Consider the following 56,394-nt stretch of genomic DNA (forward strand, 5'->3'; position numbering starts at 1 on the left):
CCGTTCGACGCTCAGCGGCAGGGTCCAGTCGATGGACAGCTTCTGAGGGACATAGCCGATGGTCAGCTTCGCGGCGCGGCGCACCGTGCCCTCGTCCGGGGCCAGCACGCCGATGGCGCTGCGGGCGGTCGTCGACTTGCCGGAGCCGTTCGGCCCGATCAGCGTGACGATCTCGCCGCGCCGCAAGGTCAGGTCGATGCCGCGCACCAGCCAGCGGCCGGACCGGCGCACGCCGACCCCCCGCATTTCGACCAGGGCGTTCGGTTCCGTCGGAGGCTGGTGGCGCATGCGATACCTGCAAATGAGGACTTGTCGAGCGATATGGCAGACGTTATAGCATTACGCAAGCTGGACGTTATGACATAACATATCGCTTCACCTCGACACCGGAAGGTTCCCACCATGCGCATGCTCCGCCTCCTGCTTCTCGCCAGCGCCACGTCGCTGGCATCCTTCGCCCCGGCCCAGGCCGAGGCGCCCAAGGTCATCGCGTCGATCAAGCCGGTCCATTCGCTCGTCTCTTCGGTCATGGCGGGCGTCGGCGAGCCGGCGCTGCTGGTCGCGGGTTCGGCGTCTCCGCATACCTACGCCATGAAGCCGTCGGATGCCGCCGCCCTGCAGGACGCCGACATCGTCTTCTGGGTCGGCGATGCGCTGGAGACATTCCTCGTCAAGCCGATCGAGACGATGGCAGGCGACGCCACCAGCGTCGAGCTGGTCGACACGCCGGGCCTGGAAACACTGCCCTTCCGCGAGGGTGGTCCGTTCGAGGAGCATAAGGACGAGGAAGACGGTCACGACAAGGCCGGGCATGAGGGCCGCGAGCATGGCGAGACCGGCCATGAAGACCATGCGCAGGCCGACGGCGACCACAAGGACGGGGAGCACGCCAGGGAAGCGCATGGCCACGATCATGGCGAGGTGGACATGCATGTCTGGCTCGACCCGTTGAATGCCCGCGCCATGACCGCGCATATCGCCAGCGTCCTGTCGGATGCCGATCCCGAAAACGCCGCCAGATATCAGGACAACGCCAAAGAGCTGGACGCCCGACTGGCGGGGCTGATCGCCGAGATCGACGGGCAACTCGCCGAGGTCCGCGGCACGCCCTTCATCGTCTTCCACGACGCCTACCAGTATTTCGAGCATCGCTTCGACGTGAAGGCGGCAGGCTCGATCACCGTCAGTCCCGACCGGCTTCCGGGCGCCCTGCGGATCGCCGAGATCCAGGCGAAGGTTCGCGACAGCCGCGCTGCCTGCGTCTTCGCCGAACCCCAGTTCGAGCCGCAGCTCGTCGATGTGGCGATCGAGGGATCGGCGGCGCGTTCCGGGGTGCTCGACCCGGAAGGCGCTAGCATCCCCGAGGGGCCGGAGCTGTATTTCACCTTGCTCGGCGATCTGGCGGGCTCGCTGCGGAGCTGCCTGGCGGGCGAATAAACCGATCAACCTGCGGCCGCGCCCCGAGGCGGTCGCAGCCCGGACTGCGTCAGCCGGCGAAGGCGGCAGGCCGCTTGTCGAAGAAGGCGCCGACGCCCTCGCGGGCATCGGCCGTCTCCCAGGTGTCGGCGAGCCGCCGGGCGGTCTCCTCCAGCGTCGCATCGTCGATGACGGGACCGAGCGACCGGGCCAGGTTCTTGGACGCCGCCACCGCGGCGGGCGAACAGGCGAGATAGGGTGTCACTTCCGCCGCGATCGCCGCATCCAGCTCGTTCGCCGGAACCGCCTTTGCCAGAAGCCCGAGATCGACAGCCTCGGCCGCGCCGAATAGCCGGGCCGACGTGAAGACCCGGCGGGCCCGCCCCTCGCCCATGCGGGCCAGGACGTAGGGCGAGATGGTCGCCGGGATCAGGCCGAGCTTCGTCTCGGTGAAGGCAAAGCGCGCCGCGTCGCTGGCGATGGCGACGTCGCAGACCGAGATCAGCCCGAGACCGCCGCCGAAGGCCTGGCCATTGATCCGGCCGATCAGGGGTTTGGGCAATTCGTTCAGCGCCCTGAGCATGCCGGCGAGTTTCATCGCCTCGGCGATGCGGTCCGCGCGGGTGGCAGCGAACTGGGCCTTCATCCAGTTGAGATCGGCGCCGGCCGAAAAGCTGCGCCCTTCGCCGGTCAGGACGACCACCCGCACCGCCGGATCGCCGCCAAGCTGGCGCGCCGCCTCGTGCAATTCGCCGATCATCGCCGCATCCATGGCGTTGTGGCGCTCGGCCCGCGTCAGGGTGAGCGTCGCGACGCCCCTCTCGTCGGTGTCGATGCGGATCGTGTCGGTCATGGTGTCTCCCCGGCCCTGCGGCCGTCATGCGATCAGGCGCCAGCGGGCTCGGCCGGCCGCAGCGTGCGCGCGAAGGCGGCAGCCTCTGCCAGCGCGGCGGGGTCCAGCCCCGTTTCGAAGCCGCGCTGCCGCAGCAGCGCATCGACCTTCAGCGTGTCGACATTGCCCTTGGCGCCGGGTGCATAGGGACAGCCGCCCAGCCCGCCGACGGCGGCATCGAAGGTCCTCAGGCCGAATTCCAGGCTGGCGGCGATGTTGTCGAGCGCGCGGTTGGTGGTGTCGTGGTAATGGCCGGCGAGCCGCGCGGCCGGCGCGACGTCCAGCACCGCCGTCAGCATCGCGGGGATGGTCTCGGGCGTGCCGCGACCGATCGTGTCGCCCAGCGAGACCTCGTAGCAGCCCATGGCGAGGAGCGCCTCGGTGACGGCGGCCACCGCGCCGGGCGCGACCGGCCCCTCATAGGGGCAGTCGGTGACGCAGGAAACATAGCCGCGTACCGGCACCCCCGCGGTCTTCGCGGCCTCGGCCACCGGGCGGAACCGCTCGAGGCTCTCGGCGATCGAGCAATTGATGTTCTTCCGGCTGAAACTCTCCGAAGCAGCACCGAAGATCGCCACTTCATCGGCTTTCGCCGCGCGCGCCGCCTCGAAGCCGCGCAGGTTGGGAGTGAGCGCCGTATAGGCAATGCCCGGCCGGCGGACGATGCCGGCCAGTACCTCGGCCGCATCGGCCAGTTGCGGCACCCATTTCGGCGAGACGAAGCTGGTCACCTCGATCTTGGCGAAGCCGCAGGTGGACAGGAGATCGACCAGCCGGATCTTGTCGTCCGTGGCGATCAGGCACTTTTCGTTCTGCAGCCCGTCGCGCGGACTCATCTCGAAGAGGGTGATGGCGGACGCGGTCATGACGGCTCGAAATAGCGTTCGCGCGTATAGATGCGATGGGCCGCATCCGGGGCCGGCAACGCGGCACGGAAGGCCGGCCGCTCGGCCAGACACGCGTAGTAGGCCGCAATACGCGGAAACGCGGCAAGGTCGGTGAACAGCCGCGCGATGTGGATGCTGTAGCCGACCCCGACATCCACCGCCGAGAAGCCGGAGGCCAGCAGATGATCGCGACCATCCAGCCGGTCCTCGACGACGCCGAGTGCCTTTTCCAGACGCCGCGTCTCCAGCTTGACGAGGGTCGCCGATTGCAGCGCCGGATCGGTAATGACGAGGATCTGCTGGGTGAGGCTGGCCACATGCACCGAGACCGTCTCGGCATAATGCAGCCATTGCAGCCATTCGGCCCGCTCCGGCGTGCCGGGGGCCCGCCAGAGGCCGGAGTCGCGCCCATAGGTCTCGCAGAGATATTCGGCGATGGCGCCGCTTTCGAACAAAGTCACCGGCCCGTCAACCAGCGCCGGCACCCGGCCGAGCGGATGCACCGCAAGGTAGGCGGGATCGCGCAGTTCCCGGCCAAAGGGATGGACGATCACGTCCACGTCCAGCCCCAGTTCGTGGATCAGCCAGAGCGAGCGCATCGAGCGCGCCTCGTGGCAATGGTGGAGGGTGAGGGTCATCCGGCCTCGGGCTCCAGCACCAGAAGCAGCGCGCCATCCTCGACCTGATCGCCCTCGTCCACCAGCAGCTCGGCGACCGTGCCGTCGCGCGGGCTCTTCAGCGTGTGCTCCATCTTCATCGCCTCGAGCACGATCAGCGCCTCGCCTTTCGTCACCGTGGCCCCGGCCTTCACCGCGACCAGTTTGACCAGACCCGGCATCGGCGCGGCGACGCGGTCGCCCCCGCCGCCCTCGTCGGCATGGGCCATGGCGCTGTAATCGGCGAAGCGATGCGCCGCCCCGTCGAGGAAGACGGTCAATGCGTCCGCCTCACCGGCAATTGCGGCGCCGAAGACGCGGCCCTCGGTCTCGACGCGGATCGTGTTGCCGCCGCCTGGGACCTCGGCCAGCGCCAGTTCCAATGTCGCCCCCTCGGCTGCGACCGAAAAGCGGCCCTTGCCGAGATCGGAGACGATCAGGTCGTGACGCGTGTTCCCCTCGCCCTCGAAGCGCGCGGCCTGCCGGGCAACGCCCCACGCGCGAAACCCGCGTAGCCTCGTCCAGGGATCGGCGCCCTGATCGCCCGACCCGTCGCCGGCTGCCGGGACATGGCCCAGCTGCGCCAAGGCGGCGATCGCCGCAGCTTCGGCGGAGCGGGCTTCGGGCGCGGTCAGCGCCTCCTGGTCGCGTCCGATCAGGCCGGTATCGACGTCGCCGGCGGCGAAATCCGCATGGCTTGCCAGCCGCGACAGGAAGGCGACGTTGGTCACCGATCCGGCAATGCGGGTTTCGGCCAGTGCGGCGCGCAACAGCCCCAGGGCACTGGCCCGGTCGGGTCCGTGGACGATCAGCTTGGCGATCATCGGATCGTAATGCGGGGTGATCCGGTCGCCTTCCCGCACCCCGGTGTCGATGCGGGCGCCTGTCGCCGGAAACCGCAGATGGGTCAGCGTGCCGGTCGCGGGCAGGAAGCCGCGCGCCGCATCCTCGGCATAGATCCGCGCCTCGAAAGCGTGGCCGTCGATCGCCAGATCAGACTGGGCGAAGGGCAGTGGCTCGCCGGAGGCGACGCGCAATTGCAGCTCGACCAGATCCAGCCCGGTGACCGCCTCGGTGACCGGATGCTCCACCTGCAGGCGGGTGTTCATCTCCATGAACCAGAACCGGTCCGGCCGCAGCCCGTCGGAGGCGTCGACGATGAACTCGATCGTGCCTGCGCCGGCATAGCCGATGGCCTTGGCCGCGGTGACCGCCGCTTCGCCCATGGCCGCGCGCATCTCGGCCGGCATGCCGGGCGCCGGCGCTTCCTCGATCACCTTCTGGTGGCGCCGCTGCAGTGAACAGTCGCGCTCGAACAGATGCACGGCGTTGCCATGACTGTCGCCGAAGACTTGGATCTCGATATGCCGGGGCTTCTCGACATATTTCTCGATCAGGCAGTGGGGATCGCCGAAGGACGCCTGCCCTTCCCGCCTTGCGCCGTCCAGCGCGGCGCGGAACTCTCCGGGATCCTCGACCCGGCGCATGCCCTTGCCGCCGCCGCCGGCCCGCGCCTTGATCAGCACCGGATAGCCGATCTGGTCGGCCTCGCTGGCGAGGAAGTCCGGGTCCTGTCCGTCGCCGTGATAGCCCGGCACCACCGGCACGCCGGCCTCATTCATCAGCCGCTTGGCGGCATCCTTCAGGCCCATCGCCCGAATGGCGGAAGCCGACGGGCCGACGAAGATCAGCCCCGCCGCCGTGACGGCATCGACGAAATCCGGGTTCTCGGACAGAAAGCCATAGCCCGGGTGAATGGCCTTGGCGCCAATGCGGCGGGCGGCTTCGATGATCCGGTCGCCGCGCAGATAGCTGTCGGCCACTGCCGCGGAGCCGATCCGCACAGCCTCGTCGGCCATGGCGACATGCATGGCATCGCAATCGGCATCGGAGAACACGGCGACGGTGCGGATGCCGAGCCGCTTCGCCGTACGGATCACCCGGCAGGCGATCTCGCCACGATTGGCGATGAGGAGGGAGGTGATCATGGCCTACTCCGGACCGAACTGCAGGTCATCGAAGGCGATGCGCCGCATGGTGTCTGGCATACGCAGTCGCCTGTCGGCGCTGAGAAACACGTCGCATCCTGCACGTATCGCACAAGCGACGTGTATGGCATCCGGCAACTGCAGATAGTCGAGCGCCCGCAACTCCGCCGCCCGCACGAAGATGCCGCGATCGGCCGGAACGAGCGGCAGCGTCCGTTCATCTTCGAAGAACCTCAGAAGCGCGCCGAGGCGAGTCCGATCGCCGTCGCGGATCGGTTTGACGAGACATTCGGCCAAGGCTACTCCGCTTGAAAACACGCTTACATCTCCCGCGTCTGCGGCTTTCAGGAACCGCTCCTGCGCCGGCGTGAACGCGCTCTGTCTCTCCACGATCGCGATGATCGTGTTGCTGTCGAGGTAGAACCGCTCTCGCCCCGCCTCGCTCACCGCTCCCATTCATCCCGCAGCTTGCGGACGTCTTCGACGATCTCCTCGACCGTGCGCGAACTCGGAGCCGAGCCGGCCAGTGCCCACAGCGAGACGCGCTCGACCGATTCCGGCGCGTTGGTGGCGCGCTTCAGGATGTCGCGGATCTCCGCTTCGGTGGACCTCTTGTTGGCCCTCGCGCGCGCCTTCAGCGCGTCGAGCACATCGTCATCCAGTTTCCGAACCGTGATCTGGGCCATCGTCGCCTCCTGATGCCATCATAATGATAGCCCTTGCGGACGCCCATACCAATCACATCCGGAACAGGCCAAACCGGGTTTCCGGGATCGGCACGTTCAGCGAGGCCGAGAGCGACAGGGCCAGGATCTCGCGGGTCCTGGCCGGATTGACGATGCCGTCGTCCCACAGGCGCGCGGAGGCGTAGAGCGGATGGCTCTGGCGCTCGAACATCTCGATCGTCGGGCGCTTGAACTCGGCTTCCTCTTCGGCCGACCATTCGCCGCCGTGCCGTTCGATGCCGTCGCGCTTTACCGTCGCCAGCACGCCCGCCGCCTGCTCGCCGCCCATCACGGCGATGCGGCTGTTCGGCCAGGTCCACAGGAAACGTGGGCTGTAGGCCCGGCCGCACATGCCGTAATTGCCGGCGCCGTAGGAGCCGCCAATCAGCATCGTGACCTTGGGCACCGAGGTCGTGGCGACGGCGGTGACCAGCTTGGCGCCGTGCTTGGCGATGCCGCCCGCTTCATAGGCGCGGCCGACCATGAAGCCGGTGATGTTCTGCAGGAAGACCAGCGGGATCTTGCGCTGCGAGCAGAGCTCGACGAAATGCGCGCCCTTCACGGCGCTTTCGGCGAACAGCACGCCATTGTTGGCGACGATGCCGACCGGGATGCCGCAGACATGGGCGAAGCCGCAGACCAGGGTCGGCCCGTAGCGCGCCTTGAACTCGTCGAAACGCGAGCCGTCGACGATGCGGGCAATGGCCTCGCGCACGTCGTAGGGCGTCTTCGGGTCGGCCGGCACGATGCCGAGCAGTTCTTCGGGATCGTAGGCCGGCGCCTCGGGCGCCTGCAGTTCCACCGTGAACGGTTTCGGCCGGTTCAGATTGGCGACGGCCCGGCGGGCGAGTTCCAGCGCGTGGAGATCGTCATTGGCGAGATGGTCGGCGACGCCGGAGAGCCGGGTATGGACGTCGCCGCCGCCCAGATCCTCGGCCGAGACCACCTCGCCCGTGGCGGCCTTCACCAGCGGCGGGCCCGCAAGGAAGATCGTGCCCTGATTGCGCACGATGATGGTCTCGTCGCTCATCGCCGGCACATAGGCGCCGCCAGCGGTGCAGGAGCCCATGACGACGGCGATCTGGGGAATGCCCTTCGCCGACATCTGCGCCTGATTGTAGAAGATGCGGCCGAAATGGTCGCGGTCCGGAAAGACTTCGTCCTGGTTCGGCAGGTTGGCGCCGCCGGAATCGACCAGATAGACGCAGGGCAGGCCGTTCTGCTCGGCGATCTCCTGGGCTCGCAGGTGCTTCTTTACCGTCGTGGGGAAGTAGGTCCCGCCCTTCACCGTGGCGTCGTTGGCGAGGACCATCACCTCGCGGCCCGCCACCCGGCCGATGCCGGCGATCATGCCGGCCGCCGGCACCGCGCCCTCGTAGAGCCCGTGCGCCGCGAACAGGCCGACCTCCAGAAAGGGCGAGCCGGGATCGAGCAGGCTCTCCACCCGATCACGCGGCAACAGCTTGCCGCGTGACAGATGCCGTTCGCGCGCCCTGTCGCCGCCGCCGACCATGGCGGCTTCGGCGGCCGCTTCGACCGCCTGCATCTGCCTGGCCATGGCGTCGCGATTGGCCGCGAAGGCGTCGGACCGCGGCGAGATGGACGAGGTGAGGACCGCCACCTACGCGGTCTCCCGGAACAACTCGCGACCGATCAGCATGCGGCGTATCTCCGAGGTGCCGGCGCCGATCTCGTAGAGCTTGGCGTCGCGCAGCAGCCGGCCGGTCGGATAGTCGTTGATATAGCCGTTGCCGCCCAGCGCCTGGATCGCCTCCAGCGCCATCTGGGTCGCCTTCTCGGCGGCATAGAGGATGCAGCCGGCGGCGTCCTTGCGGCTGGTCTCGCCGCGATCGCAGGCCGCCGCCACCGCGTAAACATAGGCCCGGCAGGCATTCATCGTGACATACATGTCGGCGAGCTTGCCCTGCATCAGCTGGAACTCGCCGATCGGCTGGCCGAACTGCTCGCGCTCGTGGACGTAAGGCACGACGACGTCGAGGCAGGCGGCCATGATGCCGAGGGGGCCGGCCGAGAGCACCACGCGTTCGTAGTCGAGGCCGCTCATCAGCACCTTGGCGCCGCCGCCCTCCTCGCCGAGGATGTTCTCGTAGGGCACCTCGCAATCCTGGAACACCAGCTCGCAGGTGTTGGAGCCGCGCATGCCGAGCTTGTCGAGCTTCTGGGCGGTCGAGAAGCCGGCCATGTCCTTCTCGATCAGGAAGGCCGTGATGCCGCGCGGGCCGGCATCCGGATCGGTCTTGGCGTAGACGATCAGGGTCGAGGCATCGGGACCGTTGGTGATCCACATCTTGGTGCCGTTGAGGACGAAGCGGTGGTTGCGCTTGTCGGCCCGCAGCTTCATGCCGACGACATCGGAGCCGGCGCCGGATTCCGACATGGCGAGCGATCCGACGTGCTCGCCCGAGACGAGCTTCGGCAGGTATTTCGCCTTCTGCTCGGCGGTGCCGTTGCGCCGGATCTGGTTGACGCAGAGATTGGAATGGGCGCCGTAGGACAGGCCCACCGAGGCCGAGGCGCGGGAGATCTCCTCGATGGCGACGCAATGGGCAAGATAGCCCATGGCCGAGCCGCCATATTCCTCCTCGACCGTGACGCCAAGGAGCCCGAGCGCGCCGAGTTCGGTCCACAGTTCGTTGGGAAATTCGTTTGTCCGGTCGATCTCCGAGGCGCGGGGGGCGATCCGCTCCTGCGCGAAGCGGCGCACCATGTCGCGCAGCGCCTCGATCTCCTCGCCAAGCGCGAAATTCATGCTCTTGTCGAACATCGTCCTGTTCCTCCCTGACCCCGGCCGTCCGCAGGACGGGCGTTCGGGATCGACCGCGAATCGTGCCGGTCTTCTCCCTGTAGCCGGCATTGGCGGCGAAGGTCTCCCCTCCCCGTGCGAAGGTCAACACGCCAGCCGGTCGCAGCGCCCGCAATGCGTCATCCGGCGAGCCCGGCCCGACGCCGGCTCGCGCCCCGCCAGCAACCGGCCAGTCATGGCGCGGATCGATATTGCTGCATCGCAATATTGCACTGCATTATCGCACGGAGGGACAATATAGGACAGACGTCGAGGCCGGTTCATCCGAAAGTACTATAGTCGAAAACCGCGGACTCGTGGACGATGCGCGTCATCCGGCGGGACCTGGGGCGGACGATCGATATGTCGTGCTGTCTGCCGCTACGGCCGGAATGGGATAATCGGGAGGTGACCAATGGCATTTTACAAGGACGGATGGACCCGTCGTCGACTGCTGACGACCGGCGCCGGCATCACGGCCGGTCTCGCCATGCCGCACGTCTTCACGCGCGGGGCCTGGGCGCAGGATCAGGCATTCTGCAACAACCCGTCCGGTGGCACCGTGACGCTCGGCTTCAACGTGCCGCAGTCCGGTCCGTATGCAGATGAAGGCGCCGACGAGCTGCGCGCCTTCCAGCTGGCGGTCAAGCACCTGAACGGCGAAGGCGACGGCGGCATGCTGTCGACGATGCAGCCGTCCAATCTCAAGGGCAACGGCATCCTGGGCAAGAAGGTCGCCTTCGTGACCGGCGACACCCAGACCAAGTCCGACGCGGCCCGCGCCTCGGCCAAGCGCATGATCGAGGCCGACAAGGCGATCATGATCTCCGGCGGTTCGTCCTCGGGCGTCGCCGTGGCGGTGCAGTCGCTGTGCCAGGACATGGGCGTGATGTTCATGGCCGGCCTGACCCACTCCAACGACACCACCGGCAAGGACAAGCGGCGCTACGGCTTCCGCCACTTCTTCAACGCCTACATGTCCGGCCAGGCGCTTGGCCCGATCCTCGCCGAGGAATACGGCAAGGACCGCCGCGCCTACCATTTGACCGCCGACTACACCTGGGGCTGGACCCAGGAGGAGTCGATCAAGAACGCTACCGAAGCGCTCGGCTGGGAGACGGTGGAGGCCGTTCGCACCCCGCTCGGCGCCGGCGACTTCTCGCAGTATCTGACGCCGGTCCTGAATTCGGGCGCCGACGTCCTGATCCTGAACCATTACGGCGGCGACATGGTCAATTCGCTGCGCCAGGCCGTCACCCAGTTCGACATGCGCTCCAAGCAGGTCAACGGCAAGGACTTCCAGATCGTCGTGCCGCTGTTCTCCGAGCTGATGGCACAGGGTGCGGGCGAAGCCGTGAAGGGCATCCTGGGCACCGCCAACTGGGACTGGAAGCTCGACAACGCCGCCACCAAGGCGTTTTCGAAGTCCTTCGGCGAGGAATATGGCAGCCCGCCGTCGCAGGCCGCCCACACCTGCTACGTCCAGACGCTGCTCTACGCCAACGCCGCCGAGACCGCCGGCACCTTCTATCCGCCGGAACTGATCAAGGCGCTCGAAGGCTTCGAGTTCGACGGCATGGGCAATGGCCCGACGCTCTACCGCGCCGAGGACCACCAGTGCTTCAAGGACGTGCTGGTCGTACGCGGCAAGCAGGAGCCGACCAACCAGTTCGACCTGATGGAGATCGTCAAGGTCGTGCCGCGCGACGACGTGACCTACGACGCGTCGATCTTCGGCGGCGAACTTGGCCCCTACGACGCGAAGGAATGCTGATCGCATCCTGACCCGATCAGGTCGCCGGCAGACATGCCGGCGACCGTCCAGCATCGCAGACATCAAGACGACAGGCGCCGGCCCAGCGGGCGACGGCGACACGAGGCAATCGAACTGCCGCTCGCCAAGGGCCGCGCGTATCGACCCCGACAATTCAAAGCGGCAATGCCAGGAGCGACCAAGGGGCACATGGACGCCATCATTCTTCAGATCCTCAACGGTCTCGACAAGGGCGGGGCCTATGCGCTCATTGCCCTCGGACTGACCCTGATCTTCGGTACGCTCGGGGTGGTCAATTTCGCCCACGGCGCCCTCTTCATGCTCGGCGCCTTCTGCGCCGTCGCCTTCTCCATGGTCCTGTCGATCTCCGAGCGCGTGCGCGACGAGAGCGTCACCTTCTTCGAGGCTTACAAGGAAGTCCCCTATCTGGAGATCTGGTTCGGCGAGACCGGCCGCACGATCCTCGACTGGTCGGTGCCCTTGTCGATCCTCCTCGCGATCCCCTTCATGCTGCTCGTCGGACTGGCGATGGAGCGCGGCCTGATCCGCTTCTTCTACAAGCGCAGCCATGCCGAGCAGATCCTCGTGACCTTCGGCCTCGCCATCGTCCTGCAGGAGATCGTGAAGCACTATTTCGGCGCCAATCCGATCCCGATGACCGCGCCCCCGGCCTTTGCCGGCAGCGCCGATGTCGGCCAGTGGTTCGGCATTGCCGGCCTCAGCTATCCGATGTGGCGCATCGTCTACTTCCTGTTCTCGCTGGCCATCATCGGCGCGGTCTTCGCCTTCCTGCAGCTCACCACCTTCGGCATGGTGGTGCGGGCCGGCATGGCGGATCGCGAGACGGTGGGCCTGCTGGGCATCAATATCGGCCGCAAGTTCTCCATCGTCTTCGGCCTCGCTGCCGTCGTCGCCGGGCTGGCGGGCGTCATGTACACGCCGATCCTGTCACCCAACTACCATCTGGGCATGGACTTCCTGGTGCTCTCCTTCGTGGTCGTCGTCGTCGGCGGCATGGGGTCGCTGGGCGGCGCCGTGGTCGCCGGCTTCCTGCTCGGCATCCTGCAGTCCTTCTCCTCGATGACCGAGATCAAGGCGATCGTGCCGGGCATCGACCAGATCATCATCTACCTTGTCGCCGTCGTCGTCCTGCTGGTCCGCCCGCGTGGACTGATGGGCCGCAAGGGCGTCATGGAGGCCTGATCGATGAACAGCGCCATCACCCCGACCGACCTCGGCGGCACGCCGCACGAGACCACCCGCAAGACCCGCGACTCGCGGCCGTTCTTCGCCACCACGATGGGCGACTACGCCTTCACCGCGATCTTCGCGGCGGCCGTCCTGACCATGCCGATCTGGCTCGCGCCGATCGGCGCGGGCTACCCGGACATCCTGCAGAAATTCGCGATCTTCGGGATCTTCGCGATCGGCTTCAACATCCTGTTCGGCTTCTCCGGCTATCTGTCCTTCGGCCACGCAGCGTTCCTGGGAACCGGATCCTACGCCGCGGTCTGGATGTTCAAGCTCCTGTCGATGAACGCGATCTTCGCGGTCCCCTTCGCGATCATCGTCGCCGGGCTCCTGGCGCTGGTCATCGGCTTCGTCTGCCTGCGCCGCGCCGGCATCTATTTCTCGATCCTGACGCTCGCCTTCGCGCAGATGTCCTACAATCTCGCCTATTCGGTGCTGACGCCGATCACCAACGGCGAGACCGGACTCCAGATTTCCCGTTCCGATCCGCGGCTGATCGACCGGGCGCTGGGCGAAGTCGGCGCCGGCCTTCCCAAGCCGAACTTCTTCGGCATCGAACTGCAGGGCTATCCGGGCTTCTATTTCTGCGCGATCCTGCTGGTTCTGGGCTTCTTCCTGGCGCTCAGGATCCGCAACTCGACCTTCGGCATGATGCTGTTCGCCATCAAGTCGAACCAGAACCGCATGGGCTACACCGGCTTTGCCGCCCGCCCGTATCTGCTCACCGCCTTCGTCATCTCGGGCATGTATGCCGGCCTCGCCGGCGGCCTCCTGGCGGTCACCGACCCCCTCGCCGGCGCCGACCGGATGCAGTGGACGGCGTCGGGCGAGGTCGTGCTGATGACCATTCTCGGCGGCGTCGGCACGCTGCTCGGACCGGTGATCGGCGCGGCCGTGATGAAGTATCTCGAGCAGATCTTCTCGTCCTTTAACGACGGCTTCCTCTATCGCAGCTTCGACTTTCTGCCCGGCTGGGCACAGAACGTGGCGGTCGAGATCACCAGCCCCTTCGTCGGCGAAGGCTGGCACCTGACGCTCGGCCTCCTGTTCATGGTCATCGTCATCTTCCTGCCGGGCGGGATCATGGAGGGCCTGCGCCGCATCGGCGCCCTGTTCCACAAGCCCAAACCGGCTGACGGGACCACCGGCGACACCGCCGCTGCCCGCGCGAACCACCAATAGAAAGAGCCGGCATGGACATTCTCACCATCAACGGCGTCAGCAAGCGCTTCGGCGGCCTGAAGGCTCTCGACGACGTAAATCTCAAGGTCAAGGAAGGCACGGTCCACGCCATCATCGGGCCGAACGGCGCCGGCAAGTCGACCCTGCTCAACACCCTAGTCGGGCGGATCGTACCGGACGAAGGCACCGTCGAGTTCAACGGCGCACCGCTGCTCGGGCACAATCCGTATGAGATCAACCAGGCCGGCATCGCGCGGGTGTTCCAGACGCCGGAGACCTTCGCCGAGCTGACGGTCATGGAAAACGTCATGATTCCGGCTTTCGCCCGCAAGGACGGCGCCTTCAAGATCAATCTCTGGGGCCGCGCCAACGACCGGCGTGTCGTGCTGGAGGAGGCAGAGGAGATCCTCGAGGATCTCAACCTGGCCGCCCAGCGCCACCAGCGGGTCGATTCCATGTCCCGCGGCGACAAGCGGCGGCTGGAGCTGGCGATGTGCCTCGTCCAGCGGCCCAAGCTGCTGCTGCTCGACGAGCCGACCGCCGGCATGTCGCGGGCCGACACCAACAACACCGTCGATCTCCTCAAGGCGATCGCCAAGCGCGGCATCACAAAGGTGATCATCGAGCACGACATGCATGTCGTGTTCTCGCTGGCCTCGACCGTCAGCGTGATGGCGCAGGGCACGGTGATCGCCGAGGGCACGCCCGAGGCGATCAAGGCCGATCCGCGCGTGCAGGAAGCCTATCTTGGGGGAGCCCATCTATGAGCGACACGATCGACGCCGTCCGGCCGCATGGTCGAAGCGCCCGGGCCGAAACCGTCCGGTCCGAGGGCCAGCCCTTCTTCGCAGCCCGCGACCTGCATGCCTATTACGGCGAGAGCTACATCGTGCAGGGCGTCTCCTTCGAGGTACGCGAGGGCGAGATCGTCGCCCTGCTCGGCCGCAACGGCGCCGGCAAAACCTCGACGCTGCGCACCATCGCGCGGGCCGGTTCGCCGGAGCTGAAGCACGGCGAGATCTGGCTCGACGGCCAGCCGCTGCACACCATGCAGGGCTACGAGGCCGCACGACTCGGCGTGCAGCTGGTACCCGAGGACCGGCGGATCATCGCCGGCCTGACGGTGGAGGAGAACCTCAAGCTCGCGCAGATCGAGCCGCCCATCGGCTGGTCGCTGGAGCGGATCTACGAACACTTCCCCCGGCTGGCCGAGCGCCGCACCCAGGAGGGCATCACCATGTCCGGCGGCGAGCAGCAGATGCTGGCCGTTGCCCGGGCGCTGGCCCGGGACGTGAAACTGCTGCTTCTGGACGAGCCCTATGAGGGGCTGGCGCCGGTCATCGTGCAGGAAATCGAGCGGATTCTGGAGGAGATCAAGCAGATCGGCATCACCACGATCCTGGTCGAGCAGAACGCCATCGCCGCGCTGCATCTGGCCGACCGCGCGATCATCCTGGAGATGGGCGAGATCGTCTTCGACGGCACCGCGCAGCAGATCATCGACGACAAGGAAATGCGGCTGCAATATCTCGCCGTCTGACCCGTCGCCTCAAGCCGACAACGAAAAGCGCCCGGCGGCAATGCCGGGCGCTTTTCGTTTGGGCGCGATAGGCGCCGGTGGCGATCAGCCGAGTTTGGCTGTCACCGCCTCCACGGCATCGGCGGTGCGCTCCACCACCATATCGGCCTCTTCACGGGTCAGGACGAAGGGCGGCGCGAAACCGAGGATGTCGCCTTCCGGCATGGCCCGGCCAATGACGCCGCGCTCCAGCAGCGCCGCGGCGATCTGCGGCCCGACCTTCAGCGACGGATCGAAGAACTTGCGGTCGTCCTTGTCCTCGACGAACTCCACCGCGGCCATCAGGCCGTCGCCACGCACCTCGCCGACATGGGCGTGTCCTGCCAGCGCGTCGGCGAGGCCCTTGCGGAAATGCGCGCCCACGGTGCCGGCATTCTCGACGAGGTCGAGCTTGTCGATCAGTTCGAGATTGGCGACGCCGGCGGCTGCGCAGAGCGGATGCGCCGAATAGGTCCAGCCATGGCCGATCGGCCCCATCTCGTCTGAGCCGCGGACGAGAACGTCCCAGACCTTGTCGGAGATGATGCTGCCCGAGAGCGGCGCATAGGCCGAGGTCAGGCCCTTGGCGATGGTGATGATGTCCGGCTTGATGCCGTAATGCTCGGAGCCGAACATCGTGCCGAGACGCCCGAAGCCGGTGACCACCTCGTCGGCGACCAGCAGGATGTCGTATTTCGCCAGCACCGCCTGGATCTTCTTCCAGTAGCCGGCCGGCGGCGGGACAATGCCGCCGGTGCCCAGGATCGGCTCTCCGATGAAGGCGGCGACCGTGTCCGGCCCCTCGGCGAGGATCATCTCCTCCAGCTTGTCGGCGCAATGCTGGGAGAACTGCTCCTCGCTCATCGAGCGGTCTTCGCGGCGGAAATAATACGGCGCCTCGGTGTGCAGGATCGGCGCGCGCGGCAGGTCGAAGGCGTTGTGGAACAGCTTCAGGCCGGTGAGCGAGCCGGTCATCACGCCCGAGCCGTGATAGCCGCGCCAGCGCGAGATGATCTTCTTCTTCTCGGGCCGGCCGAGAATGTTGTTGTAGTACCAGATCAGCTTGATGTTGGTCTCGTTGGCGTCCGATCCCGACAGGCCGAAATAGACCCGGCTCATGTGATCCGGCGCCCGGTCGATGATCATCTTGGCAAGCTGGATCGACGCCTCGGAGCCATGGCCGACATAGGCATGGTAATAGGGCAGCTTGTGCGCCTGGGCAGCGATCGCGTCGGCGATCTCGGTCTGGCCGTAGCCGACATTGACGCAATAGAGGCCGGCAAAGGCGTCGAGGCTCTCGCGGCCGTTGGTATCGACGATGGTCGCGCCCTTGCCGCCGGCGATCACCCGTGTCGGCGTCTCGCCCCGGGCATGGCTGCCCATATGGGTCGACGGGTGGAAGAAATGATCGCGGTCGAAGGCGGCGAGTTCGTTGTTCCGGTCGAGCATCGTCTGCTCCTTTCCTGACTGTATGCGTCCTGACTGTATGCGTCCTGACTGTATGCGGATCTGTCGAAGGCGGCGGTCAGCCGATGTCCTGACAGACATATTTGAGGTCGGTGAAGGCTTCGAGGCCGTGGCGGGCCCCTTCCCGGCCCATGCCCGACTGCTTGACGCCGCCGAAGGGGATCGGCGTGCCGGTGATCTTGACGCGGTTGACGGCGACCATGCCGTATTCGAGCGCCGCGGTCATCCGGGCGATCCGCGCGGCGTCGCGCGTCACCAGATAGGCGACGAGGCCGTATTCGGTGTCGTTGGCGCGGGCCAGAACCTCGTCCTCCGTGTCGAAGGGCGTGACGGCGGCCACCGGGCCGAAGGTCTCTTCATGCATGATCAGCGCATCCTCCGGCACATCGGCCAGCAGCGTCGGCCGGTAGAAGAGCGGCCCGGCGGCATCGCGGCCACCGCCGGCGAGGCAGCGAGCACCGCGGCCGACGGCATCGTGCACCTGCGCCTCGACCTTGGCGATGGCGCGGGCGTGCATCAGCGGACCGATCTCCGTGCTGGCACTCAGACCCGGCCCGACCGCCAGCGCCGCGATCCGCGCCTTGAAGGCGGCGAGGAACGGCTCGTAGATCGACCGCTCGACATAGATGCGGTTGGCCGCCAGGCAGTCCTGCCCGGAGGTGGCGAACTTGGCGTCCATGGCGATGTCGACGGCCCGGTCGAGATCGCTGTCGGCGAAGATCATCAGCGGTGCGTGGCCGCCGAGCTCCATGATCAGACGCTTGACCGTCGGTGCGGCCTGCGCTGCGATCAGCCGGCCGATCTCGGTCGAGCCGGTGAAGCTCATGGCCCGCACGCGGCGATCCTCGCAGAGGCGGCCGACGATCGTCGCGGCGTTGCCGGTGACGACGTTGAAGACGCCGGCCGGCATGCCGGCGCGTTCGGCCAGCGCCGCCAGCGCCAGGGCCGAGAACGGGGTTTCCGACGACGGATGGGCCACCGTGGTGCAGCCGGCGGCGAGCGCCGCGGCCGCCTTGCGGGTCAGCATGGCGGCCGGGAAGTTCCACGGCGTCACCAGACCGACGACGCCCAGCGGCACGCGGCAAAGCGTCATCTGCGCGTTCGGCAGATGGCTGGTCAGCCCCTCGACCGCAACGCGCCGCGCCTCCTCGGCGTAATAGTCGACGAAGGACGCCGCATAGTCGATCTCGCCGCGGGACTCGGCCAGCGGCTTGCCCTGCTCCAGCGTCATCAGCAGCGCCAGATCCTCACGCGACGCCAGGATCAGATCATGCCAGCGCTTGAGGATTCGCGCCCGCTCCTGCGGCAGCAGCGCGCGCCAGGCCGGCAGCGCGGCTTCGGCCGCGTCGATCGCCCGGCCGGTGTCCGCGGCGGTGAGAGCGGGGATGAACCCGAGGGTCTCGCCGGTGGCCGGATCGGTGACGGCGACGGTCGCATCGCTGGTGATCCAGCGCCCGGCCAGAAAAGCCGCCTGGACGAACAGCGTCGCGTCGTCGAGCGCGGCCAGAGGGTGAAGGGTGTCGAGATGGCGTATCGCTGCAGACATGGCGCTCTCCTGTTCCGTCAGGAGAACGCTATCGCGTTCGCAGGCGAGACGTCGGCCATAGATCGGTCCGGGAAGCGAATTCTGTCCTGCCGAAGGGCCGCTGCGGCGATGGCTCGTCGCCCGCGCCTCAGCGCGCCGTGTCGGCGATCATCTGGATGGGGATTGGTGCCTTCTTGATCGACGTCATCACGGGGTAGCTGAAGTAGCGCTTCACCCCGGCGCCGTTCGACAGAAGCTTGTCGATGATCGCCTGATAGCTGGCGAGATCACGCGTAACGAACTTGCAGAGATAGTCGAAACCGCCGGATACCGAGAAGCACTCGACGATCTCCGGCACGTCGCGGATCGCCGCCTCGAAAGCCGCAAAATCCTCCGTGCGGTGGCTCTCGATCTCCATCATCACGAAGAGTACGGTAAGCGGCCCGTAGGTGCTCTCGGCGATCATCGCGCCGTAGCCCTCGATGATGCCCGCTTCCTCCAGCCGGTTCAGCCGCTCCCAGCAGGGCGTCGGCGACAGGTTCACGCGCTCCGCCAGCGTCGCCTTCGGAATCCGACCCTCCGACTGGAGGATGGTCAGGATCTTGATATCGCGGTCGTCCAGCTTGATGCGGCCCGGTGGCATGGCGAGTCCTGGTCCGAAGAGGTCGATCCCCTTCAATAGACTGCCGGTTTGGCCGGCGTCCACCGCCGAGTGTCGTGTCTCAGCGCACGATCAGGCAATGCTGGGGCGCAAGCGAGGCCACCTTGTGGGAGACCGAGCCAAGAAGGAAGCCCTCGATGTCGCCGTTGCCGCGGGCGCCAAGCACGACCAGGTCGCACTCATGCTGCCTGGCGAAGGCGACGATGGCGCGCGACGGCTGACCACGCTTGGCATAGGCGGTGACATCTTCGACGCCGGAATCCAGCGCCCGGGCCTTGGCCGCCGCGGCGATCTCGCTGGCGTAGGTCTTGAGAGAATCGTCCGGCCGCTCGGCGGCCTGCTTCACCCGGACCATGGAGAGCGAGGCTTCCAGCGGCGAATGATGCCGATAGACGCACAAGGTGATCAGGCGGGCGCCAAAGAGCCGGCACATTTCGGACGCCACATCGAGGGCGCGCGTGGCCATGGGAGAGCCATCCACGGGCACGAGGACCGTCTTGTACATGCATCGCCTCCAGGAGCGGTTCGGATCGTGTCGACAGACCCCGGCCCTTCGCGGCCTAGCGGAAGGCCAGATCGCGAAGGAACAGCGCCAGCGGCGGCCATGCGATGAGCAACGCACTGACCAGGAGCAGGATGAAGATGAACGGCGGCGTACCGCGGATCACCTCGATATAAGGACGTTTGAAGATCGCGATCGCCGTGAAGATATCGCAGCCGAAGGGCGGCGTGGCCGACCCGATCGCAACCTGCAGCGTGATGATCACGCCGACCAGCACCGGGTCAAGCCCGAGTCCGGAAACGAGCGGCGAGAAGATCGGCACCAGCACCAGAATGACCACGATCGGGTCGACGAACATGCAGCCGACGAAGAAGGCAATGGAGATCGCGATCAGCACGCCCACCGGCCCGGCCTCCGTGAGGCCGATCGCCCCGAGGAGCATCTGCGGGATCTGCTGGAACGAGATGACCCAGGAGAACGCCGCGCCGGCCGCGACGAGGATGAAAACCACTGCGGTGATCAGGCCGGTCGACTTGGCGATGTCAAAGATGTCGCTCAGCTTCAGCGAGCGGAAGATGACCATCTCCAGAAGCAGCGCATAGCCGACGCAGACGGAGGCCGCCTCTGTCGGGCTGAAGATGCCGCCATAGATGCCGCCGACGACGATCAGCGGGAAGCCGAGCGGCCAGATCGCCGCCACCATCGCCTGGCCGCGCTCGCGCCAGGTGGATTTCGGCTCGGTCTCCAGATTGTGCATCCGTGCGTAGATCACGGCGTAGATCGAGAACAGGACCAGGATCAGCAGGCCCGGCCCGACACCGGCGATGAACAGTTCCGAAATCGAGGTACCGGACACGACACCGTAGATGATCATCGCGATCGAGGGCGGGATCAGCATGGCGATGTCGGAGGAATTGATGATCAGCGCCAGGGTGAAGCTGTCGCTGTATCCGGCCTTCAGCATGCGCGGCCGCAGCGGCCCGCCGACGGCGACCACCGTTGCCTGGGTCGAGCCCGAAACCGCGCCGAACAAAGTGCAGCTCATCGCCGTCGCGACGCCCAGACCGCCGCGCATATGGCCGACGAAGCGCATCACCAGGTCGATCAGCCGGTCGGCCGAATGGCCCTTGGTGATGATGTCCGCTGCCAGGATGAACATCGGCACGGCCACCAGCGCGGCCGGCCGGATGCCGGCGATCATCTGCTGGACCATGATCTCCGGCCCGATCGGCAGGAAGAAGAAGAACCCCACCAGTGTCGCCATGAGCAGCGGCACCATCATCGGGAACCCCAGAAGCAGGAGAACCACCATGGTCGAGAGCATCGCAGTTGCCATGGATTTCCTCTGGTCAGAGCGCGCGGCGGCGGAAGTTCGGGCAGGTCGACGGCGGTGGCGGCGTCAGATCTGGGTTTCGGTGTCTTCGTAGGAATCGACGACGGAGACGGACAGGTAGATTTCCGGCCGGGTCAGATTGGCCAGGGCCGTCAGCACGTACTGGATGCCGGTGATGACGAAGCCGACCGGCAGCCAGACGAGGGTCACGTAGATCGGCAGGCGCAGCACCGGGGAAATCCGGCCGGTGTCAAAGACGCTGACGACGTAGAACCAGGAGAACCAGGCAAGGATGAACATGGTCGCGGCGGTGACCAGCGCGATGACGATCATCAGGGCGCGGCGCGCCGGATCGGGCAGTTCGTCATAGATCGCCGACATCCGGATATGGCGGCCGTGGCGCGCGGCGAAGCCGATGCCGGCGAAGGTCACCAGGATGACCAAAAACTGGTTGAGTTCCTGCGAGAAATAGAGGCTGCGTCCGAAGACGAACCGGCCGATGACATTGGCGACGGAATTGAACGCCATCATCAGGATGCCGGCCGTCAGGATGACGGATTCGAGCACCGCGATCGACCGATCGAGAATCTGGAAGGGCTTGAGAACGCCGGAAAAGCCGCTTTCGGGCGCGTCCGTCTTGTTGGTCGAGGAATCCTCGGAGGGCCTCGGGCCACCCAGACTCTCGGCGGGGGCATCCGGGTCGGTCGACGGGTCGGGTCGGTTCATCGGCGTTCCATCCTATGGCGCCACACATATGCTGCCGCGCATGATGATAGCGCGGCAGCAGCTTTCGGCGACCGGCGAACGAACCGCCGGTCGGACTCCTGTCGGATCAGCCGCCGACCCGCTCCTGCGAGGCCTTGATGTCGGCCTCGAAACCGTCGAGCACGGCCTTGCCGCTGTCGCCCGTCATCTCGACGAACTTTTCACGGACCTGCTCGGCCGCCTTGCGGAACGGCTCACGCTGCTCGTCGGTCAGGCGCGTCACCGTCATGCTCGGCTTGGCTTCCTGGATCTTGGCGAGTGCCTCGTCCTCGAGACCCTTCTGGTAGTCGATGATGTAGTCATAGGCTGCATCGGCCGCTTCGGTGACGAGCGCCTTGTCCTCGTCGGACAGGCCGTCATAGAAGCTCTTGTTGGCCGCCACGGCGGTGGTGAAGGTGTTGTGGCCGGTAAAGGTGATGTGGTCGGTCACCTCGTACATCTTCGTGGATTCCACGAAGAACATCGGGTTCTCCTGGCCCTGGATCATGTTGAGCTGCAGACCGGAGAAGGTCTCGCCCCAGGGCAGCGGCGTCGCCGTCGCGCCGAAGGCGTTGTAGGTCTCGACCAGCAGCGGCGTGGTCATCACGCGGAACTTCACGCCCTCCAGATCGGCCGGCGACGTCACCGGCTCCTTGGTCGTCATCACGACCTCGCCTTCCGGGAACATGTCGACCAGATGCAGGTTCTGCGCGTCGTAGAGCCCGGCCAGATCCTCGTTGATCGTCGACGACGTCTTGTAGAAATCCGCCAGCACGGCCGGGTCTTCCGGCAGCACATAGGGCATCAGGAAGACCTGAAGCTCGGGGATCAGGCTGCCGGTGAAGCCGGGCGAGGCATCGACGAACTGGATGGCGCCCATCTGGGCCAGTTCGGTGGTGTCGGCGGACTCGCCAAGTGTGCCGAACGGGAAGATGGCGACGGTGTGGTCCGAATTCGCCTCGATGTGCTCCTTGAACTTCGTGGCGTAGACGCCCTGAACCTCTTCCAGCGCTTCCTCGATGGCGTATTTCCACTCGGCGGCAAAGGCCGGGCCGGCCAGAAGGGTGAGCGCGGTCGTGGCTGCCAGGGTCTTGGCCACCAGATTGCGGCGGCGCGTCTTCATCGGATTGGTCATTCAACGATCTCCGTTTCTCGGTTCGACGACAGGAGGTCAACAAACCATAGCATTCGAAATCAGCAGGAAAAGCGTAGCCCGCGAAAAATCCGCCGACGGCGCACGATCGGCAATGGAATTCAGGATCATCGCCGGCGAGATCAGTCGATCTCGGATATTTCGCCTGCTTAGCACAGGGTTCGATTGCACGAACCGGCGTGAAGCACCGGGCTCCTGCTTGAAGGGAGCCCAAGCCTGCACATCGACGACCGTCAGTCAACGTTCGCATCCTCTGGATCGCCGAAGATCAGCTTCCGAATATTATCGCGCCGTGTCGAGCGAGCGTTCGCCCGAATGCGTTCGGGCAGGCAGCAGAATACACTTCTGGCGCGACGGAAAAAGGACGGTTCGCCTAATTGCCGAGCATGCCCAATGCGTGGTCATTTGAGCGCTGTAACGTCGGGGAACAAGCGGTTCGCGGGTTGACCGGGGCGAGAGGAAATGCGCCTTTTCGGCTCCGTGTCGCCCGGTCCGGCTTCCACCCTCGACACCTTGCGCATGCACCGGCGGCGACGGGTTCGCAGAGAGCATCAGGCCATGGCGACAAAACTCTGTTTTCCCTGTTGAAAGTTTCTGCCATGAGCGTCCCGATCACCACCTCGGATCTGCCTCTCGCTCTCGATGAGCGGGCTTGCGGGCGCCGTGTTGGCCTGATTCTTCTGGCCACCGACCAGTCCACCGAGGCCGATTTCACGCGCATGGTCGCGTCCGACACAATCCACGTCTTCGGCACCCGGATCGAGTTCGCCAACCCCACCACGACGGAGAACCTGCGGGCGATGAAGCCGCGCCTCGCAGCTGCCGCCGGCCTGCTCCTGCCGGGCGAGGCCTTCGACGTGATCTGCTTCTCATGCACCTCCGGAACCGTGCTGATCGGCGACGACGAGATTGCCGCGGCCATCCACGCCTCCAAACCCGAAGCCGCCGTCGTGACCCCGCCGGCCGCCGCCGCCATGGCCCTGCGCGCCCTCGACGCCCGGAAGATCAGCGTCTTGACGCCTTATGTCGTGCCGGTCGGCGAACTGATGGCGGATTATTTCGTCGACGCCGGCTTCACGCTGGAAAACTTCACCTGCCTCGAGATGGAGGATGACGGGGACATGGCCCGGATGTCGCGGGCCAGCCTGGTCGAGGCGGCCGTCGCCGCAACCGCTCCGTCCGCCGAGGCCCTGTTCATCTCCTGCACGGCCCTCCGCTCCGCCGCCGCCGTGCCGGAGATCGAGGCGCGCATCGGCCGGCCGGTCGTCACCAGCAATCTGGCGACGGTCTGGGCGACCCTTGGCCATTGCGGCGCCCTCGCCGCACGACCGGACGCCGGCCGCCTGATGGGGCGGTCCCTGCCCGTCGCCGCGTGACGCCATGGGGATCGTGACGCTCACCGATATTGAAGCCGCCGCCCGCCGGATCGAAGGCAGGATCCGACGCACGCCGATCGATCTCTCGCCGAGCCTGTCCGACCGGCTAGGCGTGCCGGTCCATCTGAAGCACGAGCACCGGCAGATCACCGGTGCCTTCAAGCTGCGCGGCGCGACTAACGCCCTGCTGCAACTGACGCCAGAGCAGCGCGCGAAGGGCGTGACCGCCGCCTCGACCGGCAATCACGGCCGGGCGCTGGCCCATGCGGCGGCCGCCGAGGGCGTGCGCTGCATCGTCTGCATGTCGGCGCTGGTGCCACGCAACAAGCTCGATGCCATCGCCGCCCTGAGCGCCGAGACCCGGATCGTCGGCCGGTCGCAGGACGAGGCCCAGATCGAGGTCGACCGGCTGGTTGCCGAGGAAGGCATGACCAATGTGCCGCCCTTCGATCATCCGGCCATCGTCGCCGGCCAGGGCACGATCGGGCTCGAGATCATCGCCGATCTGCCCGACGTCGACACGGTGCTGGTGCCGCTGTCGGGCGGCGGTCTCGTCGCTGGTATTGCCGCTGCGGTGAAGGGCCTGCGCCCGGAGGCGCGGGTGATCGCCATTTCCATGCGCCGCGGCGCCGCCATGCAGGCGAGCCTCGCCGCCGGCCATCCGGTCGAAGTCGAGGAATTGCCGACCTTCGCCGATTCCCTCGGCGGCGGCATCGGTCTCGGCAATGCCTGGACCTTCGAGGCCGTGCGCCACCTCGTCGACGAGGTGGTGCTGCTCGACGAGGCGGAGATCGCCGCCGGCATCCGGCACGCCTATGCAGAGGAGCGCGAGATTGTGGAGGGCGGTGCCGCCGTCGGCATCGCGGCGCTTCTGGCCGGCAAGGTGCGTCCAAACGGGCCGACGCTGGCGCTTCTGTCGGGCCGCAACATCGACATGCGGCTGCATCGCGCCATCCTCAATGGGGCGAACACGCTGGAGGAGGCTGCCTGATGCCGCAGATGCGCATCCTCACCGAAACCGATCTGCGCCAGCTGGTGCCGCTCGACCCGGAGGCGATCGCCGCCGTCGAGGGCGCCTTCGAGGCGCTGGCGACCAAGGCGGTGGCAATGCCGCCGATCCTGCGGCTCGACATTCCCGAGCATCACGGCGAGGTCGACGTGAAGACCGCCTATGTGCCGGGCCTGTCCGGCTTTGCCGTCAAGATCAGCCCGGGCTTCTTCGACAATCCGAAGCTGGGCCTGCCGAGCGTCAACGGCATGATGGTGCTGCTGTCCTCCACCACCGGGCTGGTCGAGGCGCTGCTGCTGGACAACGGCTATCTGACCGACGTGCGCACGGCTGCGGCCGGCGCGGTCGCCGCCCGGCAACTCAGCCGGCCGGATTCTGCCGTCGCAGCCATCTTCGGTGCCGGCGTCCAGGCGCGGCTGCAGCTCAAGGCGCTGACGCTGGTGCGGCCGATCGCCGAGGCGCGGATCTGGGCCCGCGATCCCGGCAAGGCGGATGCAGCGGCGGCGGAGCTTTCGGCGGAACTCGGGATCGCGGTCACCGCCGTCGCCGACGGCGAGCGGGCCGTTGACGGCGCCGACATCGTGGTGACGACGACCCCGTCCGAAACGCCGATCCTGATGGCGGGCTGGCTGGCGCCCGGCCAGCACGTGACCGCCATGGGCTCGGATGCCGAGCACAAGAATGAGCTCGATCCGACCACCATCGCAGGCGCCGACCTCTATGTCGCCGACAGCCTGTCCCAGACCCGGCGGCTGGGCGAACTGCACCACGCGATCGCCGCCGGCGCGGTCTCCGCGGACGCCCCCTTCGCCGAACTCGGCGCCATCGTCGCCGGCCGCAATGCGGGTCGTCCCTCGGCCGAGGCCCTGACGATCTGCGATCTGACCGGCACCGGCGTCCAGGACACCGCGATCGCCACGTTGGCCAGCGATCGCGCCATCGCGGCTTCTGCCGGCACATCCTTTACCAGCTGACCCCTCCGACCACAGGTGCACCCATGCGTGAGCCGCGATTCAAGTTTACCCGACCGGAATATGCCGAGCGGCTGGAGAAGACCCGGGCGGCCATGGCCGAGAAGGACATCGAACTGCTGTTCGTATCCGACCCGTCGAACATGGCGTGGCTGACCGGCTACGACGGCTGGTCGTTCTACGTCCACCAGGGCGTGCTGGTGCCGCCGGAGGGCGACCCGATCTGGTTCGGTCGGTCGCAGGACGCCAACGGCGCGCGGCGCACTGCCTATATCGGCAACGACAACATCGTCGGCTATGCGGACCACTACGTGCAGTCGTCGGAACGGCACCCGATGGATTACCTCGCCACGGTCATCAAGGATCGCGGCTGGGCGAACCTCTCGATCGGCGTCGAGATGGACAATTACTGGTTCTCCGCCGCCGCCTTCCTGTCGATGCAGACCTATCTGCCGGAGGCGCGCTTCGTCGACGCGACCGGCCTCGTCAACTGGCAGCGCGCAGTCAAGAGCGCGCAGGAACTGGAATATATGCGCATTGCCGGGCGCATCGTCGGCGCCATGCACAAGCGCATCCTGGAGAAGGCCGAGCCGGGCATCCGCAAATGCGATCTGGTCGCCGAGATCTGGGACGTCGGTACGCGCGGCGTCGACGGCTATGGCGGCGACTACCCGGCCATCGTGCCGCTGCTGCCGTCGGGCCTCGACGCCTCGGCGCCGCACCTGACCTGGGACAATTTGCCGATGGAGCGCGGCGAAGGTACCTTCTTCGAGGTCGCCGGCTGCTACAACCGCTATCACTGCCCGCTGTCGCGGACGATCTTCCTCGGCAAGCCGCCGCAGAGCTTCCTCGACGCCGAGAAGGCGACGCTGGAGGGCATGGAAGCGGGTCTCGAGGCCGCCAAGCCCGGCAACACCTGCGAGGATCTGGCCAACGCCTTCTTCGCGGTGCTCAAGACCTACGGCATCATCAAGGACAACCGCGCCGGCTATCCGATCGGCCTGTCCTATCCGCCGGACTGGGGCGAGCGGACCATGAGCCTGCGCCCGGGTGACCGCACCGAGCTGAAGCCCGGTATGACGTTCCACTTCATGACCGGCATCTGGCAGGAGGACATGGGCATCGAGATCACCGAGTCGATCGCCATCACCGAGACCGGCTACGAGCTTCTGGCCGACGTGCCGCGCCAGCTCTTCGTGAAGGACTGAGCCATGCGGCAGGACAATCTGGCGCCCTCGCCGCTGGTGGCGACGGTTGATTTCCAGGCCGACGGCATCCAGCACGGCTTTCTGCGCATGCCCTACAGCCGCGACGATTCGGCCTGGGGCTCGGTGCTGATCCCGATCACCGTCGCCAGGAACGGCGACGGTCCGACGGCGCTCCTGACCGGCGGCAATCACGGCGACGAATATGAGGGCCCCATCGCGCTGTTCGATCTGGCCCAGCGGCTGACCCTGGAGGAGATCACAGGCCGGGTCATCATCCTGCCGGCGATGAATTATCCGGCCTTTCGCGCCGGCACGCGCACCTCGCCGATCGACAAGGGCAATCTGAACCGGCTGTTTCCCGGCTCGCCGGTCGGCACGCCGAGCCAGAAGATCGCCGACTACGTCACTCGCTACCTGCTGCCGATGGCGCATGTCGTGCTCGACTTCCATTCCGGCGGCAAGACGCTGGATTTCCTGCCCTTTGCCGCTGCCCATGCACTGGACGACAGCCGGCAGGAAGAGGAGTGCATCGCCGCCGTCGCCGCCTTCGGCGCGCCCTGGTCGGTGAAGATGCGCGAGATCGATGCGGTCGGCATGTTCGACACCACGGTGGAACAGCTCGGCAAGGTGTTCGTGACGACCGAACTCGGCGGCGGCGGCACGGCGACGGCCCAGAGCGCCGGCATCGCCAAGCGCGGCGCGGCCAATCTGCTGCGCCATGCCGGCATCCTGTCGGGCGCTGTCGAGGAACGGCCGACCCGCTGGCTCGACATGCCGTCGGACGATTGCTTCACCTTCTCCGAGATCGACGGGATGATGGAGCCGCTGGTGGATCTGGGCGACGCGGTCCGCAAGGGGCAGCCCATCGGCCGAGCCTGGCCGATCGACCGCACCGGCGTCGCGCCCTACGAATACACCGCCAAGATGGACGGCATCCTCGCCGCCAGGCACTTCCCCGGCCTCGTCAAGGCAGGCGACTGCATCGCCGTGCTCGGCGTCACCGACTGAGAACGTGTGCAAAAGCCGAGCGGTCAGGCGATCCAGTCGACCCGCGTCGCGAAGACATAGCCGGCGCCATAGACGGTGCGCACATGGACGGGCTTCTTCGGGTCTTCGTCCAGCTTTTTCCTGAGCCGCGACACGCGCACGTCGACGCTGCGATCGAAGGCCTCCTCGCCGCTGGCGGAGAACAGCTCCAGCAGGAAGTCGCGGCTGAGCACCCTGCCCTGCGCTTCGAGGAAGGCGCGCAGGAGCTCAGCGTCGGAGCGGGACAGCGGCTGTTCGGCGCCGCCGGGCGCACGCAGGGTCAGCGAGCCGAAGTCGGCCCGCCAGCCGGCGAATTCGGCAATGTCGGTGCGCGCCGTCGCGCTGACGCGCGGCGTCGGGGTTGCCTCCCGGTTGCGCGACGTGCGGCGCAGGACGCTGCGGATGCGAGCGGCCAGTTCCAGCGGCTCGACCGGCTTGGTCAGATAGTCGTCGGCGCCGCTTTCCAGCCCCTGCAACCGGTCGTCCAGCGCCCCGCGGCCACTGACGATGACGATCGGCAGGCCGTGGCGGCCGAGGTCGTCCTTCAGAAGCGCCAGGCCGTCGCCGTCGGGCAGGCCGAGATCGACGATGCACAGATCCGGCGGCGCAGCGCCGAGCTGGCGGCGGAACTCGGCGATCCGCTGGAAGGTCGCGACCACGAAGCCCTGCTCGGTCAGCTCGCGGGCGAAGACGGCGGCGAGATCGCGGTCGTCCTCGAGGATGAAGATGCGCTCATGCATCCGTCGGCACCCTCCGGGCACGGGCCAGATCCTGCATCGTCAGGCTCCCGCCGTGAAGGCGGAGACGATGGCCCGCCGCTCGAACGGTTTCTGCAGGACGCGCACCCGCGGCGAGAGATCGGCCCGTACGCCGTCCTGGCCGAAGCCGGTCATCAAGACGATCCGCTTGCCGGGATGGCGCCGCTCGATCTCGGCGGCGAGGTCGACGCCCGACATGCCGCCCGGCATGGTGATGTCGCTGAGGACGAAGTCGATGCCGTCGACCGCGTCGAGAAGCTGCAACGCCTCGGCCCCACCACTCGCCTCGATCAGACGGGCTCCGCAGCCGAGGAGATCCCGGCGCAGCACGGTGCGGACCTCCTCGTCGTCGTCGACCAGCAGCACGAAACGGTCCTTCAGCCCGTCGGAGCAGTCCAGGGCCGCATCGCTTCCGGCCGCCGTGCCGTCTTCTGTCGGCACCTCCGCGGCGGGCAGACGCAGGGTGAAGATCGTGCCCTGGCCGGGGGCCGTGTCGAGCGCCACCGTGCCTTGCGAGGCGGTGACGAAGCCCTGCACCATGGTCAGGCCGAGACCGGAACGTTCGGTACCGGTCTTGGTGGAGAAAAAGGGTTCAAAGATCTTCCGCCGCGTGGCCTCGTCCATGCCCTTGCCGTCGTCGGCGACGACGATCACGACCGCGCCGCTCGCCGCGTCGCTTTCCGCCGCCACCCGTATGCGCCCTCCCGTCAGGCAGGCATCGGCGGCATTGACCACGAGGTTGATCAGGCTGGCTTCGAGCTGCGCGGGATCGACGAAGGCGTGGGGCGTGCCGTCGATCTCCACCGCGATGCAGGTGCCGTCATGCAGCGACGGGCGCACCAGTTCGACGATGGTGCGGATCGTCTCGCCGATATCGACCACGGCCGGCTCCAGCGGCTGGCGCCGCGCGACGGCCAGAAGCCGCCGCATCAGGTCGGCGCCCCGCCGCGTGGCGCGGATGGCCGGCTCCAGCATCTCCGCTTTCAGGGCAGGATCGTCGATCTTCGCGACCAGCGGCATCAGATTGCCGAGGATGATGGTCAGGAGATTGTTGAAGTCGTGGGCGATGCCGGACGAAAGCTGCCCGAGCGTCTCCATCTTCTGGGCCTGCAGAAGCGCCGCCGCGGCCTCCTTCTCCTTGGTGACGTTCACCGTCAGCACGTAGAAGCCGCGCGGCGTGCCGTCGGGGTCGCGATCGGGACGAAGAAAGGTGCGCGTGTCGAGAATCCGCCCGTCGGGAAAGGCGATCTCCTGGTCGAAATCCAGCGCCTCGCCCGTCTTGGCACGGGCGAAGAACGGCCGCACGCGGGCCATGGTGGCGGCGCTCAGCACCTCGTCATGGCGCCGGCCGGGGATCGCGTCGGGCGACAGGCCGTAGGCCCGGGCAAAGCGGCGATTGACGAAGCGGAACACCTCGTCCCGGTCGAGATAGGCGATGCCGGCCGGCACCTCGTTGGCGATCAGCCGCAGCCGTTCCTCGCTGCGGCGCAGGTCCTCGGTCTGGCGCAGGAGCCGCTGCTCCAGCCGCAATTCGCGCCGGCGCTGGTCGGTGATGTCGGTATAGACGGTGGCAAAGCCTCCCTCGGGGAGTGGCCAGCCGCTGACGCGGATGACGATGCCGTTGGGCCGCGTGCGCTCCAGCGTGTGCGGCTCGAAACGCCGTGCCGCCGCGACACGGTCGGCGACCATCGTCTCGATGTCGCCATGGCCGTATTCGCCATGGGCCGCGTTGTGGCGCACGATCGTCTCGAAATGTGTGCCCGGCTCGGCCAGCGCCTGCGGCAGGCCGACCAGTTCGACCAGCCGGCTGTTGGCAAAGACCAGCTTCAGATCCGGACCGAACAGGGTGATCCCCTGATCGAGCCGGTCGAGGCCGGCCATCAGCATGGCGAGCGTTCCCGCCTGCCCCCGCCCGGATGCCGCGACCCCCGCGCCCGTCTGTCTCTCTCCCAACGCCGCCGCTGCCTCCCTGTCCGGCCACGCGGCAGCCTAGCAAGGCGCAACCGCCATTGCATCGCTTCTGGAAAAACTCTCGCAACAATTGCCTGCCAGCGTGACACAGTGCCCTCGGGAGCGGGCATCGAAACGCGGGTCGTACGGCGCAGCAGCCGGTGCCCCGCGGACAGGTCGGCGGGCAGACGCCGACGGGAGGAAGAATTGTGACGTCAGGCGAACGCCTCCTGGAGGTCCGTGATGTCTCGCTGCGCTTCGGCGGCGTGCGCGCCCTGAGCAATGTCAGCTTTCACGTCGAGGCCGGCGAGCTGTTCTCGATCATCGGGCCGAACGGCGCCGGCAAGACCTCGATGCTCAACTGCATTTCCGGCCGCTACCGGCCGACCGAGGGCGACGTCCTCTACAAGGGCGGCTCGCTGCTGAAGCGTTCGATCAACGATCGCGCCCGCCTCGGCATCGGCCGCACCTTCCAGAACCTCGCGCTGTTCGGCCATATGAGCGTCCTCGACAACATCCTCGTCGGCCGCCACCACCGCCTGAAGAACAACCTGTTCACCGGCATGGCCTACTGGGTCGGCGGCGCCCGCACCGAGGAGCTGGCCGAGCGGCGGCGGGTCGAAGAGATCATCGACTTCCTCGAAATCCAGCATGTGCGCGGCGAGCCGGCCGGCACCCTCTCCTACGGGCTGCGCAAGCGGGTCGAACTGGCCCGCGCCATGGCGATCGAGCCGGAGCTGATCCTGCTTGACGAGCCGATGGCCGGCATGAACCTGGAAGAGAAGGAAGACATCGCCCGCTACGTCGTCGCGCTGAACCAGGAATTCGGCATGACCATCGTGATGATCGAGCATGACATGGGTGTCGTCATGGACCTGTCGGACCGGGTGATCGTGCTGGATTTCGGCAAGGTGATCTCCGCCGGCACACCCGACGCGGTGCTGGCCGACGAACACGTCAAGCGCGCCTATCTCGGCGAGGACGACGAGACGCTGGACGCGCTGGCCGCCGAGACGGGAGAACCGGCATGACCGCGCCCCTTTCCGTCAGCGGATCGGAACTGCCCTGGCCAGACGACACGCCGGAGGTGAAACAGGCCGCCGGTCTCGACACCCTGCCGAAGCTTCTCGCCCACAACGCCCTCCTGCACCCCAAGGCGATTGCACAGCGCGAGAAGGAATTCGGCATCTGGGTGCCCTATGACTGGGAGAGCGTCGAGACGCATGTCGCGCGCATGGCCGTCGGCTTCGCCGGCCTCGGCCTCGGACCCGGCGACATCGTCGCGCTGATCGGCGACAACCGGCCGGAATGGGTCTGGGGCGAGGTCGCCGCCCATGCCTGCCGGGCGATGAGCCTCGGCATCTATCGCGACGCGCTGGAAGAGGAGATCCGCTACCTCTTCGACTATGCCCAGCCGAAAATCGTCGTGGCCGAGGACGAGGAGCAGGTCGACAAGCTGCTGGCCTTGGGCGACGCCATCCCGAGCGTCGTCGCCATCGTCTACACCGACCCGCGCGGCATGCGGAAATACGACGATCCGCGGCTGATCCCGATCGAGACGCTGGAAGCGGCCGGCAAGGACGCGCTCGACCTCTCGCCCAATCTGTGGCGCGACATGGTCGGCGCGACGCGCGGCGAAGACGTCGCGATCCTGTGCACCACCTCCGGCACCACGGCCCATCCCAAGCTCGCCATGTGGACCGGCACCGCCTTCATCGGCCATGCGGCAAGCTATCTTCGGGCCGATCCGCGCGGGCCCGACGACGAATATGTAGCGGTCCTGCCGCTCTCCTGGGTGATGGAGCAGATGTATTCCGTCGCCTGGAACTTCCTTGCGCGGATGAAGGTGAACTTCCCCGAGGAAGAGCAGACCACGATGGCCGATCTGCGCGAGATCGGACCGACCTTCGTCCTGTTCTCGCCGCGCGTCTGGGAGACGGTCGCCGCCGACATCCGCGCCCGGATCATGGACAGCAAGCGCTGGAAGCGGGCGATCTACGACTGGGGCGTCGCCAAGGGCATGGCCGCGGTCGAGCATGGCGGCCATTCGGGCGCCGCCGACCTTCTCCTGTTCCGGCACCTGCGCGACCGGCTCGGCTTCACCAACCTGAAATCCGCGGCCACCGGCGGCGCCGCCATGGGGCCCGACACTTTCCGCTTCTTCCAGGCCATGGGCGTGCCGCTGAAGCAGCTCTACGGCCAGACCGAGGCGCTGGGCGCCCATACCATCCACAAGGACGGCGAGGTCGACAACGAGACGGTGGGCTATCCGATGCCCGGCTGCGCGCTGAAGATCCGCGACCCCGATCCCGAGGGGCTCGGCGAGGTGCTGGTCAAGCATCCCAACATGATGAGCGGCTACTACCGCAACGAGGCTGAGTCCGCGGCCAGCCTCGATGCCGAGGGCTGGTTCCAGACCGGCGACGCCGGCTACCTCACCGACAAGCGCCATCTCGTCGTCATCGACCGGATCAAGGATCTGGCGACCACCGCCAAGGGCGTGCGCTTCTCGCCGCAATTCATCGAGAACAAGCTGAAATTCTCGACCTATGTCGCCGAGGCGGTGATCCTCGGCAACCGGCGGGACTACCTGACCGCGATGATCTGCATCCGCTTTCCGATCATCTCGAAATGGGCGGAGGAGCGGCGGATCTCCTTCACCACCTATTCCGACCTCGCCGCCCGGCGCGAGGTCTACGACCTCTTGCGCGCCGAGGTGGAGCGGGTCAACGCGACGCTGCCCGCCCAGCAACGGATCGCCCGGTTCCTGCTGCTCTACAAGGAGCTCGACGCCGACGACGGCGAGTTGACCCGCACCAAGAAGGTCCGGCGCAGCGTGATTGCCGAGAAATACGAGGACATCATCGCCCGCCTCTATTCCGACGCCGACCACGTCGACGTCGACACGGTGATCCACTTCCAGGACGGCTCGAAGCAGCGCATCGTCACGACGCTGCCGATCGAGACGCTGGTACCGGATGCGGGCCACAGGCAGGAGGCAGCCGAATGAACACCGAACTCCTTCTCCAGCTCGTCATCAACGGCGTCATCGTCGGCATGCTCTACGGCATCGTCGCGATGTGCTTCGTGCTGATCTACAAGTCGACCCAGGTGGTGAATTTCGCGCAAGGCGAATTCGTGGTGCTGGGCGCCTGGGTGTGCCTTGCCCTCGTCGTCTCCCTCGGCCTGCCCTTCTGGCTGGCCTTCATCTTCTCCCTCGTCTTCATGACCCTGTTCGGCATCCTGGTGCAGGTGCTGCTGCTGCGCCCGCTGGTCGGCGAGCCGGTGATCTCGGTCATCATGGCGACGATCGGCCTGTCGATTTTCATGCGGGCGCTGATGAACTGGATCTTCGGCAACAACGCCGTGCGCTTCCCGCAGGTCTTCGACCGGAGCACCGTTTCCATCGGAGGCCTCAACGTCGAGACCGCCTATCTGATGAGCCTCGTCCTGTCGCTCATCGTCATGGTGATATTCTTCTGGTTCTTCCGCTATTCGCGCTGGGGCCTGGCCATGCGCGCCACCGCCTACAACCAGCAGGTCGCCCAGTCGCTCGGCGTCAATGTCGGGCGCGTCTTCGCCATGGCCTGGGCCATCTCGGCGGTGGTCTCGGGGATCGCCGGCGTCGTCATCGGCCTCGTCAGCGCCGTGTCCAACTCGCTGGCGATCATCGGCATCAAGGTGTTTCCGGCGGTCATCGTCGGCGGCCTCGATTCCATCGTCGGGGCGATCGTCGGCGGCCTGACCATCGGGCTTCTGGAGAACCTCGCCGAATTCGTCGACGGCCAGTATCTGCAGGTCGGCAACATGTACCAGGTCGCGCCCTTCTACGTGCTGATCGTGATCCTGATGATCCGTCCCTACGGGCTGTTCGGCACGCCCGACATCGAGCGCATCTGATGGCCCACGTTCCCAATCCGCGCCCGGCGGGCGACTTCCGCACCAGCTACAAGGCGGACCAGTCGCTGTTCTGCACCCATTTCGAGCAATGGGCGGTGGTCACGCTTGTCGTGCTGGTGGCCCTCATGCCGCTGGTCTTCGGCGGCTATGTCCTGTCGCAGATGATCCTGATCGGCATCTACGGGATCGCCGCCCTGGGCCTCAACGTCCTCACCGGCATGACCGGGCAGATCTCGCTCGGCCACGGCGCGTTTTTCGGCTTCGGCGCCTTTGCCTCGGCCTGGATCGCGTCGAAGGGCATCCCGGTGCTCATCGCCATCCCGCTCGCCGGCCTGATGACCACGGCGGTCGGCATGATCTTCGGCATCCCGGCGGCCAGGCTGAAGGGCCTGTATCTGGCGATCGCCACCCTCGCCTCGCAGTTCATCCTGGAGGATTTCTTCGGCCGGGCGGCGTGGTTCACGGGCGGGCCCTACGGCTCGCTGGCCGAGACGGCGACCCTGTTCGGCTTTCCGCTGAACACCGACGAGCGCTATTTCTACCTCGTCCTGTTTTGGGTGGTGATCTGCTTCCTGGCGGTGGCCAACCTCGCCCGCACCCGCGACGGGCGGGCGCTGGTGGCGGTGCGCGACCATTATCTCTCGGCCGAGATCATGGGCATCAACCTGACCCGCTACCGGATCATGTCCTTCGGCATCTCCAGCTTCTTCGCCGGCATCGGCGGCGCCCTCTACGGCCATTATCTCGGCTTCGTCTCCGGCGAGGGCTTCACCATCCTCCTGTCGATCGAGTTCCTGGCGATGATCATCATCGGCGGCCTCGGCTCGGTCTCGGGATCGCTGCTCGGCGCGGCCTTCATCCTGCTCTTGCCTCAGGTGATGGAAATCTTCGCCAACGGCCTCGCCGACGTGTTCCCCGCCATCGCCCAGGGCACCGCCTACATCAAGCAGATGTCGGTGGGCGCGGCGATCATCCTTTTCCTCGTGCTCGAGCCGGAAGGGCTTGTCCATCGCTGGCGGCTGATGCGGGCCAGCTGGAAGCTCTTCCCCTTCTCGCACTAGCCATCTTGCCCCGAACCCGGCGTCAGACCGGACGGGGCACCCCGGGTCCGGCGGGCTTCGCGGCACCGCCGCCTTCGGATCGAACCAGTCCGCGAACGGGAGGAAGACATGACCAAACTGAAGATCCTGGCTGGCGCGGCGCTCGCCGCCGGCACCATGCTCGGCACCGCGCACGCGCAGGACAGCGTGCTCGTCGGCCATCTCGCCGACTATACCGGCCCCACATCCTTCGTCGGCAAGCAATACGCGCCGGGCGTCGCCGACGCCTTCAAGCAGATCAACGCCGATGGCGGCATCGACGGCACGTTGGTCGAGCTCGACACGGTCGACTACGCCTACAAGGTCCCCGAGGCGATCTCGCTCTACAAGCGCTGGATCGGCAACGGCATGGTCGCGCTGCAGGGTTGGGGAACCGCCGACACCGAGGCGCTGATCACCTTCATCACCCGTGACGAGATCCCCAACATCTCCGGCTCCTATTCGGCGCATCTGACCGATCCGCAGGGCAAGAACCCCAACACCAAGCTGCCGGCACCGTTCAACTTCTTCTACGGGCCGTCCTATTCCGACGCCTGCCGGGCGCTGGTGCAGTGGGCCTCAGAGGACGCCAAGGCGAAGGGTATCGATAACCCGACCTTCGTCCATACCGGCGACAACCATCCCTATCCGAACGCCCCCAAGGAGGCCTGCGCCGCCTATGCCGAGGAGCTAGGCATGACCGTCGCGCCGCCGGTGGTGGTGCCGCTGGCGCCGGGCGACTTCAAGGCCCAGTGCCTGACCATCAAGGATACCGGCGCCCAGTACGTCTACATGGGCAATCTCGGCGGCTCGGTCGTGTCGCTGATCAAGTCCTGCAACACGGTCGGCGTCGAGGCGACCTACATGGGCAACCCCTGGGCGGGCGACTATCAGACGGTGGAAGCGGCCGAGGCGCAGAACCTGATCTTCCCGACCTCGACGCCGTTCTACGGTGCCGACGTCCCGGGCATGACGCTGGTCAAGACCATCCTCGAGAACGGCGGTGGGCAGGTCGGCGACCGGCCGACCCATCATTATCTGCGCGGCGTCTGCGCGGCCTACTACATGAAGGAGGCCATGGAGTGGGCAAAGGCCAATGGCGGCATCACCGGCAAGGGCATCCGTGACGGCATGTACCAGAAGAGCGAATGGGTGCCCGAGGGGCTGGAAGGCGTGTGCCTGCCCTCGACCTGGACGCCCGAGGATCATCGCGGCCTGATGACCGTGGCGATCAATTCCGGCTCGATGACCGACGGCAAGGCGGAGATCAAGGAGATCGCCGAGATCCACCTGCCGCGCCGCGACGACTGGCTCGGCCAGTAAGCCCGACCGCATCGGCCGGGGCGTTCCGCGTCCCGGCCGGCCGCATCCAGGGAAATGAAAAGGGTCGCCCCCCATGACCGTCGCAGAGCCGCTCTCCGCTCCCCAGCCCGCAACGGCGCCAGCCGAGGACATTCTCTCCCTCAACAATGTCGAGGTGATCTTCAACGACGTCATCCTCGTCCTGCGCGGCATGTCGATGGCTGCCAGGCGCGGGCAGATCACCGCGCTGCTCGGCGCCAACGGCGCCGGCAAGTCGACGACGCTGAAGGCCATCGCCGGCCTGCTGCACACCGAGGACGGCGCCATCACCCGCGGCTCGGTGTCCTATGAGGGCGAGGACATCACCCGCATGTCGCCGGACCAGAAGGTCTGCAACGGCATCTTCCTGGTCATGGAAGGCCGCGGCATCGTCCAGGACATGACGATCACCGAGAACCTCCGGCTCGGCGCCTTCACGCGTCCGAAAGCCAACATCCGCGAGGAGATCGAACAGGTCTACGAGTTCTTCCCACGGCTGCGCGAGCGCAGCGGCCTCGCCGGCTATCTGTCCGGCGGCGAGCAGCAGATGCTGGCAATCGGCCGGGCGCTGATGGCCAAGCCGAAACTGATCCTGATGGACGAGCCGTCCATGGGCCTGTCGCCGCTGCTGGTGAAGGAGGTGTTCGGCATCATCCGGCGGCTGAACCGCGAGCTCGGCATCTCGATCCTGCTGGTCGAGCAGAACGCCAACATGGCGCTGAAGGCGGCGGACTACGGCTACATCATGGAGAACGGCAAGATCGTCCTCGACGGCACCGGCGCCGAGCTCGCCGACAACGAGGACGTCAAGGAATTCTACCTCGGCGGCGGCGAGCGGCGCTCGTTCAAGAACGTCAAGAGCTTCCGCAGGCGCAAGAGATGGCTGTGACGGCGCCGCGCGCCCTGCCCCCGACCTGCACAGAACGATCCCGGAAGGCTCCGGCATGAGCGACCATTTCGACGACCGCGAAACCCGCGATCCCGCCGCCCGCGAGGCCCACCTGTTCGAGCGGCTGCGCGTGCAGTTGCGGCATGCGATCGACACCTCGCCGCATTACGCCGGCAGCCTCGCAGGCATCGATCCCGACGCCATCAGCGACCGGGCGACGCTTGCGGCCCTGCCGGTCCTCTACAAGTCCGACCTGATCGAGATGCAGGAGGCCCGTCCGCCCTTCGGGGGGCTGACGCCACGCGGCGCCGGTGGTTTTCGCCGGCTGTTCCTGTCGCCCGGCCCGATCGTCGAGCCGGAGGCCGAGCACGAGCACTGGCGCATGGCCCGGGCGCTTTATGCCGCCGGCTTTCGCCGCGGCGACATCGTCGCAAACTGCTTCGCCTACCATCTGACGCCGGCGGGCTTCATGTTCGACCACGCCGCCGCCGCGATCGGCTGCGCGGTGTTTCCGGGCGGCGTCGGCAATACCGAGACGCAGGTTGAGGCCTTCGCGAAGCTCGGCGTCGGCGGCTATGTCGGCACGCCGGACTTCCTGAGGATCATCCTGGAAAAGGCCGATGCGGCCGGCGTGGCGCTGGGCTCGGTGACCAGGGCGCTGGTCAGCGGCGGGCCGCTGTTCCCCAATCTTCGGCAATGGTACGCCGAGCGCGGCATCGCGGTGCGCCAGTGCTACGGCACCGCCGAGCTCGGCCTGATCGCCTATGAGGCGGCCGGTCCCGGCGACGGCATGGTGATCGACGAGGATGCGCTGGTGGAGATCGTGCGGCCGGGCACCGGCGATCCGGTCCCCAACGGCGAGGTCGGCGAGGTCGTGGTGACCACCTTCAACGCCGCCTACCCGCTCATCCGCTTCTCCACCGGCGACCTGTCGGCGGTGATGACCGGGCAAAGCCCGTGCGGGCGGACCAACCGCCGGCTGAAGGGCTGGATGGGCCGGGCCGACCAGACCACCAAGGTGCGCGGCATGTTCGTGCACCCGCGCCAGGTCGCCAACATCGTCCGGCGCTTCCCACAGATCGCTCGGGCGCGGCTGGAGGTCGGCGAGGATGGCGGTCGCGATACGCTGCTGCTGCATATCGAGAGCAGCGAGCGCGGCGAGGCCTTCGCCGAAACCGTGGCCGAGGCCGTCCGCGCCGAATGCCGGGTGCGCGGTGAAGTCGCCTTTGCCGAGGCCGGCGCCCTGCCCAACGACGGCAAGGTCATCGACGACAAGCGCGCCCTCGGCGTCTGAGCCGGGGACGTCGTCTGGAAAAGCCTACCGGCCCGCGGGAAACGCCGCGTCATAGGCGGCGATTGCCTTGTCGGCGCGCGCGCGCACCGTCGCCGCGTCGTCGCCCGGCTTGTAGAGCGACGAGCCGAGCCCGAAATGTCGGACGCCGATGGCGCCATAGGCGGTAAAGTCCGCTTCCGAGACGCCGCCGACAGCACCCACCGCGAGGTCCTTGGGCAGCACGGCGCTGATCGCCTTGATGCCGTTCGGCCCAAGCACATTCGCCGGGAAGAATTTCAGCGCCGAAGCGCCCGCCGCCGCCGCTGCCAAGGCCTCGGTCGGGGTGAAGACGCCGGGCATGGTCACCATGCCGTGGACCGCCGCGCGATGCAGCACCGCGGGGTCGACATTCGGGCTGACCAGCAGACGGCCGCCGGCCGCATGCAGCCGGTCGGTGTCGTCCGGCGTCAGCACGGTGCCGGCGCCGATGAGCACGCCGTCCGGCGCCATGCGGGCCGCGGCGGCGATCGATGTGAAGGCGTCCGGCGAGTTCAGCGGAATCTCGATGGCCTCGAAGCCGGCCTCCAGCAGCGCGCCGACGACCGGTTCGCAATCGTCCGGCGTCAGGCCGCGCAGGATCGCGACGAGGTCGCGCTTCAGCTTCGGCCATGGGGCGGAGCGAAGGTCGGTCATGCAAGAATCTCCCTGGCGGCGGCGAAGAGGCCGCGGCGCACCGCCGCGTCCGCATCGGCGGCCACGGCTTCGATGCCCGCCAGTTCGCATGCCACCGTATAGATGTCGAGAAGCTGTCCCGAGGCGACCAGTGTGACCGCCGGCGTCACGCCGAAGCGGCTGCGGGCGCCGGCGAATTCGAGGCCGAGAACGAGGCCTGAAAGTTGCGATCCGCCGTCGCCGCCCGCACCGACATCCAGGAGCCCGCCGGCGCGGATCGCGAACATGCGGTTGGTCGCTTCGGCGGGCGAGCCCAGCCCGGCGCGGAAGCCGTCGGCAAAACCGGCCCGATCGAAGGGCGCGGCAGGATCGGCCACCGAATGGCGCAGGATCGTGTGCTTGGCCACCGCGGCGAAGAGGTCGCCGGTGATGAAGGTGGCAAAGCCGGCGATGCGGCCCGCCTCCAGCGCGACCCATTTCGAATGCGTGCCCGGCATGCAGACGAGGTCGCGGCCATTGCCGCCGGGCCGCTCCGGCAGGCCGAGGATCTGGGTTTCCTCGCCGCGCATGACGTCCGGCGTCGATGCGTTGCGCTGCGCGACGCCCGGCAGGATGTACACCGGTCGCTCAAGGCCCGGCACGCGGCAGGCGCTGGCGGCGATGGAGGCGGCGGTCGCCGGGGTCTCGACATAGGGCGCCTCGACCCAGCCCTGGCGCGCACCGACCATGCCGCAGGCGATGACCGGCAGATCGGCGGCTGCGCCGACGGCCGACAGGTGCGCGTCGAGAATGGCGGCAAAGCCCTCCGGCCCGGCGGCGAGCATGCCCTCGTCGCTGCGGCGTTCGGCAAGGATCTCGCCGGCGGCGTCCAGCAGCCAGAGACGGAAGCTGGTGGTGCCCCAGTCGACGGCCGCGCAATAGGCGTTCATGCAGTGTCCCGGTTCGGTTGGTCGTGGAACGGCTCGACCGTCACATGACGGCCCAGCATGAACGCGTCGGCGACATGGCGGAGCGGTGCGAGATCCACGTCGGACCCGCCGCTCGCCACCAGTTCGGCGAAGCGTGCATAGATGCCGTCATATTCGGCTTCGGCCTGATCGACCACCGATTCCCCGTCGATCCACAGGCGCGCGCCGCCCGACGACAGGAGAAGATCGCCGGCATCGGTGCCGACATGGATGTCCCAGGTCTGCGGCCCGGTCTGGCGCCAGTCGAATTCGGCAGTCATCACCGCACCGGACACGCCGGCAAACTGCAGCGAGGCGGCGATCGGCGCCGCGCGGTTCTCCGGGATGGACAGTTCGCCGCCAGTCAGGAACACCGGCTCGGGCAGGATGTCCGTGACGATCGACAGCGCATTGATGCCCGGATCGAAGACGCCAAGCCCGCCCGGCTCCCAGATCCAGGCCTGGCCCGGATGCCAGTGGCGGACATCCTCCTTCCACTCCACCCGTACCGATCGCACCTGCCGTCCGGCAAGCCATTTGCGCGCCGGGGCGACGCCGGGGGCAAAGCGCGAATGCCAGGTGGCGAACAGGCTGACGCCTTGCGTCTCCGCCAGATCGGCCAGATGCGCAACCTCCGACAGCGTCGCGCCGGGCGGCTTTTCCAGCAGCACGTGCTTGCCCCGGCGCAGCGCGTCGGCCGCCATGCCATGACGCACCTGGGGCGGCACGCAGAGGGCGACTGCATCGATCTGCGGCATGGCGTCGAGCATTTCGGCGGGCGTCGCGAAGCGCGCGACCCCGTCGACGGACGCGCTGCGGCTCGCCGTCGCGACGAGCTCGAAGGCCAGGTTGCGGCCGATCGAGGGGATATGCTGGTCGCGGGCGATCTTGCCGACGCCGACGAGGCCGAGCCGGATCGGCGCGGTCATCGGCGCCCGCTCCCTGCGGACCTCGGTTCACCGGGGCGAAAGCCGCCCCGCTCTGGTTCACAGCGCAACCGGGTCACCCCTTGTTCTTGTTGTAGACGTCGAAGATGACGGCGAGCAGCAGGACGAGGCCCTTGATGACCTGCTGGTAGTCGATGCCGATGCCCAGGATCGACATGCCGTTGTTCATCACGCCCATGATGAAGGCGCCGATCACCGCGCCGACGATGGTGCCGACGCCGCCGGACATGGAGGCGCCGCCGATGAACACCGCGGCGATGACGTCGAGCTCGAAGCCGAGGCCGGCCTTGGGCGTCGCCGTGTTGAGGCGCGCGGCGAAGACGAGGCCGGCCAGCGCCGCCAGCATGCCCATATTGGCGAAGGTCAGGAAGGTCAGCCGCTCGGTCTTGATGCCGGAGAGCTTGGCCGCCTTCTCGTTGCCACCCAGCGCATAGATGCGCCGGCCGACGGTCGTGCGCGAGGTGACGAAGGAATAGAGCGCGATCAAGAGCGCCATGACGATGAGGACGTTCGGAAAGCCCCGGAAGGTCGCGAGCATCCAGGCCAGATAGAGGATCGCGCCGACAACGATGACGATCCGCGCCGCGAAGAAGGCGAAGGGCTCGTCCTCGCCGCCATGGGCCTGGCTGCGCATGCGCGCCCGCACCGCCAGGAACAGGATCAGCCCGGCCAGCGCCACGCCGAGGGCCAGCGACAACAGGTTGATGTCCTCGCCGCCGAAGAGGTCCGGAAGGAAGCCCGAGGAGATCAGCTGGAAGCCGCGCGGGAACGGCCCGACCGACTGGCCGGCCAGGAGCCAGAGCGTCAGGCCCTTGAAGACCAGCATGCCGGCCAGGGTGACGATGAAGGAGGGAATGCGCCAGTAGGCGATCCAGTAGCCCTGCATGGCGCCGATGACAGCGCCGACGAACAGGCAGATGACCCCGGCCAGGACATAGTTCATGTCCCAGTTGACGATCATCACCGCGGCCAGCGCACCGACGAAGCCCAGCACCGAACCGACCGACAGGTCGATGTTGCCGGAGACGATCACCAGCAGCATCCCCAGCGCCATGATGATGATGTAGCTGTTCTGCAGGACGAGGTTGGTCAGGTTGATCGGCTTCAGGAGAATGCCGTCGGTCATGATCTGGAAGAAGGCCATGATGACGACGAGCGCGACGAGAATGCCGTATTCGCGCATGTGTCGCCGCACGAAGCCCCAGGACGCGCCGGGTGCGGCCCGGTCCTTTTCCAGATCGATCTGCTGCGTCGCCTGTTCAGACATCGCTGTTTCCTCGGTTTCGGTGCCCGGCGCGGATGATCATCGCCATGATCTTCTCCTGCGTGGCATCTGACGTGGGGAGTTCGCCGACGAAGCGGCCCTCGTTCATGACGTAGACGCGGTCGGTGATGCCGAGCAGCTCGGGCATTTCCGACGAGATCACGATGATCGCCTTCCCGCTGGCGGCGAGTTGGGCGATGATCGCGTAGATTTCGTATTTGGCGCCGACATCGATGCCGCGCGTCGGCTCGTCGAGGATCAGCACTTCGGGGCCGGCGAACAGCCATTTCGACAGCACCACCTTCTGCTGGTTGCCGCCGGACAGGTTGATCACCTCCTGGCCGATGCTCGAGCTCTTGATGCGGACCCGGTCGCGATAGTCTCGCGCGACGGCCGTCTCCTTCTCGGAATCGAGGACGATGCCGTTGGCGACGCCCGGCAGATTGGCCAGTGGGATGTTGCGCCGGATCGTCTCCTCGAGGACGAGACCGTAGGTCTTGCGGTCCTCGGTGACGTAGCAGAGGCCGTTGTCGATCGCCCGCGAGATGGTCGAGACGTCGACCTTGCGGCCGTCGATCTTCACCTCGCCGGAAATGTTGACGCCATAGGCGCGGCCGAACAGGCTCATTGCGAGCTCGGTGCGCCCGGCCCCCATCAGCCCGGCAATGCCGACCACCTCGCCGCGCTTCACATGCAGGCTGACGTCGTCGACCACCTTGCGGTCGGAATGGATCGGGTGATGCGCCGTCCAGTTCGACACTTCCAGCACCGTCTCGCCGATCTTCGGCTCGCGCGGCGGAAAGCGGTCGGTCAGGCTGCGGCCGACCATGTCGCGGATGATATCGTCCTCGCTGATCGTCCCGGTACCGCAGTCGAGCGTCGAGACGGCGCTGCCGTCGCGCAGGACCGTGATGGTGTCGGCGACCTTGGCGATCTCGTTCAGCTTGTGGGAGATCAGGATCGAGGAGATGCCGCGCGCCTTGAACTCCAGGAGCAGATTCAGCAGCGCCTCGGAATCGGTTTCGTTGAGGCTTGAGGTCGGCTCGTCGAGGATCAGGAGCTTGACCTCCTTGGACAGCGCCTTGGCGATCTCCACCAGCTGCTGCTTGCCGAGGCCGATATCGGTGACCAGCGTCGTCGGCGATTCCTTCAGCCCAACCTTGGCGAGCAGTTCGCGGGTGCGCGAGAAGGTCTCGTTCCAGTCGATGATGCCGTTCGTCGCCCGCTCGTTGCCGAGGAAGATGTTCTCGGCGATCGACAGAAGCGGCACCAGCGCCAGCTCCTGGTGGATGATGATGATGCCGAGGCGTTCGGAATCGGAAATGCCGGAGAAGCGGCATTCCTCGCCCTGATAGGTGATGGCGCCGTCATAGGAGCCGTGTGGATAGACGCCGGACAGCACCTTCATCAGCGTCGACTTGCCGGCGCCGTTCTCGCCGACAAGGGCGTGGATCTCGCCCGCCTCGACGCTCAGGTTGACATCGTCCAGCGCCTTCACACCGGGGAAGGTCTTGGTGATGTTGCGCATTTCCAGGATGGTCGTCATGGCGGCTCTTCCGGCAGATCGGCAGCCGCGGGCGGCGCCTCGATCCGAATGGATGGGTCACGGCGCTTCGGCCGTCCGTCAGGAAGCCGTGGCCGCTCTGGTGAACGGCCACGGCGTGGCAAGGGCGGACGCCGGCAGGCGCCCGCCGGATCGCCCTACTTGATCTGGTCTTCGGTGTAGTAACCGCCGCCGACCAGGACCTCTTCCCAGTTCTCCTCGGTGACCAGCACCGGCTTGAGCAGGTAGGACGGCACCACCTTGACGCCGTTGTCGTAGGTCTTGGTGTCATTGACCTCGGGCTCGTTGCCCTGCAGCACGGCATCGACCATGTTCACGGTCACCTTGGCGAGCTCGCGGGTGTCCTTGAAGATGGTGGAATACTGCTCGCCGCGCAGGATCGCCTTGACCGAGGGGACCTCGGCGTCCTGACCGGAGACGATCGGCATCTTCTGGTCGCCCGAGCCGTAGCCGACGCCCTTCAGCGAGGAGATGATGCCGATGGACAGGCCGTCATACGGCGACAGAACGCCATGCAGCTGCTGGTCGGTATAGTTGGCCGACAGCAGGTTATCCATGCGGGCCTGCGCCACCGCGCCGTCCCAGCGCAGCGTGCCGACCGTGTCCATGCCCATCTGGCCGGAGACGATCTTGACCTTGCCCTCGTCGATCAGCGGCTGCAGCACGCTCATGCCGCCGTCGTAGAAGAAGTAGGCGTTGTTGTCGTCCGGCGAGCCGCCGAACAGCTCGACGTTCCAGGCTTCGGCATCGGGGAAGCGCTGCTCCAGCCCGGCCACGAGGGACTCGGCCTGCTGCACGCCGACCTGATAATTGTCGAAGGTGGCGTAGTAGTCGACATTCTCGCTGTCGCGGATCAGGCGGTCATAGGCGATCACCGGAATGTCCATCGCCGCGGCGTTGGCCAGGACGTTGGAGAGCGTCGTGCCGTCGATCGAGGCGATGACCAGCGCGTCGACGCCCTTGGTCACCATGTTCTCGATCTGGGCGAGCTGGTTGGGAATGTCGTCTTCGGCATATTGCAGGTCGGTGGCATAGCCGGCCGCCTCGAACTGCTTGACCATGTTGTCGCCATCGGCGATCCAGCGGGCCGAGGATTTCGTCGGCATGGAGATGCCCACGGTGCCCTTGTCCTGCGCGCTCGCACCGAGCGGCACCGACAGCGCCATGACCGTCGCGGCAAGCCCCGCGATCAGCGTCTTCGTCACGTTCATGATTGTCCTCCCTGGACCTTGGTTCGGCGCATGACGCGCCCTCTGCAATGCTCCCGTCACGGCGCGGACCTTGCGCCGTGATCCCGTTCGCGGTGGCCGGCATTTGTATCACCGGCCTCGCCTGCATCGTCGCCCCGGGTGCCGTCGTCGGCGTAGAGGGCGAGGATGACGTCGTTGAAGGCACTCTCGATGAGCCTCCGCATGAACAGTTCCGCCGCCTCCCGGTCGCCGGCGAGGATGGCGTCCATCACCCGGCCATGCTGGCGCAGCGTCTCCTCCTGCGGATTCTGCCGCCAGGACAGGGAGAAGGAGATCGACAGGCTGCGCTCGATCATCGCGCCCAGCGACACCAGCATGGGGTTTCCGGTCGCCTCGAGGATGACCCGGTGGAAGGCGAGATCGGCGGCAATCAGCTCCGGCGAGCCGCGCGGGTTCTCGCGCATGCCGGTCATGGCCGCCTGGAGCCGCGCCGCCTGTTCCGGCGAGATCCGGTCGCAGGCAAGCCGCGCCGCCTGGGGCTCGTTGATCAGCCGCATTTCGTAGAGCGACTCGATGAAGGGCCGCCGGATCGCCGCGGTCAGGTGCCAGCCCATCACGTCCGGGTCGAGCATGTTCCACTCGATCCGCTCGCGCACCCGCGTGCCGACCTTCGGACCGACGCTGACCAGCCCCTTGGCGACCAGATGGCGGACGGCCTCGCGCACGACGGTCCGCGAGACCCGGTATTGCGTCTGCAACTCCTTTTCGGTGGGCAGTGCCTCACCGCAGGCCAGCCGGCCGGACGCGATCCGGCGGCCAAACGTGGCCGCCAGGCTCATGGTGCGGCTGGCCCGCTCGCCATGCATCGTCCGCGCATTCACCTGAAGCACCTTGCCGAGCCTCCCCCTCTGCAATGGTCCGATGATTGCGTGAAGTATCGCCCGGAGGCAACCGCGAATTGCTTCGACTATGGTCTATAGTCGTACCTTACCCTTATAGTCGTACCTTACCCTGCCCATCGGCGAGCCGCGTCGGTCGACGATGCCGACGGGTGCGCCCCTGCCAGCGCGGCCCGACCGGCCCATCCCGTCGCCGGATCAACGTATACATTGCAACCGCCGGGTGGATATGGCATCCCGGCGGGAACGCGATGGCGGCGAAGCCGCGGGCACCGGCTCGGCGGGACGGCGCGAACGGCCATCGGCGCGACTTCTGGGGGGATGTCATGAACAAAATCGATCTCGACGGCCGCACCGCGATCATCACCGGCGGGGCGCGCGGCATCGGCTATGCCACGGCCGAGCGCATTCTCGAGAGCGGTGGATCCGTCGTCCTTTGGGACATCGACGGCGCGGCGGTCGACAAGGCGGTCGCGGATCTGGGCGCGCGCGCCAGCGGCACGGCCGTCGAACTGACCGACGAGGCGGCCGTCGCCGCCGCGACACGGCAGGCGATGGACGCTGCCGGCAAGATCGACATCCTGGTCAACAATGCCGGCATCACCGGCGGCAACGGCAAGACCTGGGACCTGGCGCCGGACGTCTGGCGCAAGACCATCGAGGTCAATCTGATCGCGCCGTACATTACCAGCCGGGCGATCGTGCCGCTGATGATGGAGGCCGGCTACGGCCGGATCATCAACGTCGCCTCCATCGCCGGCAAGGAAGGCAATCCCAACGCCTCGCATTATTCGGCGTCCAAGGCCGGCCTGATCGGGCTGACCAAGTCGCTGGGCAAGGAGCTCGCCGGCACCGGCGTCCTCGTCAACTGCATCACCCCGGCCGCCGCGCGCACCTCGATCTTCGACCAGATGAGCCAGGAGCATATCGACTTCATGCTCTCCAAGATCCCGCTGCAGCGCTTCCTCGAGCCGGCCGAGGTCGCCGCGATGATCGCCTGGCTTGCCTCGGAAGACTGTTCCTTCACCACCGGCGCGGTGTTCGACATTTCCGGCGGCCGCGCCGTCTACTGATCCCTCCCCAACCCATCGACAGAATGCGAAAGGACGCCATGAAACTCGTTCGCTACGGCCCCGCGGGCCAGGAAAAACCCGGCATGATCGATGCCGACGGCCAGCTGCGCGATCTCTCCGGCCAGGTCGCCGACATCTCCGGCGAGGTCCTGTCGGACGCCGGCATCGCCAGGCTCGCTGCGCTCGACCCGGCCTCGCTGCCGGCGGTCGACGGTTCGCCGCGTTTCGGCCCCTGCGTCGGCCAGACCAGCAAGATCCTGTGCATCGGCCTCAACTATTCCGACCATGCCGCCGAGACCGGCGCCGAGCCGCCGACGGAGCCGATCGTCTTCGCCAAGGCGCTCAACGCGCTCTGCGGCCCGAACGACGACGTCGAGATGCCCCGCAACTCGCAGGCCCTCGACTGGGAGGTCGAGCTGGCGGTCGTCATCGGCACCAAGGCGAAATACGTCTCGGAAGCCGACGCGATGAACCATGTCGCCGGCTTCGCCGTGATGAACGACGTTTCCGAGCGCGACTTCCAGACCAAGCGCCAGGGCCAGTGGACCAAGGGCAAGAGCCACGACACCTTCGGCCCGCTCGGCCCCTGGCTGGTGACGCGCGACGCCGTCGCCGACCCGCACAACCTCTCCATGTGGCTCGACGTGAATGGCGAGCGCCGCCAGACCGGCAACACCAGCACGCTGATCTTCAACGTGCCGCATGTGGTGTCGTACCTGTCGCAGTTCATGACGCTGATGCCGGGCGACGTCATCTCCACCGGCACGCCTCCGGGCGTCGCCATGGGCATGAAGCCGCCGCAGTATCTGAAGGTCGGCGACGTCATGACGCTCGGCATCGAGGGCCTGGGCGAGCAGAAGCAGACCGTCATCGCCGCCTGACCGGCCATGCACTGACATCGAAAGGCCTCCGTCGCGATCCGCGGCGGAGGCCTATTTGTATTCGGGCTGTGAAACGTCGCCGGCAACTGCGCTGGCGCGCGGCCGGTGCCTTTCGGCCTAAACGAGCTGGATCGTCCAGTCGACGATCTCGGCGGAGACCTGTTCGAACGCCTTGTCCAGCGCCGCGACGAAGGCCGGGTTACCGGCGCCGTTGACCGGAGCCTGCGCGTTGAAGATGCGGGTGCGCAGGACGGTGCCGTTGCGATCGTTCAGCACCTTCACCGAGATCTGCACCTCGGCGGTCGCCGCCCCGGTGACGTTCACCTCGAAGCGGCGGATCTCCATCACCAGCTGGTAGTCGATCGCCAGCCCCTGCCCCGGCACGCCGATGGCGCCGATCGAACCGGTGTTCTCGAAGGCCTGCAACAGGCGCAGCTGGACGAGCCGCGGCAGGCGGTCGCTCCACTGGCTGTCGCCGAGGAACTGGATCGAGTTGGGCGACGGCTTGATGATGATCCGCTTGCTGTCGATCGTCTCGAGCGCCGTCGGCTCCGGAATCAGGAGCTGGCGCCGGGACTTGCCTTCGCGCACGTCGCTGAACGGCGGCGGCGAAATCTCGTAGGTGTCCGGCGGGGTCGACGCGCAGGCCGAAAGTCCGAGCGCCAGAAGCGCGACAAAGCTCGATTTCAGTGCTGCGCGCATAAAATTGGTACACCTTGACCCGGTCGCCGACAGCCCCGGTTGCTTGCATCCGCAACCCGGCCTGTCAACGAAAGCTTTCGTTTACCCACAGCCGTTAGCGGCGGGTGCGGCCGTCATACTGCTTCACATCCTCGCCGCCGTAGATCAGCCGGCTCGGATTGGTCGTGAAGTCCTCGACGGCACTGTCGATGCGATCGACCGTGCGATTGACGTTGCTGATCAACCCGCGCACTTCGCGCAGCCCCTCCCCGGAGAAGCGCTGGAGATTGGCCGAGATCGGCGTCACCTGCGTCTGGATCGAGTCCGCCGCCCCGCGCACCGAGCGCAGCGCCCGGGCCAGATCCACGCCCAGGCTGGTGCCGTCGCCGGCGCCCGCCAGCACCCGGTTGACCGAGTTCACGACGCTGTCGATGCGGCCCGAGGCGGCCGAAAGCTGTTCGCTGGTCGTCTTGGCGTTGGTGATGATCGCGTCGATGTCCTCGCGCCGGGCGCCGACATCATTGGCGACCTTGGCGATGGAATCGGCCGCGGCGGCAACGTTGCCGGTGGCGGCGGAGACGTTCTCGACCGCCGTGTTCACCTTGCCCGGATCGATCGAGGCGAGCAGCGTGTCGAACTGGGTCCGCGTCTCGGTAAAGCCGGTCAGCGTCGTGTCGAGGGTCTGCACCGTGCGTTCGACGCCGTCGATGATCGACTGGATCTGCTCGGTCTTGCCGCTGACGGCGCCCGTCACGCGCTGGACGTCGCCGATGGCCTGGTTGACCGTGGCGGAATCGACCGAACCGATGAGCGCGTTCGCCGAGGCGACTGCCTCGTTGAAGCCGGTGCTCGCCTGGGTGATGTTGTCGGTGATCGGGCCGAGGCTCGCCAGCAGCTTGTCCACGTCCTCGCTGCGCTCGACGATGGTGGTGGTGATCCGGTTGACGTTCTGCGCGGCGTTCGACGCGCCGGCGATCGCCGAATTGATCGCTTCCTTCTGGGCGCCGATGGTCTCGGCCAGCGACGAGACGTTCTCGGCCGCCGAGGAAATGCCCTCGATGGTCTTGGACACCTGCGCCGGGTCGATCGCCGCGACGACCGTGTTGGCCGATTGCAGCGTCGTGTCGAGCCGGTCGGCCACCGCCGTCGCCTTCTCGGCCAGCGGACCGAGATTGCTGACGAAGCTGTCGATGCCGGTGGTGTTGCGGCGGATCACGTCGCCGACCTCGCCGACGCTGTCGGCCGCCGTCTGCACCGAGGCGAAGATGCTGTCGAGATTGTCCGACTGGGCACGCAGCGTGTCGGAGACGGCGGCGACATTGTCGACCACCGTGGTGACCGACGCCGGGTCGACCGCGTCGAGAATGTTCTTGGCCTGGCGGATGGCGCCCGGCAGCTCTTCAGCCACCGTGTTCGCCGAACTCGACAACTGGCTGAGGCTGGTGAGGAAATTGTCGATGTCGTCGGAGTTCTCGGCAAGGCTCGCCGTGAAGGTCTCGATGTTGCGCGAGGTCTGGGCGACGTTCTCGACGGTCGTTTCGACCGACGGTCCGACGGTGCCCACGAGGCTCTCGAACTGGCCGAGAATGCTGTTGGCGCGGTCGGCGATGTCGCGCGCCGTCGCCAGGATGTCGGTGACGTCGGACGGATTGGCCTTGATGACGGGGACGGTCCCCTGTTCGGCGGCTTCGCCGATGATGTCGGCCTCGTCGGCCTGGCCGCCCTTCAGCTCGACGAAGGCGGCGCCGGTCAGGCCCTGGAAGCCGATATTGGCCTGGGTCGATGCCTTGATCGGCAGGTCGGGATCGACCTCGGTGGTCGCGATGACGACTTCGGGATTGTTGGAATCCAGCCGCAGCGCCTTCACCGAGCCGACCGGCAGGCCGTTGAACAGCACCTGGCTGCCCTGCTGCAGGCCGGTGACCGAGCCCTCGATGCGCACCAGCAGCCGCACGCGCTCGCTGCCGCTGGTGGCGAAGATCGCCCAATAGACGAAGCCGAAGGACAGGGCGATGACCAGCATCGTGAACAGCCCCACCCGGACGTAATTGGCTTTGGTTTCCATCAGGCGGCTCCCACGGGGGCATTGGCGGTTTGGGTCGGCTGGACGATCGTGCGGGCGCGCTTGCCACGAAAATACGAATGCACCCAGGGATGGTCGAATTCCAGCATCATCGACAGCGGCCCCTCGACCAGCACCTTGCGTTCGCCCAGGACCGCGATCCGGTCGCAGGCCTGGAACAGGCTGTCGAGGTCGTGGGTCACCATGTAGACGGTGAGGCCCAGCGTATCGCGCAGGGTCATGATCAGCTGGTCGAAATCGGCGGCGCCGATCGGATCGAGACCGGAGGTCGGCTCGTCGAGAAAGACGATGTCGGGATCGAGTGCCAAGGCGCGGGCCAGCGCGGCACGCTTGATCATGCCGCCCGACAGTTCGGACGGGAACTTGTCGGCCGCGTCCGGCGCAAGGCCGACGAGGTCGATCTTCAGCCGCGCCAGTTCTTCCATCAGGCCGGGCGACAGATCGAGATATTCGCGCATCGGAACCTGGATGTTCTCCAGTACCGTCAGCGAGGAGAACAGCGCGCCATGCTGGAACAGGACGCCCCAGCGGCGCTCCACGGCCAGCCGCTCGGCATCGTTGGCCCGCTCGTAGTCGGTGCCGAGGATCTCGATCGTGCCGGCCTGCTTGGGGTTCAACCCCAGGATGGTGCGCAACAGGACGGACTTGCCGGCACCTGACGGCCCGACAAAGCCGAGGATCTCGCCACGCCGCACGTCGAGGTCGAGGTTGTCGAGAATGGTCTTCTCGCCAAAACTCACGGTCACGCCGGTCGCGCGGATGATGACGTCGTCATCGTCCGGCGTGGCGCGGCCGTTGGGCGAAGGCCTATCAGAGTCCGATGGATGCATAGAAAATCGCGAACAGGCCATCCATCAGGATGACGAGGAAAATGGATTTGACGACGGATGCGGTGACGCGCAGGCCGAGGCTTTCGGCGCTGCCGCCGACCTTCATGCCTTCGGCCGAGGCGATCAGGCCGATCATCACCGCCATGAACGGCGCCTTGATGACGCCGGAGAACACGGTGAACATGTCGACGGAGTACTGCACGCCCTGGCCGAAGCTGGCAAAGCTGATGTCGGAATAGATGTTCAGCGTCAGCATCGCGCCGAGGAGGCCCGCCAGATTGGCGATGAACGCGAGGAGCGGCAGCACGATGACCAGCGCCACGAGGCGCGGAAACACCAGGACGCCGATCGGGTTCAGGCCGATGACGTGCAGCGCGTCGATCTCTTCGCGCATCTTCATCGAGCCGATCTCGGCAGTGATGGCGCTGCCGGACCGGCCGGCGATCATGATCGCGGTCAGAAGCACGCCGATCTCGCGCAGGATGAGGATTGCAGCGAGATTGACGGCATAGAGCTCGCCGCCGAAACGCCGAAGCTGGAACGCGCCCTGCTGGGCGATGATGGCGCCGATGAGAAAGCTCATCAGGAAGATGATCGGCACCGCGCGCAGGCCCATCTGCTCGACCTGCGCGAAGATCGCGGCGGGGCGGATCTGGGTCTTGCCGGTCAGGCGCTGCACGCCGCCGACCATTGCGCCGCCGATGATGTTGAGCGCGACGACGATCTCGTCCTTCACCGCCACCGATCCACGACCCGTGGCCGCGACGAGGTCGAGGATGCGGTTGGTCTTCCGCTTCTCCGGCTGCGGCCGCTCCCGGTCGAGCGCCTTGCGGACGACGTCGAAGAGCGGCTGGTCGCGTTCGCTGACGGCCTCGAGCCGGACGTCGCGGCCATTCGCTCCGAGGCCGCGGACGAGCTTTTCCAGAAGCAGTGCGCCGGCCGTATCGATGCGCGCGACGTCGCCGCAATCGACGACGACCTGCCGGCCGAGATCGGCCGCGCCGGCCTCGGCAACGGTGTCCTCGACCGAGCCGACCGTGCGCGCCAGCCAGTCGCCCGACGCCCGCAGCACGAGCCCGCCGTCACGCTTCTCGCCTTCGAGAGCAGGCGCCACCGTGGAACGGCGGCCTCCGGCCGGACCGGAGGATGGGGCTGCGGAGCCATCAAGCATCGATATGCGACTTCACTCCTTGGAAGAACCTGCTTGAGAACCATGTCAGCGCCACGGGCGGGCACCACGCTTGACGCGGTGCCGATTCGCGGCGACGCAGAACAGGGGCCTATCTGGCACCACCTTTAGGCGTCCAGTCACGTCTTGTCATGGAATGACCGCCGCAGCGGCGGCCGTTGAGGATGTTTTCACCATGCCGCGTCGTCTTTCAGTCACAGTCGAGCATTTCCCGCTGGCGCAGGAGTTCCGGATCGCCCGCGGCGCGAAGACCGAGGCGGTGGTCGTGACGGCGCAGATCGGCGACGAATTCGGCGAGGGTCGCGGCGAATGCGTGCCCTATGCGCGCTATGGCGAGAGCATCGACAGTGTCCGCGAACAGATCGAGGAGGTGCGCGCCGCGATCGAGGCCGGCGCGTCGCGCGAACGGATCGGCGAGCTGCTCCCGGCGGGCGCGGCCCGCAACGCGGTGGACTGCGCCCTGTGGGACCTGGAAGCCAAGTCGAACAGCCGGAGAGCCGCGTCGATCATCTGCGGCAGCGCTCCGCGCCCGGTGGAAACGGCCTATACGATCGGGCTCGGCGATGCCGACAGCATGGGAGCCGCCGCACGGGTCGCCAACCGCTCGCTGTTGAAGGTGAAGGTCGGCACCGCCGACGATGTCGGTCGCATCCGGGCCGTCCATGCCGCCTCGCGGCATTCGAAGCTGATCCTCGACGCCAATGAGGGCTGGAGCGCCGACAACATTCGCGAGCACATGCTGGCGGCGGCCGCGGCCAACGCCGTTCTCGTGGAGCAGCCCCTGCCGGCCGGCGACGACGCCATCCTCGCCGACATTCCGCATCCGGTGCCGATCTGCGCCGATGAATCGGTGCACACCGCGGATGACCTCGACAAGCTCGTCGGGCTCTACGACTTCGTGAACGTCAAGCTCGACAAGACCGGCGGGCTGACCGAGGGCCTGCGGTTGGTCCAGCGCGCCCACGAGATGGGGTTTGGCGTGATGATCGGCTGCATGGTGGGCACCTCGCTGGCGATGGCGCCGGCGGTGCTGCTCGCGCAGGTGGCGGAGTTCGTCGATCTCGACGGCCCCCTGCTCCTGGCCAAGGACCGCAGCGGCGGCCTCGTCTATACGGATGCCACGGTCTCGCCGCCGAGCGCGAAGCTCTGGGGCTAGGCGATTTGTCTCTGCCGAGCTGATGCAACGCATTCGGCGCTGGCGCCGAACCGGTCAGCCGGCGAGCTGAAGTTCCGGCTGAACCTGCAGCGCCTCGGTCGCCGACAGGAAGATGTCGGCGCAGGCCTGCCAGCTATAGGCGAGCGAGCGCTCCAGCGCGTCGGCCCGATCCAGCGTCAGCGCGGCAAGGCACGCCTCGCGCAGATCTGAGGAGATGCAGCCGGCCTTCGTGTTGCCGGCGACATCCAGGGGTCCGGGCTCCGGATAGGCCGCCACCGGCACGCCGCAGGCCAGTGCCTCGATGAGCACGATGCCGAAAGTGTCGGTGAGCGACGGGAACACGAAGACGTCGGCCGCCGCGTAGCAGCGGCTGAGCGCCTCGCCGGTCTGGCTGCCGGCAAAATGCACGTCCGGGTAGCGCCGGCGCAGTTCGGGCAGCATCGGCCCGTCGCCGACGACGACCTTGGAGCCCGGCAGGTCGAGATCGAGAAAGGTCTCGATGTTCTTTTCCGGCGCGACCCGCGAGACGGTCAGGAAGACCGGTCCCGGCAGGCCGAGATCGACCTTCGGCTGCGGCCGGAACAGGCTGCGGTCGACGCCGCGGGTCCAGGTGACGAGATTGGCGAAGCCGAACCCCGCCAGCGTCCGGCGCATCGATTCGGTCGGCACCAGGCAGGCGGTGGCCGGCGCATGGAAACGCCGCAGCAGCGCGTAGGTCAGGTTCTCGGGGATCGGCGCCCGCTTGCTGAGATATTCGGGGAACCGGGTGTGGAAGCTGGTGGTGAAGGGTCGGCCAGTGCGCAGCGCCGCCCGGCGCGCCGCATAGCCGATCGGTCCTTCGGTGGCGATGTGGATGACGTCGGGCTGATAGTCGCGGATGATGCGGCCGAGCGCGTCGGCCGAAGCCAGCGCCAGCCGGATCTCCGGATAGGTCGGACAGGCGACGGTGCGAAAGTCGGAGGGGCCGACGATGCGCACGTCCCTGCCCCGGCCCCGAAGCTCCTGGGCAAGGCTCGACAGGGTGCGCACGACGCCGTTGACCTGCGGCTCCCAGGCGTCGGTGGCGATCAGGATGCGGGTCATGTCAGGCCGCCTCGACGCGAGCCGCGTCCGGCTCGGCGGTCTCGCGCTGGGATACCACCTCGGGCGCCGCGGAGCGCTCGCCGGCCAGATGCGCCCAGTGGATGAGCTCGAAGGAGCCGTCATGGCGCTCGGCCACCGCGGTGCAGCTTTCGACCCAGTCGCCGGTATTCACATATTCGACCGCGCCGTGACGGGTCATCTGCGCATGGTGGATATGGCCGCAGATGACGCCGTCGCAGCCATGGCGCGCCGCCTCGTCGGCCAGCGCCGTCTCGAAGGCGCCGATGAAGTTGACGGCGTTCTTGACCTTCAGCTTGGCCCATTGCGAGATCGACCAGTAGGGAAAGCCGAGCCGCCGGCGGACATAGTTGAAGACGACATTGATGGAGATCGCCATGTCGTAGGCCCAGTCGCCGAGATAGGCCAGCAGCCGGGCGTTGCGGACGACCACGTCGAATTCGTCACCATGCATCACCAGGAAACGGCGGCCGTCGGCAGTCGTGTGGATGTCGGTGCGCTTGACCTCGACACCGCCGAAATGATGGCCGGGAAAATCGCGCAGGAACTCGTCGTGATTGCCGGGCACATAGACGATGCGGGCGCCCTTGCGCGCCTTGCGCAGCAGCTTCTGCACCACG

General features: G+C 67.0%; 52 protein-coding genes (2 of these 52 running past the window's edge). 21 read left to right on the top strand and 31 right to left on the bottom strand.

Translation table 11 applies throughout. From position 1 onward, the window contains the following. Positions 1 to 288 carry the 5' portion of an ATP-binding cassette domain-containing protein gene (locus SI859A1_RS10960; RefSeq protein ID WP_009209831.1) on the bottom strand. The gene continues 633 nt to the left of window position 1, outside the view, so 288 of the gene's 921 nt are visible here — the first part of the coding sequence; the start codon lies at positions 286 to 288; the stop codon falls past the left edge of the window. Positions 289 to 402: 114 nt separating this feature from the next. Between SI859A1_RS10960 and SI859A1_RS10965 the strand changes: the two genes are divergently transcribed. Continuing rightward, on the top strand, positions 403 to 1,437 hold the full coding sequence (locus tag SI859A1_RS10965) for a zinc ABC transporter substrate-binding protein (RefSeq protein ID WP_009209832.1): 1,035 nt from the start codon (positions 403 to 405) through the stop codon (positions 1,435 to 1,437). A gap of 49 nt (positions 1,438 to 1,486) precedes the next feature. Here SI859A1_RS10965 and SI859A1_RS10970 read toward each other — a convergent pair whose 3' ends face one another. The 8 genes from SI859A1_RS10970 to SI859A1_RS11005 are packed head-to-tail and all read right to left on the bottom strand — an operon-like array spanning position 1,487 to position 9,334. Beyond that, positions 1,487 to 2,269, bottom strand: coding sequence for a crotonase/enoyl-CoA hydratase family protein (locus tag SI859A1_RS10970; RefSeq protein ID WP_009209833.1), 783 nt, complete (start codon positions 2,267 to 2,269; stop codon positions 1,487 to 1,489). 32 nt (positions 2,270 to 2,301) lie between these two features. After that, positions 2,302 to 3,174: a hydroxymethylglutaryl-CoA lyase gene (locus tag SI859A1_RS10975; RefSeq protein ID WP_009209834.1), complete on the bottom strand. Its 873-nt coding sequence runs from the start codon at positions 3,172 to 3,174 to the stop codon at positions 2,302 to 2,304. Then, a complete protein-coding gene (locus SI859A1_RS10980; RefSeq protein WP_009209835.1) occupies positions 3,171 to 3,833 on the bottom strand; it encodes a glutathione S-transferase family protein in 663 nt (220 codons plus the stop codon). The genes SI859A1_RS10975 and SI859A1_RS10980 overlap by 4 nt, the downstream gene beginning before the upstream one ends. Further along, complete coding sequence (locus SI859A1_RS10985) at positions 3,830 to 5,839, bottom strand: acetyl-CoA carboxylase biotin carboxylase subunit (protein ID WP_009209836.1); 2,010 nt, start codon at positions 5,837 to 5,839, stop codon at positions 3,830 to 3,832. The genes SI859A1_RS10980 and SI859A1_RS10985 overlap by 4 nt, the downstream gene beginning before the upstream one ends. Before the next feature lie 3 nt (positions 5,840 to 5,842). Then, positions 5,843 to 6,295 (bottom strand): type II toxin-antitoxin system VapC family toxin, encoded by a 453-nt coding sequence (locus SI859A1_RS20335; RefSeq protein ID WP_009209837.1) that lies wholly within the window; start codon positions 6,293 to 6,295, stop codon positions 5,843 to 5,845. Beyond that, positions 6,283 to 6,525, bottom strand: a complete 243-nt coding sequence (locus SI859A1_RS10995; RefSeq protein ID WP_040325699.1) for a FitA-like ribbon-helix-helix domain-containing protein — start codon at positions 6,523 to 6,525, stop codon at positions 6,283 to 6,285. The genes SI859A1_RS20335 and SI859A1_RS10995 overlap by 13 nt, the downstream gene beginning before the upstream one ends. Positions 6,526 to 6,577: 52 nt before the next feature. Further along, on the bottom strand, positions 6,578 to 8,185 hold the full coding sequence (locus tag SI859A1_RS11000) for a carboxyl transferase domain-containing protein (protein WP_009209838.1): 1,608 nt from the start codon (positions 8,183 to 8,185) through the stop codon (positions 6,578 to 6,580). Beyond that, the gene (locus SI859A1_RS11005) at positions 8,186 to 9,334 is read right to left on the bottom strand and encodes an isovaleryl-CoA dehydrogenase (RefSeq protein ID WP_009209839.1); all 1,149 of its coding nucleotides are present in this window, start codon (positions 9,332 to 9,334) and stop codon (positions 8,186 to 8,188) included. Positions 9,335 to 9,782: 448 nt separating this feature from the next. Between SI859A1_RS11005 and SI859A1_RS11010 the strand changes: the two genes are divergently transcribed. The 5 genes from SI859A1_RS11010 (at position 9,783) to SI859A1_RS11030 (ending at position 15,114) form a co-directional block, all read left to right on the top strand. Next, positions 9,783 to 11,141 carry a substrate-binding protein gene (locus tag SI859A1_RS11010; protein WP_009209841.1) on the top strand — a complete coding sequence of 453 codons (1,359 nt, stop codon included), beginning with the start codon at positions 9,783 to 9,785 and terminating at the stop codon, positions 11,139 to 11,141. A gap of 189 nt (positions 11,142 to 11,330) precedes the next feature. Then, positions 11,331 to 12,344, top strand: a complete 1,014-nt coding sequence (locus tag SI859A1_RS11015) for a branched-chain amino acid ABC transporter permease (RefSeq protein WP_009209842.1) — start codon at positions 11,331 to 11,333, stop codon at positions 12,342 to 12,344. A 96-nt stretch (positions 12,345 to 12,440) separates the two neighbouring features. Next, entirely contained in the window at positions 12,441 to 13,574 is a 1,134-nt protein-coding gene (locus SI859A1_RS11020) for a branched-chain amino acid ABC transporter permease (protein WP_040326465.1), read from the top strand. Between the two features lie 11 nt (positions 13,575 to 13,585). Further along, on the top strand, positions 13,586 to 14,341 hold the full coding sequence (locus SI859A1_RS11025) for an ABC transporter ATP-binding protein (protein WP_009209844.1): 756 nt from the start codon (positions 13,586 to 13,588) through the stop codon (positions 14,339 to 14,341). After that, positions 14,338 to 15,114, top strand: a complete 777-nt coding sequence (locus SI859A1_RS11030; protein WP_009209845.1) for an ABC transporter ATP-binding protein — start codon at positions 14,338 to 14,340, stop codon at positions 15,112 to 15,114. The genes SI859A1_RS11025 and SI859A1_RS11030 overlap by 4 nt, the downstream gene beginning before the upstream one ends. Before the next feature lie 84 nt (positions 15,115 to 15,198). Here SI859A1_RS11030 and SI859A1_RS11035 read toward each other — a convergent pair whose 3' ends face one another. The 7 genes from SI859A1_RS11035 to SI859A1_RS11065 form a co-directional block, all read right to left on the bottom strand. Further along, positions 15,199 to 16,581: an aspartate aminotransferase family protein gene (locus SI859A1_RS11035; RefSeq protein WP_009209846.1), complete on the bottom strand. Its 1,383-nt coding sequence runs from the start codon at positions 16,579 to 16,581 to the stop codon at positions 15,199 to 15,201. A gap of 76 nt (positions 16,582 to 16,657) precedes the next feature. Then, the gene (locus SI859A1_RS11040) at positions 16,658 to 18,145 is read right to left on the bottom strand and encodes an NAD-dependent succinate-semialdehyde dehydrogenase (protein ID WP_009209847.1); all 1,488 of its coding nucleotides are present in this window, start codon (positions 18,143 to 18,145) and stop codon (positions 16,658 to 16,660) included. A gap of 127 nt (positions 18,146 to 18,272) precedes the next feature. Then, a complete protein-coding gene (locus SI859A1_RS11045; RefSeq protein WP_009209848.1) occupies positions 18,273 to 18,767 on the bottom strand; it encodes an Lrp/AsnC family transcriptional regulator in 495 nt (164 codons plus the stop codon). A 79-nt stretch (positions 18,768 to 18,846) separates the two neighbouring features. After that, the gene (locus SI859A1_RS11050) at positions 18,847 to 19,290 is read right to left on the bottom strand and encodes a universal stress protein (protein ID WP_009209849.1); all 444 of its coding nucleotides are present in this window, start codon (positions 19,288 to 19,290) and stop codon (positions 18,847 to 18,849) included. Positions 19,291 to 19,345: 55 nt separating this feature from the next. Next, complete coding sequence (locus SI859A1_RS11055) at positions 19,346 to 20,623, bottom strand: TRAP transporter large permease (RefSeq protein ID WP_009209850.1); 1,278 nt, start codon at positions 20,621 to 20,623, stop codon at positions 19,346 to 19,348. Positions 20,624 to 20,686: 63 nt separating this feature from the next. Next, on the bottom strand, positions 20,687 to 21,346 hold the full coding sequence (locus SI859A1_RS11060; protein WP_009209851.1) for a TRAP transporter small permease: 660 nt from the start codon (positions 21,344 to 21,346) through the stop codon (positions 20,687 to 20,689). A gap of 106 nt (positions 21,347 to 21,452) precedes the next feature. Further along, complete coding sequence (locus tag SI859A1_RS11065) at positions 21,453 to 22,499, bottom strand: TRAP transporter substrate-binding protein (protein ID WP_244400968.1); 1,047 nt, start codon at positions 22,497 to 22,499, stop codon at positions 21,453 to 21,455. Positions 22,500 to 23,116: 617 nt separating this feature from the next. Here SI859A1_RS11065 and eutA point away from each other — a divergent pair. The 5 genes from eutA to doeB are packed head-to-tail and all read left to right on the top strand — an operon-like array spanning position 23,117 to position 28,089. After that, positions 23,117 to 23,893: an ectoine utilization protein EutA gene (eutA, locus tag SI859A1_RS11070; protein WP_040325701.1), complete on the top strand. Its 777-nt coding sequence runs from the start codon at positions 23,117 to 23,119 to the stop codon at positions 23,891 to 23,893. A gap of 4 nt (positions 23,894 to 23,897) precedes the next feature. Then, positions 23,898 to 24,884, top strand: a complete 987-nt coding sequence (gene eutB, locus SI859A1_RS11075; protein WP_009209855.1) for a hydroxyectoine utilization dehydratase EutB — start codon at positions 23,898 to 23,900, stop codon at positions 24,882 to 24,884. Beyond that, positions 24,884 to 25,876, top strand: a complete 993-nt coding sequence (eutC, locus tag SI859A1_RS11080; protein WP_009209856.1) for an ectoine utilization protein EutC — start codon at positions 24,884 to 24,886, stop codon at positions 25,874 to 25,876. The genes eutB and eutC overlap by 1 nt, the downstream gene beginning before the upstream one ends. Positions 25,877 to 25,899: 23 nt before the next feature. Continuing rightward, entirely contained in the window at positions 25,900 to 27,081 is a 1,182-nt protein-coding gene (doeA, locus tag SI859A1_RS11085; RefSeq protein WP_009209857.1) for an ectoine hydrolase DoeA, read from the top strand. Between the two features lie 3 nt (positions 27,082 to 27,084). After that, positions 27,085 to 28,089 (top strand): N(2)-acetyl-L-2,4-diaminobutanoate deacetylase DoeB, encoded by a 1,005-nt coding sequence (gene doeB, locus SI859A1_RS11090; protein WP_009209858.1) that lies wholly within the window; start codon positions 27,085 to 27,087, stop codon positions 28,087 to 28,089. Between the two features lie 23 nt (positions 28,090 to 28,112). Here the strand turns inward: doeB and SI859A1_RS11095 are convergent, their stop codons facing one another. Together SI859A1_RS11095 and SI859A1_RS11100 are read right to left on the bottom strand one after the other, a co-directional pair. Beyond that, the gene (locus SI859A1_RS11095; RefSeq protein WP_040325702.1) at positions 28,113 to 28,847 is read right to left on the bottom strand and encodes a response regulator transcription factor; all 735 of its coding nucleotides are present in this window, start codon (positions 28,845 to 28,847) and stop codon (positions 28,113 to 28,115) included. A gap of 39 nt (positions 28,848 to 28,886) precedes the next feature. Continuing rightward, entirely contained in the window at positions 28,887 to 30,752 is a 1,866-nt protein-coding gene (locus tag SI859A1_RS11100; RefSeq protein ID WP_040325703.1) for a hybrid sensor histidine kinase/response regulator, read from the bottom strand. Positions 30,753 to 31,024: 272 nt separating this feature from the next. Here SI859A1_RS11100 and SI859A1_RS11105 point away from each other — a divergent pair, with 272 nt between their 5' ends. The 7 genes from SI859A1_RS11105 (at position 31,025) to SI859A1_RS11135 (ending at position 39,318) form a co-directional block, all read left to right on the top strand. Next, entirely contained in the window at positions 31,025 to 31,846 is an 822-nt protein-coding gene (locus tag SI859A1_RS11105) for an ABC transporter ATP-binding protein (protein WP_202797867.1), read from the top strand. Beyond that, positions 31,843 to 33,825, top strand: a complete 1,983-nt coding sequence (locus tag SI859A1_RS11110; protein ID WP_009209862.1) for an AMP-binding protein — start codon at positions 31,843 to 31,845, stop codon at positions 33,823 to 33,825. Before SI859A1_RS11105 ends, SI859A1_RS11110 begins: the two co-directional genes overlap by 4 nt. After that, positions 33,822 to 34,715, top strand: a complete 894-nt coding sequence (locus SI859A1_RS11115) for a branched-chain amino acid ABC transporter permease (RefSeq protein WP_009209863.1) — start codon at positions 33,822 to 33,824, stop codon at positions 34,713 to 34,715. Before SI859A1_RS11110 ends, SI859A1_RS11115 begins: the two co-directional genes overlap by 4 nt. Then, positions 34,715 to 35,776 carry a branched-chain amino acid ABC transporter permease gene (locus tag SI859A1_RS11120; RefSeq protein ID WP_009209864.1) on the top strand — a complete coding sequence of 354 codons (1,062 nt, stop codon included), beginning with the start codon at positions 34,715 to 34,717 and terminating at the stop codon, positions 35,774 to 35,776. The genes SI859A1_RS11115 and SI859A1_RS11120 overlap by 1 nt, the downstream gene beginning before the upstream one ends. Before the next feature lie 108 nt (positions 35,777 to 35,884). Continuing rightward, a complete protein-coding gene (locus tag SI859A1_RS11125; protein ID WP_009209865.1) occupies positions 35,885 to 37,117 on the top strand; it encodes an ABC transporter substrate-binding protein in 1,233 nt (410 codons plus the stop codon). Positions 37,118 to 37,190: 73 nt separating this feature from the next. After that, complete coding sequence (locus SI859A1_RS11130) at positions 37,191 to 38,024, top strand: ABC transporter ATP-binding protein (protein WP_009209866.1); 834 nt, start codon at positions 37,191 to 37,193, stop codon at positions 38,022 to 38,024. A gap of 55 nt (positions 38,025 to 38,079) precedes the next feature. Further along, positions 38,080 to 39,318, top strand: a complete 1,239-nt coding sequence (locus tag SI859A1_RS11135; protein WP_009209867.1) for a phenylacetate--CoA ligase family protein — start codon at positions 38,080 to 38,082, stop codon at positions 39,316 to 39,318. Positions 39,319 to 39,342: 24 nt separating this feature from the next. On the opposite strand, the gene SI859A1_RS11140 is transcribed toward SI859A1_RS11135, so the two are convergent. The 7 genes from SI859A1_RS11140 to SI859A1_RS11170 all read right to left on the bottom strand — a co-directional run bounded on the left by SI859A1_RS11140 (position 39,343) and on the right by SI859A1_RS11170 (position 46,762). After that, the gene (locus SI859A1_RS11140; RefSeq protein WP_009209868.1) at positions 39,343 to 39,990 is read right to left on the bottom strand and encodes a 2-dehydro-3-deoxy-6-phosphogalactonate aldolase; all 648 of its coding nucleotides are present in this window, start codon (positions 39,988 to 39,990) and stop codon (positions 39,343 to 39,345) included. Continuing rightward, positions 39,987 to 40,898, bottom strand: coding sequence for a 2-dehydro-3-deoxygalactonokinase (locus tag SI859A1_RS11145; protein WP_009209869.1), 912 nt, complete (start codon positions 40,896 to 40,898; stop codon positions 39,987 to 39,989). Before SI859A1_RS11145 ends, SI859A1_RS11140 begins: the two co-directional genes overlap by 4 nt. Then, a complete protein-coding gene (locus tag SI859A1_RS11150) occupies positions 40,895 to 41,845 on the bottom strand; it encodes a Gfo/Idh/MocA family protein (RefSeq protein WP_009209870.1) in 951 nt (316 codons plus the stop codon). Before SI859A1_RS11150 ends, SI859A1_RS11145 begins: the two co-directional genes overlap by 4 nt. Before the next feature lie 73 nt (positions 41,846 to 41,918). Continuing rightward, a complete protein-coding gene (mmsB, locus tag SI859A1_RS11155) occupies positions 41,919 to 43,046 on the bottom strand; it encodes a multiple monosaccharide ABC transporter permease (protein ID WP_228240949.1) in 1,128 nt (375 codons plus the stop codon). Positions 43,047 to 43,122: 76 nt separating this feature from the next. Further along, complete coding sequence (gene mmsA / locus SI859A1_RS11160) at positions 43,123 to 44,673, bottom strand: multiple monosaccharide ABC transporter ATP-binding protein (RefSeq protein ID WP_009209872.1); 1,551 nt, start codon at positions 44,671 to 44,673, stop codon at positions 43,123 to 43,125. Positions 44,674 to 44,828: 155 nt separating this feature from the next. Beyond that, positions 44,829 to 45,902 (bottom strand): multiple monosaccharide ABC transporter substrate-binding protein, encoded by a 1,074-nt coding sequence (gene chvE / locus SI859A1_RS11165; protein ID WP_050767505.1) that lies wholly within the window; start codon positions 45,900 to 45,902, stop codon positions 44,829 to 44,831. Positions 45,903 to 45,958: 56 nt separating this feature from the next. Then, positions 45,959 to 46,762, bottom strand: a complete 804-nt coding sequence (locus SI859A1_RS11170; protein WP_244400970.1) for a FadR/GntR family transcriptional regulator — start codon at positions 46,760 to 46,762, stop codon at positions 45,959 to 45,961. Positions 46,763 to 47,106: 344 nt separating this feature from the next. On the opposite strand from SI859A1_RS11170, the gene SI859A1_RS11175 reads away from it, so the two are divergent. Both SI859A1_RS11175 and SI859A1_RS11180 read left to right on the top strand, forming a co-directional pair. Further along, complete coding sequence (locus SI859A1_RS11175; protein ID WP_009209875.1) at positions 47,107 to 47,853, top strand: SDR family NAD(P)-dependent oxidoreductase; 747 nt, start codon at positions 47,107 to 47,109, stop codon at positions 47,851 to 47,853. A 38-nt stretch (positions 47,854 to 47,891) separates the two neighbouring features. Next, complete coding sequence (locus SI859A1_RS11180; protein ID WP_040325704.1) at positions 47,892 to 48,734, top strand: fumarylacetoacetate hydrolase family protein; 843 nt, start codon at positions 47,892 to 47,894, stop codon at positions 48,732 to 48,734. A gap of 117 nt (positions 48,735 to 48,851) precedes the next feature. Here SI859A1_RS11180 and SI859A1_RS11185 read toward each other — a convergent pair whose 3' ends face one another. The 4 genes from SI859A1_RS11185 to SI859A1_RS11200 form a co-directional block, all read right to left on the bottom strand. Continuing rightward, positions 48,852 to 49,436 (bottom strand): ABC-type transport auxiliary lipoprotein family protein, encoded by a 585-nt coding sequence (locus SI859A1_RS11185; RefSeq protein ID WP_009209877.1) that lies wholly within the window; start codon positions 49,434 to 49,436, stop codon positions 48,852 to 48,854. A gap of 94 nt (positions 49,437 to 49,530) precedes the next feature. Continuing rightward, positions 49,531 to 51,480: an MlaD family protein gene (locus tag SI859A1_RS20340; protein WP_009209878.1), complete on the bottom strand. Its 1,950-nt coding sequence runs from the start codon at positions 51,478 to 51,480 to the stop codon at positions 49,531 to 49,533. Next, a complete protein-coding gene (locus SI859A1_RS11195) occupies positions 51,480 to 52,328 on the bottom strand; it encodes an ABC transporter ATP-binding protein (protein WP_009209879.1) in 849 nt (282 codons plus the stop codon). Before SI859A1_RS11195 ends, SI859A1_RS20340 begins: the two co-directional genes overlap by 1 nt. Next, complete coding sequence (locus SI859A1_RS11200; RefSeq protein ID WP_009209880.1) at positions 52,309 to 53,442, bottom strand: ABC transporter permease; 1,134 nt, start codon at positions 53,440 to 53,442, stop codon at positions 52,309 to 52,311. The genes SI859A1_RS11195 and SI859A1_RS11200 overlap by 20 nt, the downstream gene beginning before the upstream one ends. Before the next feature lie 250 nt (positions 53,443 to 53,692). Here SI859A1_RS11200 and dgcA point away from each other — a divergent pair, with 250 nt between their 5' ends. Continuing rightward, positions 53,693 to 54,673 carry an N-acetyl-D-Glu racemase DgcA gene (gene dgcA, locus SI859A1_RS11205; protein WP_009209881.1) on the top strand — a complete coding sequence of 327 codons (981 nt, stop codon included), beginning with the start codon at positions 53,693 to 53,695 and terminating at the stop codon, positions 54,671 to 54,673. Positions 54,674 to 54,727: 54 nt separating this feature from the next. Here dgcA and SI859A1_RS11210 read toward each other — a convergent pair whose 3' ends face one another. Together SI859A1_RS11210 and SI859A1_RS11215 are read right to left on the bottom strand one after the other, a co-directional pair. Beyond that, complete coding sequence (locus SI859A1_RS11210) at positions 54,728 to 55,756, bottom strand: glycosyltransferase family 4 protein (RefSeq protein WP_009209882.1); 1,029 nt, start codon at positions 55,754 to 55,756, stop codon at positions 54,728 to 54,730. Between the two features lies 1 nt (position 55,757). Then, a protein-coding gene (locus SI859A1_RS11215) for a UDP-2,3-diacylglucosamine diphosphatase (RefSeq protein ID WP_009209883.1) crosses the window boundary here: on the bottom strand, positions 55,758 to 56,394 show its 3' portion. Its footprint extends 206 nt past the window's final position; 637 of the gene's 843 nt are visible here — the last part of the coding sequence; its start codon lies off the right edge, out of view; it ends in the stop codon at positions 55,758 to 55,760.

Source organism: Aurantimonas manganoxydans SI85-9A1 (genome assembly GCF_000153465.1).
In the GTDB taxonomy this organism is placed as follows: domain Bacteria; phylum Pseudomonadota; class Alphaproteobacteria; order Rhizobiales; family Rhizobiaceae; genus Aurantimonas; species Aurantimonas manganoxydans.

Bases quoted from the DNA above. Each gene is read 5' to 3' on its own strand.
- SI859A1_RS11110 (WP_009209862.1), top strand. From the start codon at position 31,843: ATGACCGCGCCCCTTTCCGTCAGCGGATCGGAACTGCCCTGGCCAGAC.
- SI859A1_RS11065 (WP_244400968.1), bottom strand. From the start codon at position 22,499: ATGACCAATCCGATGAAGACGCGCCGCCGCAATCTGGTGGCCAAGACC.
- SI859A1_RS11180 (WP_040325704.1), top strand. From the start codon at position 47,892: ATGAAACTCGTTCGCTACGGCCCCGCGGGCCAGGAAAAACCCGGCATG.
- SI859A1_RS11185 (WP_009209877.1), bottom strand. From the start codon at position 49,436: ATGCGCGCAGCACTGAAATCGAGCTTTGTCGCGCTTCTGGCGCTCGGA.
- eutB (WP_009209855.1), top strand. From the start codon at position 23,898: ATGGGGATCGTGACGCTCACCGATATTGAAGCCGCCGCCCGCCGGATC.
- dgcA (WP_009209881.1), top strand. From the start codon at position 53,693: ATGCCGCGTCGTCTTTCAGTCACAGTCGAGCATTTCCCGCTGGCGCAG.
- SI859A1_RS11035 (WP_009209846.1), bottom strand. From the start codon at position 16,581: ATGCTCGACCGGAACAACGAACTCGCCGCCTTCGACCGCGATCATTTC.
- SI859A1_RS10975 (WP_009209834.1), bottom strand. From the start codon at position 3,174: ATGACCGCGTCCGCCATCACCCTCTTCGAGATGAGTCCGCGCGACGGG.
- SI859A1_RS11115 (WP_009209863.1), top strand. From the start codon at position 33,822: ATGAACACCGAACTCCTTCTCCAGCTCGTCATCAACGGCGTCATCGTC.
- SI859A1_RS11060 (WP_009209851.1), bottom strand. From the start codon at position 21,346: ATGAACCGACCCGACCCGTCGACCGACCCGGATGCCCCCGCCGAGAGT.
- SI859A1_RS11045 (WP_009209848.1), bottom strand. From the start codon at position 18,767: ATGCCACCGGGCCGCATCAAGCTGGACGACCGCGATATCAAGATCCTG.
- SI859A1_RS10965 (WP_009209832.1), top strand. From the start codon at position 403: ATGCGCATGCTCCGCCTCCTGCTTCTCGCCAGCGCCACGTCGCTGGCA.
- SI859A1_RS10995 (WP_040325699.1), bottom strand. From the start codon at position 6,525: ATGGCCCAGATCACGGTTCGGAAACTGGATGACGATGTGCTCGACGCG.
- SI859A1_RS11140 (WP_009209868.1), bottom strand. From the start codon at position 39,990: ATGACCGACCTTCGCTCCGCCCCATGGCCGAAGCTGAAGCGCGACCTC.
- SI859A1_RS11125 (WP_009209865.1), top strand. From the start codon at position 35,885: ATGACCAAACTGAAGATCCTGGCTGGCGCGGCGCTCGCCGCCGGCACC.
- SI859A1_RS11005 (WP_009209839.1), bottom strand. From the start codon at position 9,334: ATGAATTTCGCGCTTGGCGAGGAGATCGAGGCGCTGCGCGACATGGTG.
- SI859A1_RS11020 (WP_040326465.1), top strand. From the start codon at position 12,441: ATGGGCGACTACGCCTTCACCGCGATCTTCGCGGCGGCCGTCCTGACC.
- SI859A1_RS11010 (WP_009209841.1), top strand. From the start codon at position 9,783: ATGGCATTTTACAAGGACGGATGGACCCGTCGTCGACTGCTGACGACC.
- eutA (WP_040325701.1), top strand. From the start codon at position 23,117: ATGAGCGTCCCGATCACCACCTCGGATCTGCCTCTCGCTCTCGATGAG.
- eutC (WP_009209856.1), top strand. From the start codon at position 24,884: ATGCCGCAGATGCGCATCCTCACCGAAACCGATCTGCGCCAGCTGGTG.
- SI859A1_RS11145 (WP_009209869.1), bottom strand. From the start codon at position 40,898: ATGAACGCCTATTGCGCGGCCGTCGACTGGGGCACCACCAGCTTCCGT.
- SI859A1_RS20335 (WP_009209837.1), bottom strand. From the start codon at position 6,295: ATGGGAGCGGTGAGCGAGGCGGGGCGAGAGCGGTTCTACCTCGACAGC.
- SI859A1_RS11175 (WP_009209875.1), top strand. From the start codon at position 47,107: ATGAACAAAATCGATCTCGACGGCCGCACCGCGATCATCACCGGCGGG.
- doeB (WP_009209858.1), top strand. From the start codon at position 27,085: ATGCGGCAGGACAATCTGGCGCCCTCGCCGCTGGTGGCGACGGTTGAT.
- SI859A1_RS11210 (WP_009209882.1), bottom strand. From the start codon at position 55,756: ATGACCCGCATCCTGATCGCCACCGACGCCTGGGAGCCGCAGGTCAAC.
- SI859A1_RS11030 (WP_009209845.1), top strand. From the start codon at position 14,338: ATGAGCGACACGATCGACGCCGTCCGGCCGCATGGTCGAAGCGCCCGG.
- SI859A1_RS11100 (WP_040325703.1), bottom strand. From the start codon at position 30,752: ATGCTGATGGCCGGCCTCGACCGGCTCGATCAGGGGATCACCCTGTTC.
- SI859A1_RS10980 (WP_009209835.1), bottom strand. From the start codon at position 3,833: ATGACCCTCACCCTCCACCATTGCCACGAGGCGCGCTCGATGCGCTCG.
- SI859A1_RS11015 (WP_009209842.1), top strand. From the start codon at position 11,331: ATGGACGCCATCATTCTTCAGATCCTCAACGGTCTCGACAAGGGCGGG.
- SI859A1_RS11195 (WP_009209879.1), bottom strand. From the start codon at position 52,328: ATGCATCCATCGGACTCTGATAGGCCTTCGCCCAACGGCCGCGCCACG.
- SI859A1_RS11050 (WP_009209849.1), bottom strand. From the start codon at position 19,290: ATGTACAAGACGGTCCTCGTGCCCGTGGATGGCTCTCCCATGGCCACG.
- SI859A1_RS11095 (WP_040325702.1), bottom strand. From the start codon at position 28,847: ATGCATGAGCGCATCTTCATCCTCGAGGACGACCGCGATCTCGCCGCC.
- SI859A1_RS11120 (WP_009209864.1), top strand. From the start codon at position 34,715: ATGGCCCACGTTCCCAATCCGCGCCCGGCGGGCGACTTCCGCACCAGC.
- mmsA (WP_009209872.1), bottom strand. From the start codon at position 44,673: ATGACGACCATCCTGGAAATGCGCAACATCACCAAGACCTTCCCCGGT.
- SI859A1_RS11055 (WP_009209850.1), bottom strand. From the start codon at position 20,623: ATGGCAACTGCGATGCTCTCGACCATGGTGGTTCTCCTGCTTCTGGGG.
- doeA (WP_009209857.1), top strand. From the start codon at position 25,900: ATGCGTGAGCCGCGATTCAAGTTTACCCGACCGGAATATGCCGAGCGG.
- SI859A1_RS11025 (WP_009209844.1), top strand. From the start codon at position 13,586: ATGGACATTCTCACCATCAACGGCGTCAGCAAGCGCTTCGGCGGCCTG.
- SI859A1_RS11130 (WP_009209866.1), top strand. From the start codon at position 37,191: ATGACCGTCGCAGAGCCGCTCTCCGCTCCCCAGCCCGCAACGGCGCCA.
- SI859A1_RS11040 (WP_009209847.1), bottom strand. From the start codon at position 18,145: ATGTCTGCAGCGATACGCCATCTCGACACCCTTCACCCTCTGGCCGCG.
- SI859A1_RS10985 (WP_009209836.1), bottom strand. From the start codon at position 5,839: ATGATCACCTCCCTCCTCATCGCCAATCGTGGCGAGATCGCCTGCCGG.
- SI859A1_RS11135 (WP_009209867.1), top strand. From the start codon at position 38,080: ATGAGCGACCATTTCGACGACCGCGAAACCCGCGATCCCGCCGCCCGC.
- mmsB (WP_228240949.1), bottom strand. From the start codon at position 43,046: ATGCGCGAATACGGCATTCTCGTCGCGCTCGTCGTCATCATGGCCTTC.
- SI859A1_RS10970 (WP_009209833.1), bottom strand. From the start codon at position 2,269: ATGACCGACACGATCCGCATCGACACCGACGAGAGGGGCGTCGCGACG.
- SI859A1_RS20340 (WP_009209878.1), bottom strand. From the start codon at position 51,480: ATGGAAACCAAAGCCAATTACGTCCGGGTGGGGCTGTTCACGATGCTG.
- chvE (WP_050767505.1), bottom strand. From the start codon at position 45,902: ATGAACGTGACGAAGACGCTGATCGCGGGGCTTGCCGCGACGGTCATG.
- SI859A1_RS11150 (WP_009209870.1), bottom strand. From the start codon at position 41,845: ATGACCGCGCCGATCCGGCTCGGCCTCGTCGGCGTCGGCAAGATCGCC.